The 56,367-nt window shown below is 46.1% G+C and carries 55 protein-coding genes, 2 tRNA genes, 18 pseudogenes and 1 other annotated feature (1 of these 76 only partly in view); of the genes and pseudogenes, 61 read left to right on the top strand and 14 right to left on the bottom strand.

Going from position 1 to position 56,367, the window contains the following annotated elements; translation table 11 throughout:
* The 36 genes and pseudogenes from sctN to ACMZI0_RS03570 form a co-directional block, all read left to right on the top strand.
* Positions 1 to 576: pseudogene (gene sctN, locus ACMZI0_RS03745) on the top strand (type III secretion system ATPase SctN) (it extends 670 nt beyond the left edge of the window).
* 44 nt (positions 577 to 620) lie between these two features.
* The gene (locus tag ACMZI0_RS03740; protein WP_415671993.1) at positions 621 to 1,010 is read left to right on the top strand and encodes a hypothetical protein; all 390 of its coding nucleotides are present in this window, start codon (positions 621 to 623) and stop codon (positions 1,008 to 1,010) included.
* Positions 998 to 1,663: a hypothetical protein gene (locus ACMZI0_RS03735; protein ID WP_415671992.1), complete on the top strand. Its 666-nt coding sequence runs from the start codon at positions 998 to 1,000 to the stop codon at positions 1,661 to 1,663. Before ACMZI0_RS03740 ends, ACMZI0_RS03735 begins: the two co-directional genes overlap by 13 nt.
* A 236-nt stretch (positions 1,664 to 1,899) precedes the next feature.
* Positions 1,900 to 2,673 carry a hypothetical protein gene (locus ACMZI0_RS03730; RefSeq protein WP_415671991.1) on the top strand — a complete coding sequence of 258 codons (774 nt, stop codon included), beginning with the start codon at positions 1,900 to 1,902 and terminating at the stop codon, positions 2,671 to 2,673.
* Positions 2,640 to 2,756 (top strand): annotated as a pseudogene (locus ACMZI0_RS03725) (hypothetical protein); the annotation flags it as partial. The gene ACMZI0_RS03730 and the pseudogene ACMZI0_RS03725, both read left to right, overlap by 34 nt.
* Positions 2,757 to 2,828: 72 nt before the next feature.
* On the top strand, positions 2,829 to 3,491 hold the full coding sequence (locus ACMZI0_RS03720) for an EscR/YscR/HrcR family type III secretion system export apparatus protein (RefSeq protein WP_415672052.1): 663 nt from the start codon (positions 2,829 to 2,831) through the stop codon (positions 3,489 to 3,491).
* 15 nt (positions 3,492 to 3,506) lie between these two features.
* Positions 3,507 to 3,757, top strand: a pseudogene (locus ACMZI0_RS03715) (EscS/YscS/HrcS family type III secretion system export apparatus protein).
* 8 nt (positions 3,758 to 3,765) lie between these two features.
* Positions 3,766 to 4,529, top strand: a pseudogene (gene sctT / locus ACMZI0_RS03710) (type III secretion system export apparatus subunit SctT).
* Positions 4,530 to 4,576: 47 nt separating this feature from the next.
* Positions 4,577 to 5,632: pseudogene (locus ACMZI0_RS03705) on the top strand (EscU/YscU/HrcU family type III secretion system export apparatus switch protein).
* 100 nt (positions 5,633 to 5,732) lie between these two features.
* On the top strand, positions 5,733 to 6,251 hold the full coding sequence (locus tag ACMZI0_RS03700; protein ID WP_415671990.1) for a SycD/LcrH family type III secretion system chaperone: 519 nt from the start codon (positions 5,733 to 5,735) through the stop codon (positions 6,249 to 6,251).
* A gap of 20 nt (positions 6,252 to 6,271) precedes the next feature.
* The gene (locus tag ACMZI0_RS03695) at positions 6,272 to 7,072 is read left to right on the top strand and encodes a hypothetical protein (protein WP_415671989.1); all 801 of its coding nucleotides are present in this window, start codon (positions 6,272 to 6,274) and stop codon (positions 7,070 to 7,072) included.
* Between the two features lie 12 nt (positions 7,073 to 7,084).
* Positions 7,085 to 8,059: pseudogene (sctE, locus tag ACMZI0_RS03690) on the top strand (type III secretion system translocon subunit SctE); the annotation flags it as partial.
* An 11-nt stretch (positions 8,060 to 8,070) separates the two neighbouring features.
* Positions 8,071 to 8,985, top strand: coding sequence for a hypothetical protein (locus tag ACMZI0_RS03685; RefSeq protein WP_415671988.1), 915 nt, complete (start codon positions 8,071 to 8,073; stop codon positions 8,983 to 8,985).
* Positions 8,942 to 9,169 carry a hypothetical protein gene (locus tag ACMZI0_RS03680; RefSeq protein WP_415671987.1) on the top strand — a complete coding sequence of 76 codons (228 nt, stop codon included), beginning with the start codon at positions 8,942 to 8,944 and terminating at the stop codon, positions 9,167 to 9,169. The genes ACMZI0_RS03685 and ACMZI0_RS03680 overlap by 44 nt, the downstream gene beginning before the upstream one ends.
* 64 nt (positions 9,170 to 9,233) lie before the next feature.
* Positions 9,234 to 9,467, top strand: coding sequence for a hypothetical protein (locus ACMZI0_RS03675; protein ID WP_415671986.1), 234 nt, complete (start codon positions 9,234 to 9,236; stop codon positions 9,465 to 9,467).
* Between the two features lie 49 nt (positions 9,468 to 9,516).
* Positions 9,517 to 9,900, top strand: coding sequence for a hypothetical protein (locus tag ACMZI0_RS03670; RefSeq protein ID WP_415671985.1), 384 nt, complete (start codon positions 9,517 to 9,519; stop codon positions 9,898 to 9,900).
* A pseudogene (locus ACMZI0_RS03665) lies at positions 9,813 to 10,315 on the top strand (IpaD/SipD/SspD family type III secretion system needle tip protein). Before ACMZI0_RS03670 ends, ACMZI0_RS03665 begins: the two are co-directional and overlap by 88 nt.
* A gap of 12 nt (positions 10,316 to 10,327) precedes the next feature.
* A complete protein-coding gene (locus ACMZI0_RS03660; protein WP_415671984.1) occupies positions 10,328 to 10,894 on the top strand; it encodes a hypothetical protein in 567 nt (188 codons plus the stop codon).
* An 11-nt stretch (positions 10,895 to 10,905) separates the two neighbouring features.
* Positions 10,906 to 11,268 (top strand): hypothetical protein, encoded by a 363-nt coding sequence (locus ACMZI0_RS03655; RefSeq protein WP_415671983.1) that lies wholly within the window; start codon positions 10,906 to 10,908, stop codon positions 11,266 to 11,268.
* 165 nt (positions 11,269 to 11,433) lie between these two features.
* Positions 11,434 to 11,886, top strand: a complete 453-nt coding sequence (locus tag ACMZI0_RS03650; RefSeq protein ID WP_415671982.1) for a hypothetical protein — start codon at positions 11,434 to 11,436, stop codon at positions 11,884 to 11,886.
* Positions 11,887 to 12,280: 394 nt separating this feature from the next.
* Entirely contained in the window at positions 12,281 to 12,688 is a 408-nt protein-coding gene (locus ACMZI0_RS03645; RefSeq protein WP_415671981.1) for a hypothetical protein, read from the top strand.
* Positions 12,685 to 13,032, top strand: a complete 348-nt coding sequence (locus ACMZI0_RS03640; protein ID WP_415671980.1) for a hypothetical protein — start codon at positions 12,685 to 12,687, stop codon at positions 13,030 to 13,032. Before ACMZI0_RS03645 ends, ACMZI0_RS03640 begins: the two co-directional genes overlap by 4 nt.
* 103 nt (positions 13,033 to 13,135) lie before the next feature.
* On the top strand, positions 13,136 to 13,375 hold the full coding sequence (locus ACMZI0_RS03635; protein WP_415671979.1) for an acyl carrier protein: 240 nt from the start codon (positions 13,136 to 13,138) through the stop codon (positions 13,373 to 13,375).
* Positions 13,376 to 13,678: 303 nt separating this feature from the next.
* Positions 13,679 to 14,881, top strand: a pseudogene (locus ACMZI0_RS03630) (PrgH/EprH family type III secretion apparatus protein).
* A gap of 15 nt (positions 14,882 to 14,896) precedes the next feature.
* Entirely contained in the window at positions 14,897 to 15,163 is a 267-nt protein-coding gene (locus tag ACMZI0_RS03625; protein ID WP_415671978.1) for a type III secretion system needle complex protein, read from the top strand.
* Positions 15,164 to 15,184: 21 nt separating this feature from the next.
* A complete protein-coding gene (sctI, locus tag ACMZI0_RS03620) occupies positions 15,185 to 15,487 on the top strand; it encodes a type III secretion system inner rod subunit SctI (protein ID WP_415671977.1) in 303 nt (100 codons plus the stop codon).
* Positions 15,488 to 15,489: 2 nt separating this feature from the next.
* A complete protein-coding gene (locus ACMZI0_RS03615) occupies positions 15,490 to 16,239 on the top strand; it encodes an EscJ/YscJ/HrcJ family type III secretion inner membrane ring protein (RefSeq protein WP_415671976.1) in 750 nt (249 codons plus the stop codon).
* 327 nt (positions 16,240 to 16,566) lie between these two features.
* The gene (locus ACMZI0_RS03610; RefSeq protein ID WP_415671975.1) at positions 16,567 to 16,887 is read left to right on the top strand and encodes a hypothetical protein; all 321 of its coding nucleotides are present in this window, start codon (positions 16,567 to 16,569) and stop codon (positions 16,885 to 16,887) included.
* Entirely contained in the window at positions 16,871 to 17,584 is a 714-nt protein-coding gene (locus ACMZI0_RS03605) for a hypothetical protein (RefSeq protein ID WP_415671974.1), read from the top strand. The genes ACMZI0_RS03610 and ACMZI0_RS03605 overlap by 17 nt, the downstream gene beginning before the upstream one ends.
* A 3-nt stretch (positions 17,585 to 17,587) precedes the next feature.
* Positions 17,588 to 17,788 carry a hypothetical protein gene (locus tag ACMZI0_RS03600; RefSeq protein WP_415671973.1) on the top strand — a complete coding sequence of 67 codons (201 nt, stop codon included), beginning with the start codon at positions 17,588 to 17,590 and terminating at the stop codon, positions 17,786 to 17,788.
* On the top strand, positions 17,769 to 18,350 hold the full coding sequence (locus ACMZI0_RS03595) for a hypothetical protein (protein ID WP_415671972.1): 582 nt from the start codon (positions 17,769 to 17,771) through the stop codon (positions 18,348 to 18,350). Before ACMZI0_RS03600 ends, ACMZI0_RS03595 begins: the two co-directional genes overlap by 20 nt.
* Positions 18,351 to 18,699: 349 nt before the next feature.
* Positions 18,700 to 20,196, top strand: coding sequence for a winged helix-turn-helix domain-containing protein (locus ACMZI0_RS03590; RefSeq protein WP_415671971.1), 1,497 nt, complete (start codon positions 18,700 to 18,702; stop codon positions 20,194 to 20,196).
* 444 nt (positions 20,197 to 20,640) lie between these two features.
* Positions 20,641 to 20,901: a hypothetical protein gene (locus tag ACMZI0_RS03585; RefSeq protein ID WP_415671970.1), complete on the top strand. Its 261-nt coding sequence runs from the start codon at positions 20,641 to 20,643 to the stop codon at positions 20,899 to 20,901.
* A 269-nt stretch (positions 20,902 to 21,170) separates the two neighbouring features.
* Positions 21,171 to 21,632: pseudogene (locus ACMZI0_RS03580) on the top strand (Tar ligand binding domain-containing protein); the annotation flags it as partial.
* Positions 21,633 to 21,743: 111 nt separating this feature from the next.
* A complete protein-coding gene (locus ACMZI0_RS03575; protein WP_415672051.1) occupies positions 21,744 to 22,007 on the top strand; it encodes a HAMP domain-containing protein in 264 nt (87 codons plus the stop codon).
* Positions 21,941 to 22,130, top strand: a pseudogene (locus ACMZI0_RS03570) (methyl-accepting chemotaxis protein); the annotation flags it as partial. The gene ACMZI0_RS03575 and the pseudogene ACMZI0_RS03570, both read left to right, overlap by 67 nt.
* Before the next feature lie 189 nt (positions 22,131 to 22,319).
* On the opposite strand, the gene ACMZI0_RS03565 reads toward ACMZI0_RS03570, so the two are convergent.
* The 4 genes from ACMZI0_RS03565 to ACMZI0_RS03550 form a co-directional block, all read right to left on the bottom strand.
* The gene (locus ACMZI0_RS03565) at positions 22,320 to 22,838 is read right to left on the bottom strand and encodes a hypothetical protein (protein WP_415671969.1); all 519 of its coding nucleotides are present in this window, start codon (positions 22,836 to 22,838) and stop codon (positions 22,320 to 22,322) included.
* 149 nt (positions 22,839 to 22,987) lie between these two features.
* A complete protein-coding gene (locus tag ACMZI0_RS03560) occupies positions 22,988 to 23,578 on the bottom strand; it encodes an EAL and HDOD domain-containing protein (RefSeq protein WP_415671968.1) in 591 nt (196 codons plus the stop codon).
* A gap of 332 nt (positions 23,579 to 23,910) precedes the next feature.
* Positions 23,911 to 25,323, bottom strand: coding sequence for a methyl-accepting chemotaxis protein (locus tag ACMZI0_RS03555; protein ID WP_415671967.1), 1,413 nt, complete (start codon positions 25,321 to 25,323; stop codon positions 23,911 to 23,913).
* Between the two features lie 81 nt (positions 25,324 to 25,404).
* Positions 25,405 to 25,530 carry a hypothetical protein gene (locus ACMZI0_RS03550; RefSeq protein ID WP_415671966.1) on the bottom strand — a complete coding sequence of 42 codons (126 nt, stop codon included), beginning with the start codon at positions 25,528 to 25,530 and terminating at the stop codon, positions 25,405 to 25,407.
* A gap of 530 nt (positions 25,531 to 26,060) precedes the next feature.
* On the opposite strand from ACMZI0_RS03550, the gene ACMZI0_RS03545 reads away from it, so the two are divergent.
* The 3 genes from ACMZI0_RS03545 (at position 26,061) to ACMZI0_RS03535 (ending at position 27,682) form a co-directional block, all read left to right on the top strand.
* On the top strand, positions 26,061 to 26,486 hold the full coding sequence (locus ACMZI0_RS03545) for a PfkB family carbohydrate kinase (protein ID WP_415671965.1): 426 nt from the start codon (positions 26,061 to 26,063) through the stop codon (positions 26,484 to 26,486).
* A 110-nt stretch (positions 26,487 to 26,596) separates the two neighbouring features.
* Positions 26,597 to 27,079 (top strand): PfkB family carbohydrate kinase, encoded by a 483-nt coding sequence (locus ACMZI0_RS03540; RefSeq protein WP_415671964.1) that lies wholly within the window; start codon positions 26,597 to 26,599, stop codon positions 27,077 to 27,079.
* Between the two features lie 102 nt (positions 27,080 to 27,181).
* Entirely contained in the window at positions 27,182 to 27,682 is a 501-nt protein-coding gene (locus ACMZI0_RS03535) for an isochorismatase family protein (RefSeq protein ID WP_415671963.1), read from the top strand.
* Here the strand turns inward: ACMZI0_RS03535 and ACMZI0_RS03530 are convergent.
* The 4 genes and pseudogenes from ACMZI0_RS03530 to ACMZI0_RS03515 form a co-directional block, all read right to left on the bottom strand.
* A pseudogene (locus tag ACMZI0_RS03530) lies at positions 27,639 to 27,773 on the bottom strand (glutathione S-transferase N-terminal domain-containing protein); the annotation flags it as partial. The gene ACMZI0_RS03535 and the pseudogene ACMZI0_RS03530 sit on opposite strands and share 44 nt — an antisense overlap.
* Positions 27,774 to 28,168: 395 nt before the next feature.
* Positions 28,169 to 28,813: pseudogene (locus tag ACMZI0_RS03525) on the bottom strand (MarC family NAAT transporter).
* Between the two features lie 71 nt (positions 28,814 to 28,884).
* The gene (locus tag ACMZI0_RS03520; protein WP_415671962.1) at positions 28,885 to 29,379 is read right to left on the bottom strand and encodes an SRPBCC family protein; all 495 of its coding nucleotides are present in this window, start codon (positions 29,377 to 29,379) and stop codon (positions 28,885 to 28,887) included.
* Between the two features lie 105 nt (positions 29,380 to 29,484).
* A complete protein-coding gene (locus ACMZI0_RS03515; RefSeq protein ID WP_415671961.1) occupies positions 29,485 to 29,985 on the bottom strand; it encodes a GNAT family N-acetyltransferase in 501 nt (166 codons plus the stop codon).
* A 362-nt stretch (positions 29,986 to 30,347) separates the two neighbouring features.
* Between ACMZI0_RS03515 and ACMZI0_RS03510 the strand changes: the two genes are divergently transcribed.
* From ACMZI0_RS03510 to luxS, 12 genes and pseudogenes are all read left to right on the top strand, one after another.
* Positions 30,348 to 30,683, top strand: a complete 336-nt coding sequence (locus tag ACMZI0_RS03510; protein ID WP_415671960.1) for a hypothetical protein — start codon at positions 30,348 to 30,350, stop codon at positions 30,681 to 30,683.
* A 204-nt stretch (positions 30,684 to 30,887) separates the two neighbouring features.
* Complete coding sequence (pncC, locus tag ACMZI0_RS03505) at positions 30,888 to 31,379, top strand: nicotinamide-nucleotide amidase (protein ID WP_415671959.1); 492 nt, start codon at positions 30,888 to 30,890, stop codon at positions 31,377 to 31,379.
* Positions 31,380 to 31,516: 137 nt separating this feature from the next.
* Positions 31,517 to 32,596: a recombinase RecA gene (gene recA, locus ACMZI0_RS03500; protein WP_415671958.1), complete on the top strand. Its 1,080-nt coding sequence runs from the start codon at positions 31,517 to 31,519 to the stop codon at positions 32,594 to 32,596.
* 79 nt (positions 32,597 to 32,675) lie between these two features.
* On the top strand, positions 32,676 to 33,143 hold the full coding sequence (locus ACMZI0_RS03495) for a regulatory protein RecX (RefSeq protein ID WP_415671957.1): 468 nt from the start codon (positions 32,676 to 32,678) through the stop codon (positions 33,141 to 33,143).
* 138 nt (positions 33,144 to 33,281) lie between these two features.
* Entirely contained in the window at positions 33,282 to 35,909 is a 2,628-nt protein-coding gene (gene alaS / locus ACMZI0_RS03490) for an alanine--tRNA ligase (protein ID WP_415671956.1), read from the top strand.
* A 257-nt stretch (positions 35,910 to 36,166) separates the two neighbouring features.
* Entirely contained in the window at positions 36,167 to 36,352 is a 186-nt protein-coding gene (gene csrA, locus ACMZI0_RS03485) for a carbon storage regulator CsrA (RefSeq protein WP_005972168.1), read from the top strand.
* 301 nt (positions 36,353 to 36,653) lie between these two features.
* Positions 36,654 to 36,746, top strand: a tRNA-Ser gene (locus tag ACMZI0_RS03480).
* Between the two features lie 8 nt (positions 36,747 to 36,754).
* A tRNA-Arg gene (locus ACMZI0_RS03475) sits at positions 36,755 to 36,831 on the top strand.
* A gap of 203 nt (positions 36,832 to 37,034) precedes the next feature.
* Positions 37,035 to 37,601: a fructose-1-phosphate/6-phosphogluconate phosphatase gene (yqaB, locus tag ACMZI0_RS03470; protein ID WP_415671955.1), complete on the top strand. Its 567-nt coding sequence runs from the start codon at positions 37,035 to 37,037 to the stop codon at positions 37,599 to 37,601.
* Positions 37,602 to 38,011: pseudogene (locus tag ACMZI0_RS03465) on the top strand (YqaA family protein). It abuts the gene before it with no gap.
* 79 nt (positions 38,012 to 38,090) lie between these two features.
* Positions 38,091 to 39,650 (top strand): glutamate--cysteine ligase, encoded by a 1,560-nt coding sequence (gene gshA / locus ACMZI0_RS03460; RefSeq protein WP_415671954.1) that lies wholly within the window; start codon positions 38,091 to 38,093, stop codon positions 39,648 to 39,650.
* Positions 39,651 to 39,825: 175 nt separating this feature from the next.
* A complete protein-coding gene (gene luxS, locus ACMZI0_RS03455; RefSeq protein WP_415671953.1) occupies positions 39,826 to 40,341 on the top strand; it encodes an S-ribosylhomocysteine lyase in 516 nt (171 codons plus the stop codon).
* Between the two features lie 64 nt (positions 40,342 to 40,405).
* On the opposite strand, the gene ACMZI0_RS03450 is transcribed toward luxS, so the two are convergent.
* The gene (locus ACMZI0_RS03450) at positions 40,406 to 41,200 is read right to left on the bottom strand and encodes an inner membrane protein YpjD (protein WP_415672050.1); all 795 of its coding nucleotides are present in this window, start codon (positions 41,198 to 41,200) and stop codon (positions 40,406 to 40,408) included.
* A 182-nt stretch (positions 41,201 to 41,382) separates the two neighbouring features.
* Here ACMZI0_RS03450 and ffh point away from each other — a divergent pair, with 182 nt between their 5' ends.
* The 5 genes from ffh (at position 41,383) to rplS (ending at position 44,916) form a co-directional block, all read left to right on the top strand.
* Positions 41,383 to 42,744, top strand: coding sequence for a signal recognition particle protein (ffh, locus tag ACMZI0_RS03445; protein WP_415671952.1), 1,362 nt, complete (start codon positions 41,383 to 41,385; stop codon positions 42,742 to 42,744).
* Between the two features lie 146 nt (positions 42,745 to 42,890).
* Entirely contained in the window at positions 42,891 to 43,139 is a 249-nt protein-coding gene (gene rpsP / locus ACMZI0_RS03440; protein WP_415671951.1) for a 30S ribosomal protein S16, read from the top strand.
* 21 nt (positions 43,140 to 43,160) lie between these two features.
* Positions 43,161 to 43,709 carry a ribosome maturation factor RimM gene (gene rimM, locus ACMZI0_RS03435; protein WP_415671950.1) on the top strand — a complete coding sequence of 183 codons (549 nt, stop codon included), beginning with the start codon at positions 43,161 to 43,163 and terminating at the stop codon, positions 43,707 to 43,709.
* Between the two features lie 38 nt (positions 43,710 to 43,747).
* A complete protein-coding gene (trmD, locus tag ACMZI0_RS03430) occupies positions 43,748 to 44,503 on the top strand; it encodes a tRNA (guanosine(37)-N1)-methyltransferase TrmD (RefSeq protein WP_415671949.1) in 756 nt (251 codons plus the stop codon).
* Between the two features lie 65 nt (positions 44,504 to 44,568).
* Complete coding sequence (gene rplS, locus ACMZI0_RS03425) at positions 44,569 to 44,916, top strand: 50S ribosomal protein L19 (RefSeq protein WP_415671948.1); 348 nt, start codon at positions 44,569 to 44,571, stop codon at positions 44,914 to 44,916.
* A gap of 167 nt (positions 44,917 to 45,083) precedes the next feature.
* Here rplS and ACMZI0_RS03420 read toward each other — a convergent pair whose 3' ends face one another.
* Together ACMZI0_RS03420 and btsR are read right to left on the bottom strand one after the other, a co-directional pair.
* On the bottom strand, positions 45,084 to 45,338 hold the full coding sequence (locus ACMZI0_RS03420) for a DUF2799 domain-containing protein (protein ID WP_415671947.1): 255 nt from the start codon (positions 45,336 to 45,338) through the stop codon (positions 45,084 to 45,086).
* A gap of 135 nt (positions 45,339 to 45,473) precedes the next feature.
* A pseudogene (btsR, locus tag ACMZI0_RS03415) lies at positions 45,474 to 46,189 on the bottom strand (two-component system response regulator BtsR).
* A gap of 220 nt (positions 46,190 to 46,409) precedes the next feature.
* Between btsR and ACMZI0_RS03410 the strand changes: the two are divergent.
* Positions 46,410 to 47,482 (top strand): annotated as a pseudogene (locus ACMZI0_RS03410) (3-deoxy-7-phosphoheptulonate synthase).
* Positions 47,483 to 47,488: 6 nt separating this feature from the next.
* Positions 47,489 to 48,663 (top strand): annotated as a pseudogene (gene tyrA / locus ACMZI0_RS03405) (bifunctional chorismate mutase/prephenate dehydrogenase).
* Positions 48,664 to 48,665: 2 nt separating this feature from the next.
* Here tyrA and pheA read toward each other — a convergent pair.
* The 3 genes and pseudogenes from pheA to bamD all read right to left on the bottom strand — a co-directional run bounded on the left by pheA (position 48,666) and on the right by bamD (position 51,552).
* Positions 48,666 to 49,824 (bottom strand): annotated as a pseudogene (gene pheA, locus ACMZI0_RS03400) (bifunctional chorismate mutase/prephenate dehydratase).
* Between the two features lie 54 nt (positions 49,825 to 49,878).
* Positions 49,879 to 50,001: a sequence feature (Phe leader region), on the bottom strand.
* Between the two features lie 162 nt (positions 50,002 to 50,163).
* A complete protein-coding gene (gene raiA / locus ACMZI0_RS03395) occupies positions 50,164 to 50,493 on the bottom strand; it encodes a ribosome-associated translation inhibitor RaiA (RefSeq protein WP_415671946.1) in 330 nt (109 codons plus the stop codon).
* A gap of 324 nt (positions 50,494 to 50,817) precedes the next feature.
* Entirely contained in the window at positions 50,818 to 51,552 is a 735-nt protein-coding gene (gene bamD / locus ACMZI0_RS03390; protein ID WP_415671945.1) for an outer membrane protein assembly factor BamD, read from the bottom strand.
* Between the two features lie 133 nt (positions 51,553 to 51,685).
* On the opposite strand from bamD, the gene rluD reads away from it, so the two are divergent.
* From rluD to clpB, 3 genes and pseudogenes are all read left to right on the top strand, one after another.
* On the top strand, positions 51,686 to 52,666 hold the full coding sequence (gene rluD / locus ACMZI0_RS03385) for a 23S rRNA pseudouridine(1911/1915/1917) synthase RluD (protein WP_415671944.1): 981 nt from the start codon (positions 51,686 to 51,688) through the stop codon (positions 52,664 to 52,666).
* 10 nt (positions 52,667 to 52,676) lie between these two features.
* A pseudogene (gene yfiH, locus ACMZI0_RS03380) lies at positions 52,677 to 53,410 on the top strand (purine nucleoside phosphorylase YfiH).
* A gap of 151 nt (positions 53,411 to 53,561) precedes the next feature.
* On the top strand, positions 53,562 to 56,141 hold the full coding sequence (gene clpB, locus ACMZI0_RS03375) for an ATP-dependent chaperone ClpB (protein WP_415671943.1): 2,580 nt from the start codon (positions 53,562 to 53,564) through the stop codon (positions 56,139 to 56,141).
* The last annotated feature ends 226 nt before the right edge of the window (positions 56,142 to 56,367 follow it).

Here is a 56,367-nt window from a genome sequence, read left to right as displayed (position 1 = left end):
GCCTGAATGTTGTGCTGTTCCTGGATTCGATTACGCGTTATGCCAGGGCACTACGAGATGTGGCACTGGCAACGGGAGAATCACCCGCGCGGCGCGGTTATCCTGCTTCGGTATTTGATGCCTTGCCCAAGTTATTGGAGCGTCCAGGCGTAACGCAGACTGGCAGTATCACGGCCTATTACACCATCCTTTTGGAAAGTGATGATGAACCCGATCCGATTGCGGAAGAAATTCGCTCAATCCTCGATGGGCATATCTACCTTAGTCGCAAGTCGCAAGCTTGCAGTCAGGAATCACTATCCGGCTATTGATGTTCTCAATAGTGTTAGTCGCGTTGCAAATCAGGTTTGTGATAGTGAGCATCTCCACTATGCGGGTGAACTACGTCGCATTTTAGCCAAAATTGATGAACTGCAACTCTTTGTCGACTTGGGCGAATATCAGCCGGGTGAGAATGAAGAGAACGATCGAGCGATGAATAAACGCGATCGTCTGTTTGCGTGGCTAAAGCAACGTGTCGATGAGCACGCTGATTTCAATACGATAACCGATGAGATGAAACGTCATGCTTCGTGAGATGAAAACACTGGTTGGGCATGTTGCATTAAAAATTCAACGTAATGATGTTCTGCTCAATAGAAAAAAGTGAGCACAACACATTAATCACTCAGATAGACATGTTTGAAAAAGAGATCTCGGCAATTGAGATGCTTAGCCGAAGTTTGTACCCCGGAGGCGAAACCAATAAAGCGAAAATCTTCGCGATACAACGGCGACAGGGCGCACTAAAGAAAAAATTGGCAGACATCAAAGTTCAAAAATCTCAAAAAATGCTTGAACAGGAAAAGTGTGAACAGGAGCGCCTGGCTATCTTCGAAAAAAGGAAACAGCTTGATAGAAAGATAAAGAAGTATGAATCGTTACAACAGCAGGTTCGAAAAAGTAAGTGTATCAGAGATGCAAGAATTGAAGATAACGAGATAGAGGAAAGAATATCATGGCGACGTTAAATGGAGTAAAAGCTATTTTTTCTGGGAGAAATCCCAGCATGGAAGAAAATGTGACTCAAAGTTTAGAGCACATTGTTTTAAATACCATAAAGCAAAAAGTAAAACAGGTTAAGAAAGGACATGATGAAAGTGTCTTACCCAATATAGCTTCTTCTCACTCCTCGCTATCCGCGACATTGCCGGAACTGCATGCGTGTTTGGGCAAATGGAGAGACGCCGGACGAGGAAAAGTAAATCAGTCGACTCAGTCAGAAACGCGCACTGAGGTGAGCAAGACAATAAATATCAACGGTACTGAGCCGCAGTTCGGTAAGGTTGTACCAACGTATAAAACAATAACAAACCATGATTTATCCATCTTTCCTGACAGTGCGGGTGAAAAGGCGACTGTAGCAGGTGGGTTGCATGGTCAGGCTGCTGTCATTGCACTTCAGGAACGTCGTGATACGCCGCTTTCCCACGTAATATTGAGTCAGGTAGCAGATACGGATGTTTTGCCATCGACGAACGTTCCTTTGGAAACGCTTAGTCCCAGGGCTGAAAGAGAGCATTCGTCATCTGCTTTTCCGCTAACAAGCGATGCGCAACATCGTACTCGCTGGGACGGCCCGACAGCCACTTCCAACCGAGTCAATACTCAGAAGCATGGGTAACGCCGCATTAAATGAGGCCGCGCCAGAGAGCCAATTATTGTACCGTTTTTCTGGTCAATGTGCTGTTAGGCGGACACGCCAAAGCACCACATGTTTTGCAAGTTTCAGATCCGTTGGTTCATCAGCAATTAGCTGATTATGAAGGCCAGGGGCAAAGCGACCCGGAATGGGTGTTTTTTTGAAGAAGATGAGCAACCAAAGAAAGAGCGCAACACATTCGCCGATGAGGAAAATGCGTGATTGGTCAACACCTACGCTGCTATTCAAAGCGCGAACTGTCCGAGCGTCGCTGGGTAAAGGCTTGGCAGAACCAAGGCTTTGACGTGTGTCAGCGCCTGGTGCCCGGAAATCACCTGCTGCATTTCATCGCAGATACGGGGTGGGAAGGAATTATCGACCTGGAGAGATGGTTTTGTCACCGGGTGCCTCAAAGCGCGGCACTGTCTAGTGCATCATGGTCGCCAGCTCAGTTGGAGGCATTGTTCATTAATTGCGTACAGCCTATTGATGGGTTGCCGCAAGACCTTGCATACCAACGTTTGGAAAGTAAAGGCCGGGTGGAGACATCATTTGTACCACCACATGCTTACGCCTGCATGACATCGCAAGGGCGCGTATGGTTGCATACCTTTCCTGCCCACCAACCGTTGGATGAGGTTATCCGCCATTTGAATGCGGACGCTTTACCTTTATCCATCCAGTTTCAAATTGGCTACAGCCATATATCTACGGCTTTGCTGAAACAAGTTCAGCCGGGTGATGTGATATTGGTTAATTATGAAGAATGCACAGTTGCCTCATCAAATCATATTTTGGGGCGCTTTATCAAAATTGAGGAGGGATTTATGTTTGATGAAACTGATGGTACTGCGATAGCTGAAAGTGAAAGAGAATTACCTTTGCCAGAGTACGTAAACGAGGTTGCTGTTACTCCAGTACGGTCGCATAACGGGATTAAAGTAAAACTAATGTTGTATTGCAACAAAGCACCCTCACTGTTGCAGAATTAGAATCCTTTTATCAAGGCCAGGTTATCCCATGTCACCCCGATGTAGAACAGAATATATCCATTGTTGCTAATGGTGTACCTGTTGCCAAAGGTGAGCTGGTATGGATTGAGGACCGTTTGAGCATTGAAATAAAAACATTTATCAAGAGGCTGGTGATGTCTCACGGCAATGATATTTCTCTGATTGCGATACTGGCATTTTCAACGCTTCTTCCTTTTTTGATCGCATGCGGAACATGTTATATAAAATTTTCCGTTGTTTTCGTTATGGTTCGCAATGCATTGGGACTTCAGCAAGTTCCTTCAAATATGACATTGAATGGTGTGGCGTTGATTTTATCCTTTTTTGTGATGATGCCAGTGGTGAAAAATGGCTATGAGCAATTTCAGCAAGCCAATGTCGACACAAGAGACAGTCAATCGGTATTACACTTTGTTGAGAATGGTCTAGATAGCTATCGGGATTATCTTGAAAGATATTATGACGTTGAATTGGCTCAGTTTTTTGAGCGAGCTAACCTTCAGCGTGGAGATAACTCTTATATTGAAGCACAGGAAGAAGAACGCACTTCTATCCTCGCATTATTGCCCGCCTATGCATTAAGTGAGATAAAGAGTGCATTTAAGGTAGGGTTTTATCTATACCTGCCATTCGTTGTTATCGATTTATTGGTATCCAGTATTTTGCTGGCGCTCGGTATGATGATGAGTCCCGTGACGATTTCAGTACCAATTAAGTTGGTACTCTTTGTTGTATTAGACGGATGGACGCTATTGTCTAAATGGTTGGTAACACAATATCTGGAATTGGCGTTATAGATATGGAGAATAATCATGGATGAAATAGCGTTCGCAGGTAATAAAGCACTTTATTTGATTTTGACGATGTATTACCCATTGCAGTCGCTACTATAGTTGGACTCCTGGTGGGGCTATTTCAGACTGTAACACAGCTTCAGGAACAAACATTGCCTTTTGGTGTTAAGTTATTGAGCGTGGCTTTGTGTCTGTTTCTAATTTCCGGGTGGTATGGCGATATTATGCTGAATTATGCTCGCGAAGTAATAAGAATTGCACTTGCGTGATAAGCAATATGTTTACCGGAATGTTTTTCGATCTTCACACCTGGCTTTATGAAATGGCCATGGTATCTGCTCGCCTGATGCCTGCGTTTATATTGCTCCCTTTTTTCAACAATAATACGTTGACTGGAGCCATCAGGTTACCCGTTGCTTTGCTAACTGGCAGTGTTTTGTGGCCGCATATGGGAGAGGCGATAGCTGGATACGATAACATCTGGTTTTTAATTTTAATCAGTAAAGAGTTAGTCGTCGGTCTGATCATCGCTGGTTTTCTATGTTTACCCTGTTGGGTAATGCTAATGCACGCGACAGGCAGTTTTATCGACAATCAGCGTGGTGCAACCCTGAGTAGTAGCATCGATCCACTTTCAGGAGTGGATACTTCTGAACTGGCTAAATTTTTCAATCTCTTTGCTGCAGTTATTGTACTGCAAAGTGGTGGGCTGCTGTTAATGCTGGAGGTTTTCGAAAAAAGTTATCAATTATGGCAACCCTATCAATTAGATATGCCAGGATATCGTACCATTGTCGGGTTTCTTTCTTTGGTGGTGAAGAATGGAGTTATTCTTGCGAGCCCTTTAATTGTTATTTTTTTGTTGTCTGAACTTTTTTGGGTTTGCTGGCACGATTTGCTCCACAGTTGAATGCCTTTGCGTTGGCATTGACGGTCAAGAGCCTTATTGGATTCTTCTTATTACTGCTCTATTTCACACCAATATTGCCCGACCGCATTATTGATTTGCGTCTTTACCCCGTTGATCTACTTGGTCGGTGATTTATCGGTTATTAAGTAAACGTAAACCTGAAGTATAAAGGGAATTTATGTCTGGAAGTAAAACAGAAAAACCGACTGAAAAAAAGAAAAAAGACGCGGCGAAAAAAGGTCAGTCGTTTAAAAGTAAAGATTTGGTCATTGCTTGTCTGATTTTGTTGGGGGTGCAATACCTGATTAATTTTTTTGGCGTCTTCAAGTTGATGTCCATGTGGCGACTCGTCATCGAAAATGGTTTTACTAATGACGCACTTGGCTATGCTGAAGCGATGTTTTGGACAGGTATAAAGTTATTTTTGCCTTTCTTATTGCTTTGTATTGTAGCTTCGGTTTTCCCAACGCTATTGCAAACTGGTTTTTTGCTTGCCAGTAAAGCGCTAAAGCTGAATTTTAATGCGTTAAACCCAGCTAACGGTTTAAAAAAATTATTTAGTTTGCGTACTGTAAAAGATGTCATAAAAACCTTACTTTTCCTGATGAGTTTTATCATCGCAGGTATGATATTTTGGAGTAAACACAAACATATGGTTTTTTCTCAGCTCAATGCTGAACCCGTACAAATATTCCTGGTGTGGGGGAAACTCTTTGGCGCGTTAGTCTACCTTTGTTTATCCTGCGCGCTATTGGTGTTTGTGTTAGATGCTCTTGCTGAGTACTTTCTTCATATAAGAGATCTTAAGATGGACAAGCAGGAGGTTAAGCGAGAGTTCAAGGAGCAGGATGGTGATCCGGAAATAAAATCTAAGCGTAAAGAAATACATGCTGAATTACTGTCTGAACAAATAAAAACTGATATTGAAAAATCAGCAGTGATTATTGCTAACCCAACACATATTGCTGTAGGAATCTATCTCAATATGGAGGTGGTGGGTATTCCATTTATCTCTGTACTAGAGAGAAATTAGAGAGCGCTAGCCGTCAGAACTTACGCTGAGAAGGTGGGGGTTCCTGTTGTTGAAGATATCAAGTTGGCGCGACGAATATTCAAAATGCACCAACGCTACTCTTTTGTCAGCCTTGAGGAATTGGATAACGTCATCGCTATCCTTGTATGGTTTCAACAGTTTGAAAATGCTTGTAAAAATGAGGGTTCATCGCCTCCGTAAACACGCGGCGAATGAGCGTTCTTTATGTGAATATCAAATAAACACATGGTTTAATAACGGTCATCAGCAGTAAGCGATGACACTACTGAGGAGAGAGAAAATGGAACAAAATACAGGTGTTATCACCGAGCAGGAAGCAACGTTATTAATGACGGCAACATTGGAACGTGGGGCTACATTAAAAGAAATTCATGGCATTACTGATGACATGATGGAAAATGTCTATGCGTATGCTTACCAGGCATATAAAAATGGTCAGTTAGATAAAGCGGAAAATTTGTTCCATTTTCTTTGCCTATACGATCTTAAAAATCCAGACTATTTTATTGGTCTCGTGGCGGTTAACCAGGTAAAGAAAAATTACAGCAAGGCATATGATTTTTATTCGCTGGCATATGTAATGGCTGAGAGTAATTTTAATCCGGTCTTTTATTCTGGGCAGTGCCAACTTCTCATTGGGAATGTTGTTAAGGCATTGCAGTGCCTTGATATTATTTGCTCACGGTGTGAGGATGCATCTTTAGTTGCCAAAGCTAAAGCTTATATGAGTACTATTCGGCAAAACATGGGGGAGGGGGAAGAGTTAAACAACTCTGATTCCTCTGAGGAAGCTATATAATTTTTACGGGTCATAAATAAATGGATGTCTCCAAAACAGGTAAAGCGATAAATATTGCAAATTTGTCCTCAGGTACTGGAAAAGTAAATGAAGCAATTTTAACTAAGACGCATATTTCTCAGGTTAAAGGAAAAGCTATTGATCAATTGGCTCAGCAGCGTGCCAATGCCCTGGCAGTATTTATTACTCAGTCAGAAGCGCGTATGGATAAAGCACGTGAGCTGTCAGCACATCTGGATGAGCTACATCAAACCTACGATGGTCTTGAGTCTGAGTTTACAGCGGCACAAAAGGGTGTTGATAGTGCAACCGATGAGGTGGCTCAAGCGCAACGTAAGCTTGATGAAGCTCAGAATTCATTAGCAGAGTTGTTAGAACAGTTAGGGGTTACAGACCCAGATGATCCATCATTTGCAGATGATCCTGACGTAACGCAGGCGAAAAAGGAGATTGCTGATGCGCAAAAAGCGTTAGGCCTTGCTCAATCAACGTTGTCCGATGCGCACGCGATCGCAGAGCAAAAACGTGCCGCCATGCAGAGCGTCCTGAATGAGATTAATGCCAGCACGGCAGAAATGAATAAAAAGTACAGCGATGTGGACATTGCGCCAAAAGGTGGCGTGGTATCAAGCAATGCAATGATGCAATCAGAGAAGGCTTTGACGAAAACGGCTGTCATGATCATGCTGATCACTGAGTTTATTATGCAAATGGAAGAGGCCTCTGCAGAAAAACTGAAAAATGATCTTGAACTGAACTGTATTCAGACCAAAGCACGCCAGGCGGAAATGCAGCGTAAATCTGATGAATATGAAGAGTAGGTTCGAAAAGCTGAAGAAGCGCAAAAAATGGCCAGTTGCATTGGTAAAGTTTTAGGTGGCCTGGCGATCGCGTTGGGGGCAATTACTACCGTATTTGGTGGTGTGGCGTTGATGGCTGTAGGTATTGGCTTGATGGTAGCTGACCCCATTGTTGCTGCTATAACCGGTAAGTCATTAACTGAAATGGTGATGAATCCCCTCATGGAGCATGTCTTCATGCCTCTCATGAATATTTGGGGAGATATTATCACGCAGATTTTTGATAAAACACCACTCGGGTTGCTGCTAAATGCTATCGATAAAGCGACTGGCGCCAACATGATGGATACCATCCATATGGTGGTAACTGCCGCAGTGACTATTGCTGCAATTGTTGCTATTTCTTTGGTTGCTAAAACAGCAGCCAAATTTATGATAGAAAAAATGTCTCAGGCAATGACCTCTGCCATTATGCAGTCAATCAAGCAAGCAATAACTCAGGTCATTAACAAAATCATGCCTCAAGTTGTTAATAACTCTATGAGGCAGAGCGGTGCGGCATTAAGTCGAAGTATGCAATCGGTAACAAATCAGGTGGGGAAAATAACACGAGGGATTAATAAAAAGCTGGATGGCATTTCAGATAAAGTAAATGCCAATGTCATGAAGGTTTTAAAAATAAGCGATCCAGAAGATGCAAAGAGATTAGGTAACATTGCCTTGCATCGATTGGAAATGTTGAAGAATGGTGTTCACACGTCGATGCCTGTTGTTCAAAGTGGAATGAGTATTAATATTTCAAATATTAGGCTTCAGGCTACAAAAGCCATTTCCGATTGTAATCTGGCTGCAATGGATGTCAGCATTGTGCGCGATCTTTTAAGCAAAATTCTTGCTAGTCATGAAGATGATTTTAAAGCATCGCAATCGGTAAATATGACCTTGTCTGACATGTTAAGTAGTAAAGCCAACACTGGGAAGAGTGTTGTAAGAAATATCAGAGCCTAATAGGAGGCGTTATGGCAGTATCTATAGCAAACCCCAATAATACTATTTTCCAACCGCGAGCGACTTCTCTTCCTGATGAGATGCATCGAAAAGGTATGGATAATGCAAGTTTCATCCAAAAATCAAGTTCTAGACCTTTAGATGCAACTGACATAAATCAGAATAGAACTATGTTAGTGCAGTATGCATCCAGTCACCTTGTAGGTATTGATATTCGAATTCCTGATATCACCAAGCCTATTTCTGATACGGATGCTAATTTGTTGAGCAAACAAATTTCTTTGTATTCTCAAAGTGGCTCTTTGATGCCTGCAATACAGGAGAAAGAGATTGCTAGTCGGCCAGAAAAAATTATGGCGGCCCCAAACTTTCTCGGTGGTTACAACAGCATGCGTTTTGCTCCTCTAATCGACATTGCGAAAACGGCTTTATTGAGCAAGCATGCTGAACATGGCATGAAAACCAAGATGCTGGAAACAAGCCAGAAAAGTCTTGAAAGCTCCGTCGAGCATAGCATGCAAGCTGCCCGAGAACAGCTTAAAAAGGATCTTACCAGTAGCATTGTGGCAAGTGGTATGGCGTTGACTGGAGGAATTAAATCTCATAAAGGACATAGCCAGGCTATTAAGGGGTATGAGATCCAGGGGGCAAAAATTACTCAGCATAAGAACTTGGGCAATAAGCTGGATGCTGAAGCAACGCTTTCACGCGGAAAGGATATGAGCGATCCGATGTGGTCGCAAGATATGACCCGCTTGAAGCAATCTGCCAATCGTGAACATGTGCTGGCGCAGAAACAGGAGTTCCAACTCCAAACGAGCCCTAAGTGCCTCACAGCAACAAATTGGTGTTGGGCAAGCGTTACAGGGCGGAGCATTAGCAATGGGAACCATTGCGTCTTCCCAGATGATATTGAGCCAGGCTGAGCAGAATGGCCTACAGCAATTGCGGCAATTTGATAAAGATGTCTTTATGCAGCAGAGCCAACGGAACGAAGAGAGTGCTCAGGATGCTGAGAAGCTTAAGGCTGCATTGTTAGCAACGCTTGGAAGCATAGCGAAAGGCATCAGTGATACTGCCAGTGTTGTTGCCAATAATACGAAAATGTAATCGCTAAAAATTTATAACTATGTGAAACCGCCTGTTGATACAGGCGGTTTATTCAGAGGACGATATGGAAATATTATCTACAACAAGGCCGTCATTCCGGGTTGAAAATTATTCACGGGAACAATCTGCTAATAATTGTTTTTTGCAGGACTACATTACTGATGAGGTGAATACATTGCCTCGTAGTGATGGTGCTCATCGAATTCTCCTTAGGCCTTTTTCCTTTGTAATGGCGGATGGGAAAAAATTTGATGATTATATAAAAACACTAAATATGGGGGGCTTCTTGATGAAATGAAGTCTATCCAGGCAAGGCGAGAGCTCATCATTCATGATGTAAAAAAAGAATGAGTGTTCTTAATGATGTGTTTTTACCGAATCCTGAATTGGGAAATAAGGCCCTATCTTCTGATGCAAAAGATCATGTTTATTCGGCACTGAAAAAACTGAAAAATTCATCGGTTACAACCTATGATGCTCTAATTTCTAACCTCTCGGATGCTGGTCTTTTTAGTACCTTATCAAGCAAAGAGATTAATGAATTACTTTCCAGTGCTATTGGGGAAATGTCTGAAAGCTATTTAGATGTTTTTCAACAAGCTGTTGAAAAAATGCCCAGTTTTATAAAGATTTTTCTGACTTTATGTCAACGTTGCCACAATTCATTTCCGCAGATGGTGATAAAACTATTCTTCATGGCAAAGAATTCAAAGGAAGTCTTAAAAAGCTAATGGATGATTATCCTGTTCCCGGTATGTCAACGACATTGTTTCCTGTCCAGACTGGTTCTGATGCTGAGGTTAAAGGAGCTAGTCGTGAGGAGTGTGAAGCCTGGGCGAGAGAGTTTGGGCTCAGTGCTGATGACTGTATTTATCAACTACCAGATGGTACTTATATTGTTCATATTGATATTAGCCCATTGATTAACATTAATAACTCAGTGGAAAATAAAGATATGTCTTTCAATGCAGCACAATGGTCCGCATGGCAGACTGGCGTTGATATGCAAAAGATCATATTCAAAACAGTATGCAAACTTTAACACAGAAATTCGCAAATGCTCATTCAACATTTGATAATTTAGTTAAAGTATTAAGTAGCACAATTTCAAGTCTTTTGGAGTGTGATAAACAATTCTTTGTTTAATAAGGTAACACGATGACTACTGTACACATACCTGTTAATTCAGTGCGTTATGCTTTTCGTCCTGTTAGAGAATCAATGCAAAATGTTAAATTTCAATTATTGAAAAATGTAACTCAATCCAATGAGATATCTCGAGTTTCTGGTGGTCAGGTCAGGGAGAAAACAGGCTTGTTAAAGCCGTTACATCAAGGTTCCGATCATTGTGTTAAGAAAAACTTAAGGAATGTAAGAAATAATTCAAATCGAAATGAAGCGGTAAGTGAGAATGTGGAGGCTCAGAAATATTGTTCTGAAGATACAGTAGGAATAAATAATTTCCTCGGCTCACTGACTAATAGCGTCGACTTTTCAAATGAAATTGAAGGAGATGCGATTGAATTTTGGAAAATTGAAAGAGATATCAAGGGTCTTGGCGCTTTTTTCTCGGCCCTATCTATTCCTGATAGTGATGCTGGAGCCGTGCAAAAAATTAAGCAAGTATTGGTTATGACTAAAATGTTGCATGACTCATACACCGATAATGATGTTTTGAGTATTAATAGCATAAAAAAGATATTCAATTCCTTGTCGATAATGTAAAGAAGTATGGATTGAGATCTGATTCACCAATCACAGGCTCTTCACTTAAAGGCTTTGACGCTCTTAATTCCTTTGATAGTCGTATTGACAAGATTTCTAATGAGGTTATATCAAAAGGTTTAGATTGTAATAAAGAAATTCATATAATGGTTACGAAGAAAATTGAATTGGTACAGGATGGAAATCTGCGAGAGTTTCTACATCAGGAGTGGAGAAGTGGCCCTTTTCGTGAGTCAATCCGGGTTTTCGAGACGATGGATAATATTATTAAAAAAACTAACGGCTTCCACCGTGCAGATGCGCTTTTCTCTCATCAACCAATAAATTTAGATCTTTTTAAGGACTATTTGAAACAGGGGGGCACCCAAGAATAACGATGCGAAGAATAAAGGTCCTGCAAAGCCAGGTACCGATACTGGCAAAGAAAGGCAGGGGCCAACCTATATTTTAATGATTACAGTACCAATATAAATGATTTTAGTACCATTATTATAGGAGATAGTATTAATTTTAGTTATAACGGTGATTATATAATAAAAATGAATACTCGCCAATCGGGAACGCAAAAAGCGACCTCATTATTATCTGCAGTGGAAACCCTGCATCAAAATTTTAACGATGTCCCCGAGAGGCAATCTGCTCGTGATATTGATGGCAGAGGGGATAGTAAAGTGCAGAAGGGGCCTGATACAGCTGCTGGCACGTCAAACCTTGGCAATAACAGCAATGAGTCTGCCAGTGAGACGCTAACACTACCGGCAACAGTGATAGAACAAGATAGCCGCGATCATATAGATGGAGCCGCGTTACAGAGGGAAGCTGATTCAGCACTAGATATCAATTCCGAACAGAATGTGCACACTTCTGTCCAACAAGCACTGCCCCCGATATTGGATAACGTTGGTTCACCATTGGTCGCAAGCCAAACTCCCTTTATTGGTCCCTTTAGCACGGGGCGAACGGGAGCCGCACAATTTCAGAAGTACTGGTAGTCAGCATCGATAACATCTGATAGTGGGCATTTAATAAAAAAAATCAGTCTCCCATTACGCCTTCTAGCCATGCTGGCACGGAGATAAACAGCTATGGCAATCGTTCACCTGGCGAGAAAGTCAGTAACCCTAGCCCTCAAGCTAAGGCAGGAGAAAACCCTGTTACCGGTAAGGTAGTGAATCAAGCTCTCAATGCAGTTTCATTTACTCGTCAGCGGGCACAAATTGCTGCGACGTTAAACAAAGCCAAGAGTAATGCGGCTATTGTGCAATCATCAGAACCTCGGTCACAGTAGAGTGATAAACCTTTATTTGATACCAATATGGGGCCAAATAGGACAGGACGAACTGGAGCTGCAGAGAGTTCAAGCGCTATTGGCAGTCAGCAAAAACAATGATTGCTGAAACCGATACACAGACTGCACTCCGAGAGCCGCTTCCAGAACGTGGTGAAAAAGGGCTGCTTGCAAGATCAAACGCAGTAGTGGTAAAAAATGCTATTGAGCTTGACGGGAATAAACCCAACGAGAAAGCTCAAAGAATGTTTGAGACACAGGCTTACAAAACCAATATCTCTACTTCACCAATACAGGCAACTCGTCAACAACAGAAGTTGATGGGAGCTACTGGTATCAACAAGCAAAAGTCTGATATCTACATGGGACCAGGCAGAGCGGGTAGACTGGCGCTGCTGATTTCAAGAAATATGTATCGGATTCAAATGCATCTACAGAAAGTCGTGCTCAAAATATGCAAAGTAGTACCGGGCGTGATGCTGAACATTTGGCCGAAGAGGTCTTGAGCTACACCATTGAAAGACGTTTTGTGGAGAAAACGGATGCAACCATTCCGGCTGCCAGCGGCGCTGGGCAAGTCGCGAGTGTAGCTAAACATAAAGTGCGTGTTGAACCTGAAACCACTAAGGTTGAAACAGAAGATGATATGTTGCTGGCTGATACAGCGCGCAACATTAGTCCTTCTAAAGAGACGTCTTTTGCAGATCGCCACAATGTAGTGTCTTCTCAAGATAAAAATATTGTTACTGCTGCTGGCAACACCCCCCACAAAGGTCCTTTTTGGACAGGAAGGCAAGGTGCTACGGCAAAGCAATCTTATATTAACACTGACGGGCTTGCTAAAAAGTAAACCTTTAAAATGCTTTTATGATGAGAGGCAGTCGTTCTGTCTTGTAAAATGGGCCTGACGTAATATTGATAGCCCCGTCCTGTGGAATTTAGACGGAATAGTAATGAATCAACAAGTTGAGGAACGCATAAATAATGTGGTTTCTTCTATCATAAATTGCCCTCCTGTAGATGTGCAACCAGAGAAACATCTATATTATGATCTGTTAGCTGATTCACTCATGATGATAGATTTGATGCTGATGCTTGAACAGGAATTTCATATTAACGTTAAAGATGAGGATTTGGATAATGTTAACTATGTCCTGGATCTCTATCGCCTAATTGATGAACGGTGCCATTAATTTAAAGCAGGGTCGAGGTTTTATCTCGGCCCGTAATCAGATTTATTACTGGTTTTTTCTTTGTATTTTAAGTTTGTTCCTGTCTGAATTAATTCTGCTGTTTTTTTAATGAGTTTGTTATATTTACTGTACGTTTTCATTTTTTATGAAGATGTTGGTTTTCTTTATAGATCTCAGTTTGTTGATTATTAAATATGATGTGAAATCAATTTTTAATTATTATTTAATCAAGATGTACGTGTTCTAGTAGAGTATATTTTCAAAAGTTAAAGTGATAATGTCGACCTCCTAGAGAATTTAGTAATGTTATTGGATGAAGATAGAAATATCGATAAAGAAAAAAGGATAGTCGTTAGGCTTCTTAACGGCGTTTTACGTGGGTGTGAGTTTGCCTTGCTTGAAGGGAATACACTTTTTCTCTCTACTGATGAAAAAACGATTAGCAAGCAATATAACGGCACACAGATGCTTGATAATACTATTTATATTCCCGCTGAACAAGCGGATGTAAGTTTCGAGATAATCGTTAAGCATGGTGACTCAAGTGAAGTTTCTATGCGTGAGATCTCAAATTATGGCTCACCAATGACAGTTTTGTTAGAAAATGAAGTTATCACCGTTGGTGCATAAAAATTTGCCTGGCGAAATCAACATTCTGAATTCTCGGACGAAATCTTATCCGGGGAGCATCTGGACGGTGCTACGGTACAGTCATCGACGATTACAGAGACTGCAAAGAATGCCAAAAGTGTGTGGTATAAAACATTGGTTGCGATTGCTTTATTGAGTGCTATTTTTGTGGCTGGTTATGGTTATCTGACGGGAACAAAGCGTCAACTTGATAATGTTTCAACATTATTAAATTTTGCTTCTGATGATTATCAGATAGTTTATGCTCGCGATAATTGGATTTATGTTTTTGCTGCCAGTGATAAAGCTACTGATTGGGCTATTCAAACCATGATCAGAAACCCGCTTCGTCAACAGATTAATGTCGTTAATATTGCAAATGAAGAAGAACGGGTTTCGCGTTGGGTGGAAACTTATTGGCCTGCATTGAAGTTTCATCAGATACGTTTGAGTGACCCTCAACACCCGATTCTTAGAATCAGCACAGAAAGAAACAAGTTAAGTGATAAGTCACGAGATGATTTTATTTCTGCTCTGAAAGAGAAATTCCCCTATATTGATTCGGTAAGCCTAGATAATTTGAAGGATAAAACAGTTAGAAGCATTGCCAATCAAGGCTTGAAAAAAATGGCGATCTCTTTTCGTGAGATAGACAATGACGATACCATCACCTTTGTCATATTAGGCGTCATTGAGGATGGCATGCTAGAAAGTATCAAGAATTTTGTCAATCAATACTATCAACAGTGGGGGGAAAGATATATTCACTTTTCTGTTGAGCTAGAAATTGATTGGTTCAAAGATAAATCTTTTAAATTTGGCGAACAGAGCTATATCAAGCTGGGCGCCGGACATTGGTATTTCCCTAAAACCTAAAGAAGGCTTGTTTATATGAGTAACGGAAGTGCAAGAAGTGTGGATTTCACATGGAATGGTTATTTGCTAAATAAATCATCAACGTTTGATGAGGGTGTAACACAACTTAACTCTGAATTGGAGTTGGCGATCGAAGAACTGTCAAAGGATCCCTCTAACCCTGAGTTATTGGCGATTTATCAATCTCGCTTATCAGAGTATACGCTGTACCGTAATGCGCAATCTAACGTTGTTAAGGTATACAAAGATGTGGGTTCTGCGATTATCACTAACTTCCGTTAATGTTGTTACCAGGAATAGGCTATGAATCATAACACCAGTATGGTGACACAGTTATCTGGCAATTGGCATGATATTACCATGCCAGAATCTGCCCAGGTATCGTTGGAAGATCGTCTTCTTCGTGCTTATGCGCCGGAATCTGTAAATGTGTCTGCGGAACAGCGTGACGTTATATCATTGTTAGAGAACACCAATGCTTCAACAGATCCTGAAGCACTGGCAGAACTTCAACAGCGAACTTCTGACTATAACTTACATGTATCACTCATCAGTACATTGACTCGTAAAGGGGTGAGTGCTGTTGAAACATTATTACGTTCATGATCATGAATAAATACCTGTTATTTCCCGTGCTGGCAGTTTTTCTTGTAGGTTGTAAGCAAGATGTTTTGCTTAAAGGGTTAGATCAACAACAGGCTAATGATGTTATTGCGCTTTTACAGCGCAATAACATCAAGGTCGATAAAAATGAGATCAAAAAAGAGGGATATAGCCCCTCGGTCAGTTCTCAAGATTTTTCGGCTTCTGTTGATTTAATGAATACTTATGGGTTGCCACGTCCACCTGCAATCGATATTGCGCAAATGTTTCCTGCCGATGCGCTTGTCTCTTCTCCGCGAGCCGAAAAGGCTCGCCTCTATTCGGGAATTGAGCAACGTCTAGAGCATTCATTGCTGTCAATATCAGGGGTGGTTTCTGCCCGAGTACATGTCAGCTATGATATGAGTTCAAGCGATGGTGATAGGAAAAGATCACCGGTTCATCTTTCAACTTTGCTCAATCATGATAATAGTATTACTGATACCACCTTGTTGATTAGTGATGTAAAGCGTTTTCTTAAGAACAGCTTTGAGGATGTTAATTACGATAATATTTCAGTTGTGTTATCAAAAATTAATGACGTTCAACGGCATGCGCCTGTATCAATTCAGGCGGCACAGTCCAATGCACCGACATGGTTGATAAGCCTTGTTATGGTAACGGTTGCCTTGTTAGCTGCTGGACTGTTATTTATCAGTAAAAGTCATCATGCTTTTTTAGGTAAGTTAAAAAAACAATATGATGACTCAGAATGATAATAAAACAGTATCGGATGTGCCTAAACAGAGTGTAGATGTTCCCGGTGATAGAAAATAGCTGGGAGACTGAATGTCATGGATAGGCTAATGCATAAAAGTCAAAGAGAAAGTGTTAATGCTTTGAATATCATATATAATCCGATGTCTTGGATTCATCCAAAACGGTTTTCACTGCCAGTCGGATTTTCGACGCCAGGATGCCATCGAGTTATAAATGACATTCTAATCGCCAACTTTTCCCTTTCATTATAACCACTTAATTTAAATAATGAAAAGGAGAGATATTTAGCGCTGCATTGGTATTTACTGCTAAAAGCAGCTTTCATGGTTGCTTGTCAACGCTACAAAAGCGATCTTTTTCAGTATGGGATTTGGTGGAAGCTAGAAAGATCTGTCAGGCAGTTTTCACTGTTGAATCTTCTTAATACTAAAGGAATGGATGCATCTGTATCTTCTCTTGAACAATATGTTTTATGTGCTAAACGAGAAGTCGATCTATTCGCATCTTCTGTATCAATGGTAATGAAAGAGCGACTTCCATTATTATTTCCGCCCGAAAATGATGTAGAAAATGCTCCGACAATCTTAATAAATGATAATGAACTAGTAATGAGGATGGCCATTCAACATGCTCAACGAAGTTGAAAAGTCATATTCTGACATGCTGCAAGAAAATGTGCTGTTAGCAAATAAGAACCGTGTAACGCATAATCTGAGAATCAGCTTGGTAGCTCAGACTCGGGATCATGCAAAGAAGATCATCCGTGATGCTAACCGTGAAGCAGAAACAATACGTCAGCAGGCCTATCGTAATGGCTATGAACGCGGAGTAATGACCTCCTTTGAAACAATAACCAGTTTTATTAAGGATAAACAAGGCATTGTGAATTATATTTATGGACAGGTTCGCGAGCAAATAAAGAACTTGTTGAGCGATACCGTCAATAAGGAGAGCGTGATTTGTGCCTTGTTTGAAAACTGGGCCGACGAGATCGATGGGCGAGATGACAAAACGCCTTTTTATATTCTTCTTCCTCGCGACAGACGCCGCTATAAACGCAGATTAATGGCCTATATTGATAGTATGCATCGTGGGGGCGTTGTTTTTGAGTATCATCAAGATTTACGATATGTATTTAAGTATCGTGAGCAACTGGTAGAGTTTTTACCAGAGACGTTTGTTGATAATCAAATAGATACGTTTTTTGATACGCAATCATTGTATGAGCGCTGTGAACATCTTTCTACACAGACACTGAAAACACTTTACGCACGACTTGAAACATATTTGCCACTTAGTGATGTATTTACATCGGATGATGATGAAAACCAAGGAAAATAATGAATGACAACGATTAACTCTGTATCAAACACGCCTGTCTCTCCTTATGAGGCGGAGCAAAATGTGACTGAAATCAGTGAAGTAATAAATTCTTTAGATAGGGAGTACAGTAATGAGTGGGCTATGCGATTTTTGTATAACGAGTGGATGCAAAAAGTCTTGTTATCAGATGGGATTGACGCTGATGAAAATTATGACTGGTAAATCCGTTTTTTTCGCAGCCAGCACTTTATTGCTATCGTTGTTGTTAGTGGGGTGTCAGTCTCCGACACGTTCACTATCAGATAGCGCTGGTAACAATAGCGGAAACAATACTGCCCTTGAGCACGCAGGACAAACGTGTCGTACAGACTCTCTTTATGGTGCTTCTGGGGGACCAGATGCGCTCTATGCTGAAATGAATGAATGCTTACGTATTCATAAGTTTGACCGAGCTGTATTCCTTTATGCATTGGCTGGAAGCTACACATGGTTTGATGCAAACCGTATTGGTACACAATATGCCAAGATGGCACATGGTAAGCGGTTAGGCGAAGCGTTGGCCCAACTATCTGAAAAGCAGGTGAGCCAATTTTGGGAGCATATTCGTGCGACTATGCAAGATCCAGGCAAAAAAGCCATCATGTGTGACAAGGTTAAACTGGCTGGTATGCCAACACACAGCGCAGACTACATGCGCGTTGAGAAATCTGCCGGTGCTTTCGATAAGCCAAGAGAGCAACAACAATGGGATATGGCTGTTAGTAATTATCTGTTATGTAATTAATATTGTTAACTTGCGGCATTAAATTTTATTATAAGTGTTTATTTTAGTTTTTTTATTTTGATAAGTGATTTATTTTATGAACTCAGTTTTTCTAGAGTATTAGCCTAGCCTTGTCTGTGAATTTGGTGATTAAAATTATCGATTCTCGTATATTATCTGTGACGTTGGTTCTGCCACTTTTGTTATGCTGATATGTCTGAAACAGATTTTAAGCAGTTTTCAATCTGTTTGCTCTAAGAAAACCGAAGTAAAGTCATTGCCGCTTTGTTGGGATTAGTACTGTATGTGAGTGTATGAGGTATCCCTTTATTGCGAATAGTTATGCCTCTATTTCGTAAGGAATAGTAAAATGGAATTTCATCAATATATATTTGAAGGTTTTTCTTTCAATAATGGTCAATTACTGACAAAAGATAAAGGCGCTATATATTTAGCGCCTAAAGAAAGTTCTGTATTACATTTTATGTTGCAAAACGCACATTCAGTTATTTCAAAGGATGCTATAATTGAACATGTATGGAAAGGAGGTTTAGTCTCAGATGAGTCATTAACGCGCTGTATTTACGTTTTGCGCCGCGCGTTGGGTCACTCGAGTAAAAAACGTTTCATCGATAATATTTACGGTAAGGGTTATCGTTTTGTCCCTGACGTACAAGTGGTTGATATTCCTGCCAGACCCGTTTCACCCTTGGTGACGGCGAACAACAACGACATTACTTCATTTGATGCCTCCGTTACAAAGAATGCATGCAGTATTGCATTGTTCATATTTGAAATGCAGCATAGATACCAAGCTATTTCGCTTCACGATCAGTTAATTGATTGGCTTTATTGTCTGGATTTACCCATTAGCGTTGTTTCATCTTTTCTGACTCGTAGCGTTCAAGATTACAGCAGTTATATGTCCGCAATCGAGAAGTCACAGGCGGATTACTACATCTCTGGAATGGAAATCCGGCATGGTGAAAAGTCTATCATCCGTATTGAACTGACCCGGGCAAAGGATCATTCGGTGTTATACCGTGAAGGTGTGCATTTTACGAGCGATCATCACATCAATTATCGGCTGTTGTGCAGGGCGATTCTTACGCTTTTGTCTATAATTGAGCCTTCAATGGGTACGGATTCGGGAACTGTCGTAAATCTACATCCACCGAGCTCACCGGTGGAGCAACATGATGCATTGCAATTCTCGCTTTCAGAGCTCAAGAAATTTATGCCGCAAGCGATCAAATTGAGTGGGAATGGTAAGACTAGCATCAGTGAGCTATGCCGCATCGCAGGATCTTACTATGCTGTAGCAAACCTGGGGTTGATGGATTATGAAAGAGCCAGGCATGAAATGATGATTATTGTAGGAAAGATATTGGCATGTGAGCCTAATAATGTTATTGCTCTTTCTTTACAGGGGTTGTTACTTTGTGCAGAGAATAACAAAGAGGCAGCAAGCAAGTTTCATTTGGCAATGTTATTATCTCCAACGGTTGCAGAGGTCTATTATTACTATGCTTGCCACCTCGTCAGGCAAGGTGATTTAGAAAAAGCAATGCAAATGAATAACATGTGCATGGAGCTTAATGATAGTTTTTATTCTCCTAAAATATTACGAGTTATAATTAGTTATCTACTCGGCGATATACAGGAAGCTGTAAGGTATGGCGAAGATATACTAAATACTGACTCGCTGTGTAACACAATCATGAGAGGATTGCTGGCGTTGCTTTATGCTCGCCTTGGTGAGTTATGTAAAGCTCGGGCTCTTGTAAAGTATATTGAAGAGCATAAGTTATCGTGTGAGTTTATAGGCTACTGTTATAATGAGGTTGGTGGGGGGAGTACACCCTAGAACTGCAAAGCAATCAATCAGAATGGCTGAATGTATGACATTCTCTAAAAATCATATTGGTAATTCTTTTTCATTAACATCTTGGATGATGCGAATTGCTAAGTTTTGGCCTTTGGCAGGGTGGTTTTTTCTTATTCGCTCTATGAGTTGCGATAATTATAATAGTACTGTCGAATATAAAATTTATAGGTTAGTAATCTGGCTCTTATTTTTTAAGTAGGACCATTTTTTCTTTTGGAGCTATTCTTTTGGGGGCGCTGAAACGTTAAAATGCTTGAATCACTATGGCATGAATATGTTCGCTACTCATTGAATTTTCTAGAAATTAAGTTATTGTTTCAACGCAAACTAAATGTATATCACAATTAAATGATTAAGGTGCACTGTTTAATGGAATTTATGCTATATCACTGTATGAAAGTATAAAATGTTGGTGGATATTATATGGATATACATTACATCTGCTCTGCGTTTAAAACAGCCTATCAGATCGAAGATCTCGATTTCATGGAGTTTGAAAGCAGTTTAGTTTTGTTTTCAAAAGAAAAAAGAATGATCTTTGAATTCCACTGCCAACCGGACAAGGCTGATGTGAAAAAGTGTATTGATGCATGGCTCTATCAGCGTGTTTTTGTGCAACGCATGCAGAGGAACTCTGGGCATGGACAGGAAGTTAAGGAGATAATCAGAAAAACATCATATTAATTTATTTTATGATTTCTTATCCGAAAGTTTATTTTTTAACTTAAAAATTATGGTTTTATTTTAGTTTTCAATATTTTCTGGTGTGAATGTTGATTTTATATAATGTTTTCTTCAGGTGAGAGAGCATCGATGTAAGGAAATCTGCTTATTTATCATGGAGATGTTATCTTTTTGGCGTGTGTGATTGTGTTGCGTAAATGTAATAAAGAAAAGCTGTGTGTTGACGATATTGCCTCTAGGCATCTATTCCTAGACCAAAGAGGCAAGCCATGTTCAAGAACGTTAGAGTCATCACAGGGATTTCGATTGCCTTTGCTGTCTTTATTTTGTTGCAGATAATAACCAGCGTGCTTTTTTATTCATCAGTAAACAACGATAAGGAAAATTTTCAAAAATCTGAAATACTGAGCTTTTAGCAAGAGCAGCTTACTGATAGTTTTCAATCTCTTGTAAAGACTCGTGTCGTCATCACCCGCGTAGCTATCCGTTTTCTGAAAAATCAAAAAGACGAAAAATCATTAGCGGCAATTAACGCGCTCTTGGCAACTGCCACCACTACGCTTGATACCGCAGAAAAACAGTTTAATCGCTATTAATCATCCCCTCGACTCGAAGGGCAGAGCGATGCTATTGCAAAAAAGGTGGAGAATGATTATCGCCAGCTGCATGATATTTTTAAAATGTCGATCCAATATCTTCAACGTGGAGACTATGAAGCTTATGGTAATCTTGATGTACAACAGGCACAGGATAATTTAGAGCAGAGCTATAACACCTGGAGAGAGCAGAATAATATTCTGGTCAGTGCTGGGCAGCGCGAAAACCACGCTAGCTTTGTGTCTATGCAATGGACGATTGGGATTATTGCAATAGCATTGATTATCGTGATTTCGACCATGTGGGGAGTGCTTCAGCGTATCCTTTTCCAGCCTTTGAGCCGTGTTATCCACCATATTCGTGCGATTTCGGGGGGCGATCTTACACAGTCCATAGAGGCTGAGAGTAAGAATGAAATAGGCCAGCTAGCATCAAGCTTAACATGGGCGAGATCGCCACCGCGTCAGATGAACAGAGCAGAGGCATTGAGCAGGTTAGCCAGGCTGTAGCGGAAATGGACGGTGTGACACAGCAGAATGCGGCCTTGGTCGAGCAATCAGCGGCAGCTGCGGCGGCCTTAGAAGATCAGGCAAACTATCTACGTCAGGCCGTTGCGACCTTTAAAATCCAGGAAGCAGGGCGTAGTCAACCCGCGAAGAGTGATGTTTTGTCCGTATCGTTACCAATATCTTCAAAGGTAACGGCCAAATCCGACAATGCCAATTGGGAGACGTTCTAAACCTGATGACTGATGTGAAATCGACAGATTTCACATCATATCGTCCTGGTTACTGGTTACTGGTTACTGGTTACTGGCTACGTCAGCGAGGGGAGAGCGTTCTCCCCTTTTTCTCGTCCATTTGCCCTATTTGTAGCATTTCGTCGGCCCACAACGTGGCGTCAAGCACGATGTGTATCATCTGCTGCTCGGTGATCTTTAGTTCGGTGATAAGGGCGTTCACACTCAGCCAGTTCTGTTTTTCATATTCAGTTGCCAGCATCAGGTAACGTGCGTATTTGCCAGAATTCTCGAGTAGAGCCTGTTTCACCTCGTCGGGAAGCGATATTTCTGACAGTAAAAGTGGCATCGGGCAGTCAAGGATGGCTTCAAGCGGGGAGAACAGTCCGCATAAAAAAGCATTAATTGGGTCATCTTTTCTATTCTGATGCAACGAGATCAGTTCGCAGCATTTCGCTCTCAACAAACTCAAGCGATATAGCTCAAATGATTTGTCATTATCGCCTTGGCTGGTAATGGTAACCAGTGAAATAAAGCGGCGTAACTCTTTTTGCCAAAGCAGCATGGCAATATAGCGAAAATTAGCCTGGAGCGGCATCATGCTTAATTTGCTGCGTAACCTGATATTATTGACGTATCGCATGGCCTTGTAAGCAAGAGAAAGGTCCTTACTGAGTAGTTTTTCAATCTGATCATAATTCAGCTCTTGTTTGTTTACCTCACTAACTTGCTGTAATACATTGTAATTTCTTACTGACAGTCGACGTGATTGGATGATTTCTGGTTTACTGAAAAGTATCCTTGAAAAAGAGAAATGCCCAATTTCTTTGCCTGGGTAAATTGCTCATGCGTCTCCACTTTTTCCGCGAGAAAAGTGATGTGCCGATAGGGGAGTTTTTGCATATAGGATGCTATGTCTGCAAATGATGAGAGTGTTAGATCGAATTTAAGCACATCAATATAAGGAAGAAAGCGGTTCCACTCAGGAGCCATTAAGAAATCATCCAGTGCCAGCTTAAAGCCTCTCTTCTTTAAACGCTTTACTGCTGCCAACAAGGTGTCATCAGGCGCCAGGATTTCCAGTACCACTTTTTCTGGTGGTAATGCCTCAACGAGCCCATTTGTGAGCATTTGATGTGGAACGTTGATGTAACTGATGTGATCGTCGACAAGTCGGCTTAATGAGTTGGTTAAAAATTGTTCTGTTATGATTTGCGCGGTGGCGTATTCAGGACTGACGTCAGGAAACGTATTGCGGATACCGTCGCGGAAGAGTAACTCATAGGCTACAGGTTGGAGGCTCTTATTCAAAATAGGCTGACGTGCAACAAATGAATACATAGTAATCCTCTAGATAGGCTTAGTGACTATTTTATTATTTTTCAATTGACTAATGTTCTTTCTAGACGTTTAACCTGATTCCTGTCTGGCAGTGCCCAACCATGGACAATTTATATGTCACGTAATGTGTATCGGCCAGAAACCTCTTTAATATTAGTCTTGTCAGATAAGAATTCCCGTGACCTTCCAGATATTTGATGTTTTTGAGGCATAGCACGCAGGGGAGTGGAGTGAGTTGGCAAGGCGCAGCGAGCGGAACAAGCAAATGACAGGCAGGGGAAAGATTGCCTGTCGTTGTGAAATGAACGCGACGGCAATCTTTCTTGACGATATCAAGCGATATTTCGGTTTTGTATTGTTAAACCCAGTGGTGGTGTGAATGTCGGGGGCACCTTGGCAGGAAGGCTTGGTGCATTCACCTGGAATACGCTCATCAAGGAAACCAGATGCTGTGCCTGATCGCGTAGGCCGTCAGCAACGCCGCTCGATTCTTCAACCAATACCGTATCTTGCTGTGTGACTTGATCCAATTGACTGACGGCATCATTAATTTGTCTGACGCCTTGTTCTTGTGTTGTCACACCAATCTCATTCGCGCTCAACGCGACATGACGCGATTGTTTTACCAGTTCGTCAATGGTGCCCCCAGCACAACTGACCAATTGTGAACCGCTATTGACGCAGTCTACGCTATCTTGAATGAAAGTTTTTATCTCTTTTGCCGCAGAGGCTGAACGTTGTGCCAGAGAACGCACTTCTCTGGCAATTACTGCAAAACCACGCCCTTGCTCTCCTGCCCGTGCAGCCTCAACCGCCGCATTCAGTGCCAGAATATTGGTTTGAAAAGCAATTCCATCGATCACGGCAATGATTTCATTGATCTTGTTTGAGCTTTGGCTGATTTCACTCATGGTTTGCACGATATCGGCAATCGCTTCACCGCTCTTGGCTGCGATGTTGCTAGCGGTGTCGGCTTGCTGGGTTGTTGCACGTACGGTATCTGCGTTTTGATGTATGGTTTGGCTAATTTGCTCAATCGACGCGGCGGTTTGTTGCAGACTGGCTGCTTGCTGTTCTGTCCGCTGGCTCAAATTGGCGCTACTTGCGGCAATCTCATTGGCGCCCACGGAGATTGACCCACTGCTCTCGCGGACTTCCAGCACGATGTTACGTAAATGATCGCGCATCTCTTCCATGGCTGAAAGCAGGCTGGTTTGACTGCCAGAGGGAATCGCTATGTGTGTGGACAAATTACCTTGTGCTATTTGTTGTACAACATGCATGGCATAAGCGGGTTCTCCGCCCAGCTGTCTTTTGATATGCCGTGTCGTCCACCATGCGATGGTCAAACCTAACAGCGCCGCGATGGCTGCTAATAGTAACTGTATATTGCCAGACAGGCGGGCGCCTTGAGTAGATTCGGCTGCTGCCAGAGTGGTATTGTCTTGCTGCTGTTGGATCATGGCTGAAATTTCTTGGAACAGCCTCATTTGTATTGGCTGTAACGTCTCTATTGCAAGAGATTGCGCATCGAGCAGTTGACCATTTTTTGCCAGATTAACCGCTTGCTGAGTGGTGGTGATATAGTCAGCATAGGTTTTGTTAAAATTATCAAGCGTCGTGAGCAAGTTAGGTAGTGTGATTTCTTGTTTTAGTCGTGTGAGCAGCAGATTGTTGCCCCCCAGCATTTGTTGGACTACGGCTTCACTTTCTGCCTGACTATTAATGTCATCCTGGAACGCCATGATTAATGCGGCTTTTGTGGCACTGTTTAGATTGTCCTTTAAATCCTGCATTGAAATAAGATTGGTTAGATGATGTTTCTCTTAATATTCAATGTGATCGCTGGTTTTACTCAATGCGATTCGACCAAAGGCGGCAACCAGCAGGCCGATGACAATAATGGTGGAGAAGCCAGCGCCTAACAGTACACCGAGAGAGATATTTTTCATTGGCCGCATATATTCCTCATGATGCTTTTTGATAATTATCGTTTTTATGGCGACGAGAAGAGTGGTATTACCACTCTTTGCACCTCTCGTTATCATACGCAACGCGCTGGTGTTAGATAATATGAAATAGAAATGGCACAAAGCATGCCAAATACAGGACCACCATGGTTTTTTGTGTTATATGCATATTTCTATGGTGAGGGGGATTTGTTTCTCTTATGTAACTAAACGGCGCGTTTGGCATTTTGACAGACAAGATACCGATTATTGTGGCGTTATTATACGGTGTTGGAATAAACATTGATGTTATTAGTCCATAAAGCTCAATGGCTATCGCTAGTTATCATACCTGTACCGGTCAATTTATGACAAAGTAGAATAACCACGCGACAAAGGATTATGGCAGGAGGATACGCTGTGATTCAGCACGATGCGAATATCACCTGGTGTTATCAGCACTATTGATAATGCACCCATACACCTGTGATGTCTGGGCGTAAGAGAGTAATGAACTTAAAGATGGATGAAAAATGAAAGTATTAACGTTTGGGGAAATGATGTTGCGGCTTAAGCCGCAAGGCAATAATCGTATTATGCAGTTTGATGCATTTGAGGCGGCGTACGGTGGCGCTGAAGCTAACGTGGCGGTTTCTCTTGCTTTACTGGGTAATGATTCAGCTTATCTCACTAAGTTGCCGGAGAATTTGCTGGGCGAAACGGCGCTGTCGACGTTGCGTAAATACGGTGTCGATACGTGCAAAGTATTACGCGGTGGTAGCCGCCTATCTACTTTTTTGAAAAGGGCGCTAGCGTTCGCTCCACCAATGTTGTTTACGATCGTGCAGGCAGCGCATTTGCTACTGCCAGCCAATCGGAGTTTGATTGGGAAACGCTCCTGCAAGATGTCGATTACTTCTATTTTTCGGGCATTACGCCGGCAATTTCTGCTGAATTAGAGCAGGCCATTACCAGTGCTTGTATCTACTGCCAGCAGCATAATATTCCCGTTGTTTGCGATATGAATTATCGCGGCAAAATGTGGTCGCCGGAAAAAGCGTAGATTGTCATGTCAAAACTGATGAACTACGTGACGATTTGTATCGCAAACGATGAAGATTTTGAAGCAACGTTAGGCATCAAAGCCTTCGATGGCGATATGTCTCGCGGTATCGAGCAAATTGATGCGTTCAAAGAGGGCATGCTGGCGGTAACGCGCCGCTACCCTGGATGTAAGATGGTTGCCAGCGTATTGCGTAATATTCGCTCGGTAGAGGACAGCCAATGGATGGGGTTGCTGTTGAGTGATGGTGAGTTCCATGAAACGACGCGCTATAACTTGCATGTGACGGAAGGCGTGGCGGCAGGCGATGCATTCGGTGTTGGGTTGATGCACGGTATCCTGCACCAGTTCGACGCTCAGGAGTCCATCGATTTTGCTATTGTGGCCAGCGTATTGAAATTGACGATTAGCGGTGACTTGAATCTGGTGCAAGAATCAGAGATTCGTGCCGTGATGAAAAAAGGCGGGGGCGCAAGCCTCAGTCGCTAAACGCTTCGGTTGCGGTTAGCGAACTGCCTGGATTGGTTCTGCTTGAAGCTAAGGTTGTGTGAGTAAAATCCGCAACCTTAGTTTTTTTACGTTGAGGTGAGAATGAAAAAGAACGTCTTGGTTGTGGTTGATATGCAGGTTGGGGTTTTGGCGATGCCACGTCACGACAGAGAGGGCAAAGCAGCATTGATCAATCAACTTATTGACGCTGCCGACCAGGTCGTTTTTATCCAGCATGCGGAGGGGGATATGTATGCCGGAGGCGAGTTATGGCAGATTATTCCTGAATTACACCAGCCAGCGCATGCGCACTGTGTCACTAAAACAGCCTGTGATGCGTTCTGGAATACGACGCTGGATGATGTATTGCAGCGCATAGGAACCCGAGCTTTTACCGTTTGTGGCTGCGCAACCGATTATTGCGTAGATACGACGATCAAGGTGGGGGCCAGCAAAGGCTACGCGATCACCGTGGCAGCAGATGCGCACACCACGGCGGATCGTACTTATGCCAGTGCCCAGCAGCTCATTGGCCAGCACAATGAGGTGTGGGCGGGGTACGACCCACCATCCGCGTTGGCGTTTCCACATCCCCTTCCATGATAATCGCCAATTCAAACGGTATGCTCTTCAGCCCAAAAATCATTCTGGCTCTCACACAGAAGGGACAGTGCTCATAGGTAAATAATTTCATTAGCGGTTCCTTGATGATGGGAAAACTCGATTGCCATACGGCATCAATTGTTATTGGTCAGACTAATACCAGACCGAGGGTGAGGTAAAGTCAGTGCGTGCTGGCCACTGGCGTTGCTGCACGGAATGTAACAGCGTGTGAGATACGGCGGAAAAGGAGAAATACGGGGTTTCCTTGCGGTGCGCTGGGCAAGGCGAGAGCTTGGCGAATTCTTTTATGATGCAAATCGTTATGTTTGAAAACGACGCTTTACATCCCATCGGGTAACCTTACCTCGCAATGACACTTCTATACATTTCATCTGCTATTGTCTCTACATCCCTTGTCAATGTTGTGATTTCCATCCCTGTCAAGAGAGTCATTTTTCCCGCCTTCGAGGCGGGTTTTTTTATCTGTTATTTGGCGGGGAGGGTGGAAACGATCTCCAGCATGCCATTGATGACAAATTGAACCCCCATACAAACCAGCAAGAATCCCATCAGACGCGCGATGGTTTCAATATACCGCTTTTGCCCAGCAGACGCACAATATAGCCAGAACTGCGTAAGCATCCCCAAAGGATGACGCTGGTCAGCAAGAAGGTGATTACGGGGGCAACTGTCACAACCCTAATCGCAATCCCGCTTTTAATTTGCGATGCGGTGCTGATGATTAGCGCGATCGTGCCGGGCCCCGCAGTACTGGGCATAGCCAGCGGAACAAAGGCAATATTAACCCGGTTTGCTGGCGGCCTCAGGACCGTGCTCTCTTTGGTGCGGCGGAAAGAGCATACGAAAACCGATGAACGCCACTATCAGCCTGCCAGCGATACGCAAGCCGGGAATAGAAATACCGAGTGTATTCATGATCAGTTGCCCACCATAAAAGGCAACTATCATGATAATAAATACGTACAGTGAGGTTTGAAATATCTGACGATTACGCTCCCCCTCACTCATATCACTTGCCAATGCAAGAAATACTGCAATGGTGGTCAAGGGATTCGCCAAGGGTAAAATCAAAACCAGGCCCAAACCGACCGTCTTAATGAGTTCCAGCATGTGGCCTCCAATGGGAATTGTGCACTGCTCACCCGGTGATAGTGCAGATACAAGCAGCGTATTCCGGCGGATCAGATTGGTGGCAATCCTTGCTCATCAGCCATTTTCTTAAAGCGCTCCAGCGTTTGTTCAAGCATATCGTGTGAAAATAACGTGAATAGCTGGCCCACCTTTCTTCCAATAAGCCCTCCCGGTGGTGTAAATCGAATCCACAAGGTGACGTTAACTTCGCCGTTTGGTGCCGGGGAGAAGGTCAGTCTCCCTTCATTCGGAACCAATGCGCCAGGGAGCGAACGCCAATGCATGGCTTCTCCCGGTTTCTCTTCAACGATGCGTGCTCGCCACTCTAGTAGCGAACCAAGCGGCGTGTTGGCTCGCCATAGGGAGTCGGTCTGGTTGAGGATAGTAATGGTCGCGAAATGGTTCATCAGCACAGGTAACGTTTCCGGCTTTCGCCATAAGGCATATAGCGCATCGGCTGGGTGAGCGATAGTGATGCTACCGCTTAAGGCATCAGGAGCGCTCTTATTGGCAAAACCCAATGATTTAAAAAAAGAAGATGGCACGCAGGATCCTCATTCATGTGGCCTTACAACCTACAGCGTTGTTTGTTATTTTTGCCCCTTCTTTCCTGTTAGGCAAGGTTTGCTCTGCCTCTGGATGCTGCGGAGCTAACGTAAAGGGAAGAACATCAGGCGTTCACTGTAATAGATGTCGCCCAATTTCATCGCATCGGGCTCTTGCCCATATTCGCAAAAACCTGCCTTTTGATACAAGCGGTAAGCAGCCAGATTAGAGGATGTCACACTCAGTAATAATATGTGCGCCCGCGTACGCGCGTGCGAAATGGTGTGATTTAGCAATTGCAGGGAAATGCCGTTACCGCGATAGTCTGGCGCGACGTATATGCTCCACAGGATGCCTTTGTGGGCAGATTTTAGTGTCTGAGGCCGCGCATAGCAGCACAGACCAATCAGTTGCTCTTCGGGCGTAAAGGCGCCGAAAATGACATTCTGTTTGATACGCGCTTCGAACCACGCCTCATTTTTGTGACATTCCTCTTCCCATGACGCCTGATAAGCATCGGGATGATTGAGCAGGCTTTCGAGTCGAAGTTGTTTAAAGGCGGGACTGTCTGACGTTCGTAGACGCCGGATGAGGGGAAACGTCATGATCATTCTCCGCATCAGAGGGAAAAAAGCCCCGAGGCGGGGCAGCATGTCGTTTACGAGCTATCGTCTGTTATTATTATCAACACACGATAGTCAATCACTGTGACATTTTTATGACGAGTAAGTCGCGCAGACACAAGGTGTTTTGAAAAAAATAAAATCCACTATTCGTTTTTTATTATTGATTCCAAATCCATTGAGCTATATCAATGCTATTATTTATTTTTGCTAAAAATGGCGGAAGTGTATACATATATTTCGCCACGATAATTAACATTTAACCGTACCATTTACGGATTATTTACTTGTCTATGGTCTCGTGCTAATTTCCCTCCGCTTTATTGGGAGAAGAAATTAAGAACATGAATAATCCATTCACAGCTGCATGGAGCCGCAATGGCAACCTTCTGTGCCACGGTCACTGGATCATTACATTTCAGTCCCGGGTATTTGACCTACCAGAGCCCTATCAGGAAAAACATATGGGAACGCTGGGAATATATTCGATTATTGATCCTGATGATAAATTATATCGCGAAGGATTAGATGAAGATGATTGGATAGTCGACAATATTGACTGGTTGGCCGACTGCTTCGAAAATAATCAGGTTCCGATTGAGGAGTGCTATTTCCGATTTTTTTATCAGGCGATTAATCCGCAAGATTGGCGTTGTACCAGCTGTGCGGGCTGCATGTAATCTCCGAAGCCCATTTAGCCCATTTAGCCCATTTAGCCCATTTATTTCCTTCATGCTAACCCCATATCTATGCCTGCTCTATCGCCAACCTTTACTTCTGCGCTAAATTCTGGAATAAGGCACGCAACAGCGTGAAGGGGGAGGGCGAACCCGTGTGAAAATGATACGCTGTGGTGATATATCCTCAATCAACGTGGAGTAAAAATGGAAACCGAGATTTTGCAGTTAAGTGCTCAGATTGGTGCTCGTCTGACCGCGCTGGGCGCAAAGTTGACTTGTGCAGAATCGTGTACAGGAGGCTGGATAGCAAAATCCATTACCGATGTTGCGGGGAGCTCCGGCTGGTTTGACTATGGATTTGTCACTTACAGTAACCAGGCAAAACAACACCTCATCGGCGTCAGTGAGGAAACGCTTGCCCTGTACGGCGCGGTGAGTGAACAGACGGTACGGGAAATGGCACAAGGTGCATTGCGCGCAGCCGGTGCCGATTATGCGCTTTCTGTGAGTGGGATTGCGGGCCCTGACGGTGGTTCTGATGACAAACCGGTCGGCACTGTATGGTTTGGCTGGTGTGACAAGCACGGTAACCTGTTAGCGCGTGAAATGCTGTTTCTTGGTGATCGGCATGCAGTGCGGCTTCAGGCGGTGCGCTTCGCACTACAGATGCTGTTGGATGGATTTCTGCAAAAATAATCTTGATGCTGTATGCGTATACAGTATAATGCTGTTAATGATTCGGTGACACGCCTGTTTTGATTACATACCAGTGTCAGTCACATAAAGAGCGCGGCCGTGTAGCGAAAGCGTTATGCCGCATGACAGGGGTAGAAATGGCTATTGACGAGAACAAACAAAAGGCATTGGCGGCGGCGCTGGGCCAGATCGAAAAACAATTTGGTAAAGGTTCTATCATGCGTCTGGGCGAAGACCGCTCAATGGATGTTGAAACGATCTCTACCGGCTCCCTGTCACTGGATATTGCCTTGGGCGCGGGTGGGTTGCCAATGGGGCGTATCGTAGAAATCTACGGGCCGGAATCGTCGGGTAAAACCACACTGACGCTACAAGTTATCGCTGCAGCACAGCGTGGAGGTAAAACCTGTGCATTTATCGATGCTGAACATGCGCTCGATCCGATTTATGCCAAAAAATTGGGCGTAGACATCGATAACCTGCTGTGCTCTCAGCCGGATACTGGCGAGCAGGCTTTAGAGATTTGCGATGCGTTGACGCGTTCAGGCGCGGTGGATGTGATCATCGTTGACTCCGTGGCTGCATTGACGCCGAAGGCGGAAATAGAAGGTGAAATCGGTGATTCCCACATGGGGCTGGCTGCTCGAATGATGAGCCAGGCCATGCGTAAGCTAGCAGGTAACCTGAAGCAGGCGAATACGCTGCTGATTTTCATCAACCAGATCCGTATGAAAATTGGCGTTATGTTTGGTAACCCGGAAACCACCACCGGTGGTAATGCGCTGAAGTTTTATGCATCCGTGCGTCTCGATATCCGCCGTATTGGCTCCATCAAAGATGGAGAAGAAGTGGTGGGAAGCGAAACTCGCGTAAAAGTGGTGAAGAACAAAGTGGCCGCGCCCTTTAAACAGGCTGAATTCCAGATTATGTACGGCGAAGGGATCAACATCCACGGTGAATTGGTCGATCTTGGCGTAAAACATAAACTGATTGAGAAAGCGGGCGCCTGGTACAGCTACAACGGTGACAAAATCGGGCAAGGCAAAGCGAATGCGTGCAACTACCTGAAAGAAAACCCGGCAGTAGCAGCCGAGTTGGACAAAAAGCTGCGTGAAATGTTGCTGCACAACAAAGACTATGTGCCTGCACCAGCAAGCGAAGCTGGCTTCTATGATGATGCAGAAGCCGTGGGTAATGAAAATAACGGTGAATTTTAAAACGGCGTAAGCTGATCGAAAGGAGCTGGGCAGACGGTAACAGCAATTTGTCTGGCTCCTTCACCGAAATATATCCTCAATGACCACCGTAACCCCCTCTATCAACGCGCTTACCTGTGCAATGCGCCTTTTAGCTGTACGCGATCACAGCGAAGGGGAGCTACGCCGTAAGCTGACAGCTCGCATTGATCCGGTATTTGATGCTGCTGATATTGATGCTGCTCTGACGTACTGCCATGAGCATGGCTGGTTGGATGATGCCCGGTTTGCACTGCGCTATATTAATGGGCGAAGCCGAAAAGGCTATGGCACTCAGCGTATTGTGGTGGAATTACGTCAGAAAGGTCTTTCGCGTTCAGTCATTTCATCTGCACTACTGGAATGTGAAATTGACTGGTATGCCTTAGCGCAGCAGATAGTAACACGTAAATTTGGTGATGTGCCGCCAACTGACTGGAAAGAAAAAGTAAAACAGCAGCGATATTTTTTAACTCGTAGCTTTTCGCATGATGAAATTCAGGACATTTATGCGAATTTTTCGCATTGAATGCATCCGATGTTTTACTTCCCACCGAAGAAAATTTATCTTATTCCCACTTTTTGTTCGTGAGTTGCACGGGTAGCGTCAGCATGCTGCACTAGCCTTGCCCACGATCTGTTCTTTTAGTTTCATTCCAGGACAATTATGAGCAAGAGCACCGCTGAGATCCGTCAAGCGTTTCTCGATTTTTTCCAGAGTAAAGGACACCAGATCGTTTCCAGTAGTTCACTGGTACCGAATAACGATCCGACATTGCTGTTTACCAACGCGGGAATGAACCAGTTTAAGGATGTTTTCCTGGGACTGGACAAGCGTAACTATGTGCGTGCAACCACGTCACAGTGCTGCGTGCGTGCGGGCGGTAAGCATAACGATTTAGACAATGTCGGGTATACCGCGCGTCACCACACGTTCTTTGAAATGCTGGGCAATTTCAGCTTCGGTGACTACTTCAAGCGTGATGCAATCCAATATGCATGGGAACTGCTGACCGGCCCGCAATGGTTTAATCTGCCCAAAGAGAAACTGTGGGTAACGGTATATGCCACCGATGATGAAGCCTATGATATCTGGGCAAACGAAGTCGGCGTACCGGCCGAGCGTATTATCCGCATTGGCGACAATAAGGGTGGCCAATACGCGTCTGATAACTTCTGGCAGATGGGGGATACTGGCCCATGTGGTCCGTGCTCGGAAATTTTTTACGATCATGGTGACCATATCCAAGGCGGACCACCGGGAAGTCCGGATGAAGATGGCGATCGCTATATCGAAATCTGGAACCTGGTATTTATGCAGTTTAACCGCCAGGCAGATGGTACTATGGTTCCATTGCCTAAACCCTCAGTCGATACCGGGATGGGGCTGGAGCGTGTTACCGCTGTATTGCAACACGTCAACTCCAACTACGAAATTGATGTGTTTACCACATCGATCAAAGAAGCCGCGCGTATTATTGGTACCCATGATTTGAGCAACAAATCATTGCGTGTCATCGCTGACCATATCCGCTCTTGCGCATTCCTGATCGCTAACGGTGTCATGCCTTCCAATGAAAACCGGGGTTATGTTCTGCGCCGTATTATTCGCCGCGCAGTGCGTCATGGTAATTTCCTGGGAGCTAAAGACGCCTTCTTCTATAAATTGGTTGCGCCGTTAATTCAAGTCATGGGGTCTACGGCTGACGAATTGAAACAGCAGCAGACGGTGGTTGAACAAGCGCTGAAAGCGGAAGAAGAACAGTTTGCTCGTACGCTGGAGCGCGGCCTTAGCCTGTTGGATGAAGAGATTAAAAACCTGAAAGGGAAAGTGCTGGATGGTGAGACGGCGTTCCGCCTGTATGATACCTACGGTTTCCCTTTTGATCTGACGGAAGACGTGTGCCGTGAGCACGATCTGACGGTGGATAAGCAAGGTTTTGAACGCGCAATGGAAGCACAGCGCCAACGCGCGCGTGAAACCAGCGGATTCGGTATCGATTATAACAATCTGATTCGTGTTGATGTGGCAACGCCGTTCACCGGATATGACAAGACGCAGCAGCAGGCCACTGTCGTTGCGCTCTATCAAAACGGGCAGGTAGTTGATGCGATCAATGCAGGAGAAGAGGGCGTTGTTATTCTGAACGAAACGCCGTTCTATGGTGAATCCGGTGGCCAGGTGGGCGATACGGGGACGCTGCATAATGCGAATGTGCGCTTCGCCTTGGGGAACACCCAGAAGTTTGGTCAGGCGATCGGCCATCTGGGGATGCTGACTCAGGGTACACTTCGCGTCAATGATACCGTGAATGCAGACGTAGATAGTGAGCGTCGCGATCGTATTCGCCTAAATCATTCCGCCACCCACTTGCTGCATGCAGCACTGCGCCAGGTATTGGGTGATCACGTTGCGCAGAAAGGTTCATTGGTTAACGATAACTATCTGCGTTTTGATTTCTCACAACCGGAAGCCATGACGGCAGAGCAAATCCGTCAGGTGGAAGATATCGTTAACGCGCAGATTCGTCGTAACCACGATGTTGAAACCAATGTGATGGCGTTGTCTGATGCTAAAGCAAAAGGCGCGATGGCGCTGTTCGGCGAAAAATACGAAGACCATGTGCGCGTATTGACGATGGGCGATTTCTCCATTGAATTATGCGGCGGGACACACGCCAAGCGTACCGGAGACATCGGTTTGTTCCAGATTGTCTCAGAATCTGGCACCGCGGCGGGTATTCGACGCATTGAGGCCGTAACAGGCAGTGGGGCATTGACAGAGCTGCATCGTCAAAGTGACGTATTGCAGGATGTCACTCAACTGGTCAAAGGCGATAGCCATAACGTGGCTGATAAAGTTCGTGCCCTGCTGGATCGTACTCGTCAGTTGGAGAAAGAATTGCAACAACTGAAAGAACAGCAGGCGGCGCAAGAAAGTGTATCGCTTTCCTCCAAAGCGAAAGATGTCAATGGCGCGAAATTGTTGGTAACACAGTTGGATAACACCGAGCCGAAATTATTGCGTACTATGGTGGATGATCTGAAGAATCAGCTCGGTTCAGCCATTATTGTGCTGGCAACTGTATCAGAGGATAAAGTCAGTTTGATTTCCGGTGTCACGAAAGATTTGACCGATCGTGTTAAAGCGGGTGAATTGATTGGCTTTATTGCTCAACAGGTCGGCGGTAAAGGTGGTGGACGTCCAGATATGGCGCAAGCCGGCGGGAACGACCCAGCCGCTTTACCTGCGGCGTTATCCAGCGTTGAAACCTGGGTAATGGATAAGCTATAACTATAAATAGTGAGTTATCTCAACGAAACGCCAAAACTTTCGTTTTGGCGTTTCCCCTTGAGCAAAGGAACTATGCCTGGGGGTGTCGTGATAAACAGCGAAAATGGCTGATATCGACTAAACTAAAATTAACGATACACTGGAGTAAGATGACGGAGTGCGTTTCCCCATTCAGTTTACTGTTTTCACGGCGCATGATGGAGAATGGCGGGGAGACAAAGAGACCCGACTCTTTATAATCTTTCAAGGAGCAAAGAATGCTTATTTTGACTCGTCGGGTTGGCGAAACCCTCATGATTGGCGATGAGGTGACGGTTACCGTACTAGGGGTAAAGGGCAATCAGGTTCGTATTGGTGTTAATGCGCCGAAAGAAGTTTCTGTTCATCGCGAAGAGATTTACCAGCGGATCCAAGCGGAAAAGTCGCAACCGACGTCCTACTGATTTACCAAGCGTCTCGCCCTTTTGGCGGGACGCCTTCGTTTTAGCTTTCCTGTTCTATTCCCTACTCCGTTTTATTTTCTTCTCGGCGTATTGTTTCAGAGCTATCGATAGCCGTTAACGCTGTTAATAAAATAGACTTTTCGCTGTGAATCTGCGCGTGTTGGGTGTGATTTGTTCAAACAACCACGAGTTGGGAAAAATTGTTTGACTTATAAGTCCGGGAAAGTAATATGTGCGCCACGCAGTACCGGTGAGCACGATGAAGGAAACATCATCATCGTGGTTCGAAGGTTAGCGTATTGGTGAGGTGGCCGAGAGGCTGAAGGCGCTCCCCTGCTAAGGGAGTATGCGGTCAAAAGCTGCATCGAGGGTTCGAATCCCTCCCTCATCGCCATTTACTATGCATCCGTAGCTCAGCTGGATAGAGTACTCGGCTACGAACCGAGCGGTCGGAGGTTCGAATCCTCCCGGATGCACCATTCGCTTTTCTCTTCTGTCGCAATTCTTGATACCACACTTTTTCCTCTGAGTTTGTAATCATTATTTCATGCACTGTGTTAGCACGTACTTATCGATCATACCGATATAAATAACCTTGCTTTTTGTAGTTTTATTGAACCAGCGACATCATTTTGACTTTGCGCTAAAGTAACGGTTCTTTTGCGCTATTCATGGAGTCACGATGTACGATCGTTATCAAGGCCTCATTTTTGATATGGATGGCACCATTCTCGATACCGAGCCCACACATCGCGCGGCCTGGCACAACATTCTGGGTAAGTACGGCATGACGTATGATGCTCAGGAAATGGTGGCTTACAATGGGGCACCCATCGAGAAAATCGCTGCGGTGATCCTGGCCCGGCATAACGTAGATATGGACCCAAAGGCACTGGCCACGGAAAAGCTGGCGCTGGTGGAAGAGATGCTGTTTGATACGGTAAAACCGCTGCCCTTGATTGAGGTGGTGAAAGCGTATCAGGGACGTCGGCCCATGACGGTAGGTACCGGTAGCCCACGCCATCTGGCCGATAAGCTGCTACGTCACCTTGGCCTGCGCGACTACTTTGTTGGTATTGTCGGCGCGGAAGATGTGCAGCATCATAAACCCTTTCCGGACACCTTCCTGCGCTGCGCCCAGCTCATGCAGGTTGAACCTGAAGCCTGTGTCGTATTCGAAGATGCGGATTTTGGTATTCAGGCTGCACAGCGAGCAAATATGGCCTTTGTCGACGTTCGCACGCTGTGAGTGCGTTCTGGGGGCTGGTTTCTTTTTCTCAGTGCTACATTATTGCCCGGCAGCTCTGAAGTGCTGCTGGTCTCTTTACTGGTGGCGAAGGTATCCGGCGTTGTTCCGTTGATTGTCGTCGCGACGATAGGCAACACGCTGGGGGCATGACTAACCTGGTGCTGGGGCGTATTCTGCCACAGCCAAAACCGCGTACCGGTGCATTGATGGCGCTACGCTGGTTGCAGCGTTGTGGTCCGGCGGCTCTCTTATTGAGTTGGGTGCCTGTTATTGGCGATGTGCTGTGCGTTGCAGCAGGGTGGCTGCGTCTGCCGTGGTTTTATTCCACGCTCTTTATCTGCATGGGTAAAACGCTGCGTTATATCGTGGTAGCCATCGTGGCGTTACAAGGAATGACTTTGTGGTCATAACGTATAGCACTGTATTTTGGTAGAGATGATACGATTTCATTATGCGAACAATCATTACATCTAACAGCGGGAGGTCGATTTGATCCCGGATATATCACAGTCGTTGACCTGGCTTGAGCATCACCCTGATGTGGTGAAGGGCATTCAACGCGGTATTGAACGCGAAACGTTGCGCGTACAGCCTAATGGACATTTGGCACAGACAGGGCACCCAGAAAATCTAGGGGCGGCATTAACCCACCCCTGGATCACAACTGACTTCGCAGAAGCCTTATTAGAGTTTATTACTCCTGTTGATCAAGATGTCGATCATCTGTTGGCATTCTTGCAGGACATTCACCGTTATTTCGCGCGTAACATCGGTTCTGAACGTCTGTGGCCGTTTAGCATGCCGTGCTTTATTCCTGACGAAACGGATATTGAACTGGCGCAGTACGGCACATCGAACATTGGCCGTTTTAAAACGCTTTACCGCGAGGGGTTGAAAAACCGCTATGGGGCGTTGATGCAAACCATTTCTGGCGTGCATTACAACTTCTCGCTGCCGCTGGCATTTTGGCAAGCGCGCGCCGGTGTCGCTGACGCAGAAAGTGGCAAACAGGAGATCTCTGCCGGTTATTTTCGTTTGATCCGCAACTATTACCGCTTCGGGTGGGTAATTCCTTATCTGTTTGGTGCATCGCCGGCGATCTGCTCCTCCTTTTTGCAGGGCCGTGAAACTGCATTGCCGTTCGAACGTGGCGAAAACGGGCTTTATTATCTTCCTTACGCGACCTCGTTGCGCTTAAGCGATCTGGGTTACACCAATAAATCGCAGAGCAATCTGGGGATCACTTTCAATACGTTGGATGGGTATGTGGCGGCATTGAAGCGCGCGATCAAAACCCCGTCGGCTGAGTATGCTGCGATGGGCGTTAAGCAAGGCGAACGCTATTTGCAGCTCAATACCAACGTGTTGCAGATTGAAAATGAGCTGTATGCGCCGATTCGCCCTAAACGCGTTACGCGCAGTGGGGAAACGCCTTCCGATGCGCTTATGCGCGGCGGTATAGAGTACATTGAAGTGCGTTCTCTGGATATTAATCCGTTTACGCCGTCGGGGGTCAGCGCCGAGCAGGTACGTTTCCTCGATCTGTTCCTGATCTGGTGTGCACTGGTAGATGCGCCGGAAATGGATAGCGCTGAACTGCAATGTACCCGTAAAAACTGGAACCGTATTATTCTGGAAGGGCGCAAACCCGGCTTGACTGTCGGCATGGGATGCGAAACGCGACAGCAACCATTGGCGGATGTGGGGCATGCCTTGTTCCGCGATCTGCGGCGTGTGGCAGAAGTGCTGGATAGAGAGCATGAACAGCCCTATTATCAGCAAGTTTGCGATGAACTGAGCGTTGGGTTCGATAAACCGGAAAACACGTTCTCTGGCCGTCTGTTGCCGCTATTGAAAGCACAAGGATGCGGTAATCTCGGGTTGACGCTGGCAGATCGTTATCGTGAGCAGCTTAGCCAGGAGCCTTTAGCGGTGTTAACGGAGGCTCAGTTTGTTGCCGAGAGTGAACGCGCCTGGCAAAAACAGCGTACGCTGGAAGCGCAAGATACGCTATCGTTCGAGGCCTATTTGGCGGCCACTCAGGCTTGAGTGGATATTAAGATAAAGAAAAGGCCACGGTGTGAGCCGTGACCGAAAAACATCTCTGAGAAATAGGGGTGATGATGATAAATGCGCGTTCTTTCATAGAGTCAGACTCGTTGGGAACAAAAAAGTTTCTTGGAAAGATGAAAAAAGTCATTTTTTTCTGTGAGGAGGTGGCAACATGCCGTTATTAGATAGCTTTACCGTAGATCATACCCGTATGGCCGCACCCGCGGTTCGGGTGGCTAAAACCATGACAACCCCTCATGGCGACACCATCACCGTGTTCGATCTGCGTTTCTGTCGCCCGAATAAAGAGGTGATGCCGGAGCGCGGTATCCATACGCTGGAGCACCTGTTTGCCGGTTTTATGCGTAACCATCTCAACGGTGATGGCGTAGAGATTATCGATATCTCCCCGATGGGATGCCGGACCGGCTTTTACATGAGCCTGATTGGCACCCCGGCAGAACAACGCGTGGCAAACGCCTGGAACGTGGCGATGGAAGATGTGCTCAAAGTAACCGATCAGCGCAAAATTCCTGAACTGAACGAATACCAGTGTGGTACCTATGAAATGCACTCTCTGGAGGAAGCCCAAGAGATTGCACGTCATATTCTGGCGCATCCAATTGGCGTTAACCAGAACGACGACCTGGCGTTACCGAAAGACAAACTGGCGGAACTGCATATCTAAAAATAAAAAAGGCGCCCTTATCAAGGCGCCTTTTTTGTTAGCGTTTCACCACGGACAAAAAATATCACTGTGCAACAAAGTGCTGAATAACACGGCTGCCGAAGTAGGCCAGCGTCAGCAGCAGCGCACCCACCATGCTGAACCATACCACGCGGCGTCCGCGCCACCCTTCATGGTAATGCCCCCACAGCAACAGAATATAGTTAAACCAGGCAAGCAGGGAGAACAGCGCCTTGTGAAGATTCTCTTTGCTCTCTATAATATTCTCCATGTAAAACAAGCCACTACACAACGTCATAGTCAGTAAAATGACGCCAATTTGCGTGACATGAAACATCTTGCGCTCGATACTTAACAGCGGTGGCATTTCCGCCACCATGCTTAGCTTTTTGTTTTTGAGCAGATAATCAATCAATGCTAACTGTAATGCGTAAAGTGCGGCGATAATCAGGGTAGCATAAGAGAACAATGCAAGACCGATATGGAACAGTAACCCCGGTGTCTTTTCCAGATGCGTAATAAACTCGCCGGGCAAAAAGCTGGCAAAAGCCAGATTGATAAGCGCAAATGCGTAAACGATGGGCAGCAGAAACCAGCCGCGGTTGCGCGATGCGACAATGGTCATTACGGTGCAAATCATCAAACTGATGGTAGAGCCGATGTTCAGCAGGCTCAGGTTTTGACCGGTTTGCACATCAAAAATGCGGTGATAGAGCGTAACCGCATGGCAGATCAGGGCCACTGTGGCAGAGATAATCGCCAACCGACGGTAGGCACTCTGTTTGCGCAACAGGCCAGGAATAATCAGTCCCAGACTGATTGAATAGGCGACTAACGCAGTAATGGCAAAGAGTGGCATAGTGATTAACACATTAAGCGGCTGGTAAAGTTATAGGGGGTGCCAGTATAGCGGTTGTCTCGTCACGCACCAACCGGTTATCGTCGCGCTTCACAGCAATCGTTTTGCCTTTCATGATATAATCAATCGTATTTGTTCCTGAGTGTCGCGCACGCGGCCCGCCTTTCGTTGAGCACAAGATAATGTTTGATAATTTAGCTGACAGATTCTCGCGCACATTGCGCAACATCAGTGGCTGCGGGCGGTTGACCGAAGACAACATCAAAGACACCCTGCGCGAAGTGCGCATGGCCTTACTTGAAGCCGATGTGGCGCTTCCTGTGGTGCGTGATTTTATCAATCGGGTCAAGGAAAGTGCCGTCGGGCATGAGGTAAACAAAAGCCTGACGCCGGGCCAGGAGTTCGTCAAGATCGTAAAAAACGAACTGGTTGCGGCGATGGGCGAAACCAACGAAGCCCTGAATCTGGCGGCACAGCCACCTGCCGTGGTGTTAATGGCGGGTTTGCAAGGCGCCGGTAAAACCACCAGCGTCGGTAAACTGGGTAAGTTTTTGCGTGAGAAGCACAAAAAGAAAGTGCTGGTCGTTTCCGCAGACGTATACCGGCCTGCGGCAATTAAGCAGTTGGAAACCTTGGCACAAACCGCGGAGGTCGATTTCTTTCCCTCCGAAGCACACGAAAAGCCGCTTGATATCGTTAACCGTGCGCTGCAACACGCCAAGCTGAAGTTTTACGATGTCCTGCTGGTGGATACCGCGGGTCGTTTGCACGTTGACGAAGCGATGATGGACGAGATCAAGCAGGTGCATGCTGCTATCAAACCTGTCGAAACGCTGTTTGTCGTTGACGCCATGACTGGCCAGGATGCGGCGAATACCGCAAAAGCCTTTAATGAAGCGTTGCCGCTCACCGGTGTGATTCTGACTAAAATTGATGGTGATGCACGCGGCGGTGCGGCGCTGTCAATTCGTCACATTACCGGTAAACCGATCAAATTCCTCGGCGTCGGTGAAAAGACCGAAGCCCTGGAACCGTTCCATCCCGAGCGTATTGCGTCGCGTATTCTCGGAAGGGGGGACGTGCTGTCCCTGATCGAAGATATTGAAAGCAAAGTTGACCGCTCTCAGGCGGAAAAACTGGCGAAAAAGCTGAAAAAAGGTGACGGTTTTGATTTGACGGATTTTCTCGATCAGCTCAAGCAGATGCGCAACATGGGCGGTATGGCCAGCATGATGAGCAAATTGCCGGGCATGGGGCAGTTGCCGGACAACGTGAAATCGCAAATGGATGACAAGGTGCTGGTGCTCATGGAGGCCATCATCAACTCGATGACGCAACAGGAGCGCTCTAAACCGGAAATCATCAAAGGATCACGCAAGCGTCGTATTGCCATGGGGTCAGGCATGCAGGTGCAAGATGTCAATCGCTTGTTAAAGCAGTTTGATGACATGCAGCGCATGATGAAAAAAATGAAAAATGGCGGTATGGCAAAAATGATGCGTAGCATGAAAGGCATGATGCCGCCGGGGTTCCCGGGGCGTTGATAGTGATTTTTTTGCTCTATCTGGCGCAAGCTGACGCTTTAGATTGCTTTTTGCGCCAAAATGAGTAAAATTTTCGGGCTTTTTAATGACACCCGGGCCCCGTTCCTCGATGGGGCCCGGCTGTTTTATTAACTAAAGAGGATGTTATGGTAACAATTCGTTTGGCACGTGGCGGCGCGAAAAAACGCCCGTTCTATCAAGTCGTCGTGACTGACAGCCGCAATGCACGCGACGGTCGTTTCATTGAGCGCGTCGGTTTCTTCAACCCGATCGCAACCGGTAAAGCCAAAGCACTGCGTCTGGATCTGGACCGCATTGCACATTGGGTTGGCCAAGGTGCAACCATCTCTGATCGCGTTTCTGCGCTGATCAAAGATGCTAAAAAAGCTGCGTAATCTGCTGCTGCGGTGGTGACAATGAGCAAACAACTTAACCCGCCATCCCCTGTTAATCCCATTGTGATGGGAAAAATGGGGTCAACGTATGGTATTCGGGGTTGGCTCAGAGTGTTTTCCTCCACCGAAGAAACCGAAAGCATTTTTGATTATCAGCCTTGGTATATCCAGTTTCAGGGATCCTGGCGACTCGTCGAGATTGAAAGCTGGAAACACCACAATCAGGATTTGATCATCAAAGTAAAAGGTGTTGATGATCGTGATGCGGCGAATTTATTAACGAACGCTGAGATCGTTGTGGATTCTGCTCAACTTCCTGATTTGGAGGGGGGTGATTATTACTGGAAGGATCTTTTTGGCTGCGAAGTCATCACATCGGCAGGATATCAACTGGGAAAAGTCATTGATATGATGGAAACCGGATCTAACGATGTGCTGGTGGTCAAAGCTACCCTGAAAGATGCCTTCGGTGCTAAGGAACGGTTGATTCCGTTTCTGACCGGACAGGTTATCAAGCACGTAGACCTTTCTACTAAAACGATTGAAGTAGATTGGGACCCGAGTTTTTAAGCTCTGAATCAAACGAACGGACTGAGTGGAACGAAAAAATGTGGATAGGGGTCATTAGCCTGTTTCCCGAGATGTTTCGCGCAGTGGTTGATTATGGAGTCGCTGGTCGGGCAGTAAAAAATGGCCTGCTGAACGTACAATGTTGGAATCCGCGTGATTTCACCTACGATCGGCATCGTACCGTGGACGATCGCCCTTATGGCGGCGGCCCCGGTATGCTGATGATGGTACAACCTTTACGGGATGCCATTCATGAGGCAAAGGCCGCGGCTGGCGACAGTGCCAGAGTGATTTATTTATCACCTCAGGGCCGTAAGCTGGATCAACAGGGCGTACGGCAGCTCGCAACGCATCAGAAACTGATTTTGGTGTGTGGCCGGTATGAAGGGATTGATGAGCGCGTAATCAGAACCGAAATTGATGAAGAGTGGTCAATCGGTGATTATGTGCTCAGTGGCGGTGAGTTGCCAGCAATGGTGCTTATCGACTCAGTATCCCGGTTTATTCCCGGTGTGCTGGGGCATGAATCTTCTGCGGAAGAGGACTCCTTCGCTGATGGGCTGTTGGATTGCCCACACTTCACTCGTCCTGAAGTGCTGGAAGGTATGGAGGTTCCCCCAGTGTTACTGTCGGGAAACCATGCTGAAATACGTCGCTGGCGATTAAAGCAGTCGCTTGGCCGAACCTGGCTTAGAAGACCTGAACTTCTGAAAAGCCTAGCTCTGACTGACGAGAAAACGGCGTTGCTGGCTGAGTTCCAACGGGAACATCAGTCCGAGCAACGAGAGGATTAGGGCGTAGCACCTCGGTGCGCGCACCCATGTATCAGTTTACCTAGGGTAAGAGTAAGAGACATATTATGAGCAACATTATTAAGCAGCTTGAACAAGAGCAGATGAAACAGGACGTACCTGCATTTCGTTCGGGTGATTCCGTTGAAGTGAAGGTATGGGTCGTTGAAGGTAGCAAAAAACGTCTGCAGGCATTCGAGGGCGTGGTTATCGCTATTCGTAACCGCGGTCTGCACTCTGCATTCACTGTTCGCAAAATTTCTAACGGCGAAGGCGTAGAGCGTGTATTCCAGACTCACTCTCCGGTTGTTGACAGCATCACTGTGAAACGTCGTGGTGCGGTTCGCCAGGCCAAACTGTACTACCTGCGTGAGCGTACTGGTAAGGCTGCTCGTATCAAAGAGCGTCTTAACTAAAATATCGCTAACGCGACATCAAAAATATTTTATTTATGAGGGGCTTAGCCATTGGCTAAGCCATTTTTTTATTGATACGAGAAAGGCGCGAGTGCGATACTAGAGCCGCCATACTCCCCTCGGGGTGATAAGGTGATTGTGCTACGGCATCAAATCACTATTGGGATTTAATTATCCCGGGCGGTATGGTTTTGCCAAACAGTTCTTAATTGCTCAGCATTCTTTACACCATCGCAGCTGGCAGGGAAATCTTTGCCCATTTTCCCCCATTCTTCCAAACAGGCAGGGTGGCACAACGTCGCCTGCCCATCCTGATAGCCACGTAAATAATGTGCGCGCTCAATAGCGGTATCACCAGACCATTCAACCAAGGCGTCGTTATCTTTCACTACATTTCCGTCCATGGCATCGCTGAGTCCCATGTTATACTAGAGGGAACGCGAGTTTTCCGGTAGCAGTGTCTGAGTTGTTTGGCAACTGACGAGCAGCAATGTCAGGCATAGCATGTATCCCAATCTCATCCCATTATCCTCATCAGAAGGCGGTATCTGTCACTATCAAGCAATACCCAGTTTCTCTTTCAAGCTCTTTAAGTAGCGCCGACTCACTGGAATATGCTTACCCGTGTGTGTAATGACTTCTGCGCCACCATTGTCCATCAACTGTATCTCCTGAAGCAGTTCCTTGTTCACCATATATTGGCGGTGGCAGCGAACAAAGGGCGTTTTCTCTTCCAGTGTTTTAGTGAAAGTTGGGTATGGCCTGACTGATTGAGCCCTACCACATGGACGCCGCTTAGCTCTGAGCAGAGCTACTCCACTTCTTCAACCTTGAGGAGAAAAATACGGTTGTGACCATGACAGGGGATATGACGCAGTTGAGGCTCAGCAATAATTTGTACATTTTTGTTTACAGATATGCCGCGACGAAGACGATTCAGGGTTTTTACCAGGCGCTGATCGTCCAGCGGCTTGAGCAAATAATCAAAAGCATGTTCCTCAAAAGCACGCACGGCATATTCATCATAGGCAGTGACGAAAACAACGTAGGGCATGCTGTCAGGATCAAGCATGGCAACCAGTTCCAGCCCACTGATTTTTGGCATCTGGATATCAAGAAAGATAACGTCTGGCTGAAGTCGGTTAATCACAGGAATCGCTTCCAGTGCGTTACTACACTGCGCGATCACTTCAATGTCATCTTCTTTATCCAGTAGCAACAACAACTCTTCACGAGCCAGTTGCTCGTCGTCAATTAGGATGGCTCTCAGCATGCTTTCCTCCTGTTGCAGCGATTCTATCACTATTTGCATTGAGATCGGCGAGGAAAGCCCGCAGGTATACGACCCTGAAGAGGGAACCGTGTTCGTTTTTAATGAGTAATTTTAAACTTACAGTATATGGATTGGAATCTTTACGGAGTGTGGTATCTTGAAATCAATGTGGCTGCGGATAGCGCGCTACGCTACTCAAGAACTGTCCAGGAAAATGAACATGCAAAAAGATTCGCTCAATAACATTAATATTGCTGATGAACAGGTACTGATTACGCCGGATGAGCTCAAAGCAAAATTTCCGCTTAACGTGCAAGAAGAGCAAGCCATTGCTGCTGCTCGTCGTACCATTTCCGATATTATCCATGGCCGTGATAACCGTTTGTTAGTCGTGTGCGGACCCTGCTCCATTCACGACACGGATGCTGCCTTGGAGTATGCCCGTCGATTGCATGCGCTTTCAGCTGAATTGAGCGATCGGTTGTACATCGTGATGCGGGTTTACTTTGAAAAACCGCGTACCACCGTCGGTTGGGAAGGCCTGATCAACGATCCGTACATGGATGGCTCCTTCGATGTGGAAGCGGGGCTGCATATCGCACGAGAACTGTTGTTGAATTTGGTGAACATGGGGCTCCCTCTGGCGACAGAAGCGCTTGATCCCAACAGCCCACAATATTTGGGCGAGTTGGTCGGCTATCGGCGCACGCACCACCGAATCGCAGACGCACCGTGAAATGGCCTCTGGCCTTTCCATGCCCGTGGGTTTCAAGAACGGCACAGATGGCAGCCTCGGTACGGCCATCAATGCCATGAAAGCAGCAATGCCACAACGTTTTGTTGGTATCAATCAAACCGGTCAGGTGTGCCTGCTGCAAACCCAGGGTAATAGTGATGGCTATGTCATTCTGCGTGGCGGCAAGCAACCAAACTACAGTGCAGAAGACGTTGCTGAATATGAAAAACAGATGCTGGCAGCGGGCTTAACGCCTTCACTCATGATAGATTGCAGCCATGGCAACTCGAATAAAGACTATCGGCGTCAACCGCAGGTGGTGTCATCCATTGTCGAGCAAATTAAAGCGGGCAACCGTTCTATCATTGGTATGATGCTAGAAAGTCACATCCACGAAGACAATCAGTCATCGGAGCAACCGAGTGCGGCGATGCAATATGATGCAATATAGTGTCTCGGTTACGGATGCCCGTATTAATTGGGAACGTACTGATTCGTTACTGAGATCAGTACATCAGGAGCTAGGAGCGGTACGCCGTTCATCGTTGGGAGAATAACAGAACATGGTTGCAGAACTGACCGCGTTGCGGAATCAGATTGACGAGGTGGATAAGGCGCTGCTTGGCTTGTTGGCGCGCCGACTGGCATTAGTGGCAGAAGTTGGGGAAGTAAAAAGCCGCTATGGTCTACCTATCTATGCTCCCGATCGTGAGGCTGCGATGCTACGTTCTCGGCGCGAAGAAGCGGAAGCCCTCAATGTGCCTGCAGATCTTATCGAGGATGTTCTGCGCCGGGTGATGCGAGAATCCTACGCCAGTGAAAATGACAAAGGGTTCAAGACGCTTTGCCCGCAACTGCGGCCGGTGGTGATCATCGGTGGGCGCGGGCAGATGGGACGTATGTTCGAAAAAATGTTACGTCTGTCCGGCTATGAGGTCAGGCTGCTGGAAAAAGAAGATTGGCCACAGGCTGAACACTTGCTAGCCGATGCTGGCATGGTGATCGTTAGTGTGCCAATCCATGTTACAGAGCAAGTGATTGCGCAACTGCCGCGTTTGCCAGAGGATTGCATTCTGGTGGATCTTGCCTCGGTGAAAAATGGTCCGCTGCAGGCGATGCTGGCGGCACATTCCGGACCGGTCGTGGCTTGCACCCGATGTTTGGCCCTGACAGCGGCAGCCTTGCCAAGAAAGTTGTGGTGTATTGCGATGGCCGCCAGCCTGAAGCGTACCAATGGTTACTGGAGCAAATTCAGGTATGGGGCGCGCGACTGCACCGCATCAGTGCGGTTGAACATGACCAGAATATAATGTTTATCCAGGCATTGCGTCACTTTGCTACTTTTGCCTACGGGTTGCATTTGGCGGAAGAGAATGTGCAGCTGGAGCAGCTGCTTGCACTCTCTTCACCGATTTACCGGTTGGTGATGGTGATGGTGATGGTGATGGTGGGGAGACTGTTCGCACAAGACCCGCAACTCTACGCCGATATCATCATGTCGTCTGAAAATAATCTGGCGTTGATCAAACGCTATTACGCCCGTTTTGGCGAAGCGATTGCGTTGCTGGAAAGTAAGGACAAAGCGGCGTTTACCGCCAGCTTCAAGAAAGTCGAGCATTGGTTTGGCGATTATGCCCAGCGTTTTCAGGTGGAAAGTCGGGCGTTGCTTAAAGAGGCTAACGACAGCCGTATCTGGACGGTATTGATAAACTCCCGGCCACAAAGCCGGGAGTGGTGATCTTAGTGCATATCTACGGGTATCACGTTTTCACTGGAGTAGCAGCCGAGGACTTTCAGCGAGCGTGTAATACTGGCCAACTCTTTCAGTGCTTTTTGTAATGCATCCCCGCGCAAGTTAGCTTGCACATCGATATAAAACATCTCTTCCCAAGGGTTGCCATAAATGGGCCGGGATTCCAGCTTTGTCATAACGATGCCGTGCTCACGCAGCACCAGCAGCGCTTCCACCAATGCCCCTGATTGCTGTCCCGTTGCCATAATCAAGGTGGTCTTGGCCGGCACTTGCTCTGAGACATCAATCGGTTTACGTGCTAGTACGATAAAGCGGGTGGTGTTTTGTGCCTGATTTGCCAGGTTATGTTCCAAGTACGCGCAGTTGGTAAAGTAAGCCACCGGCCTCGCTGCCCAGTGCTGCGGCGTGTGGGGAATTCCATGATGCTACTTTTTCCATCGCGGCAGTGGTGCTTTCACAGTATTCGATTTTCCACTGCGGATAGCGCTGGATAAAATGGCTGCACTGCTGGAAGGGTTGTGGGTGGCTGTAGACCGTCGTGATTTGGCTCAAATCGGTGTCGGTAGCGACCAGCACACAGTGATCGATCGGATGGGTGAGCTCGCCTACAATCGACAGCCCGGTATGTTGCAGTAAGTCGTACACATCATTGATTGTACCCGACGTGGTGTTCTCAATGGGCAGTACGCCGTAGTCTGCCTGGCCAGTTTCCACCATCGCGAAGATATCCTGAAACTTCTGACAGCCGCACTCAACTAACTGTTCGAAATGGCGCGCGGCGTATTGCCGGGCAGCCAGATGTGAATAGGAGCCTTTGGGACCAAGAAAGGCGATACGTGCAGAGTGGGAGCCTGTGGGATTAAGATGGTGCTGCAACAGCGCCTGCTGAGTTAACACGGAGTCTTCGATAATCAGTTGAAACAGACGCGTAATATAGTGTCCATCAAGCTGATAGGGTTTTGCAGCTTCGATAAGTTTATCCAGCAGATCTCTTTCCCGCTCTTTATCGCGAATCGGGCGATGTGTATGTAACTTTGCACGCGCCACTTCCAATGCCAACTCCCGCCGCTCGGCCAGCAGTTCAAGCAGCTTTAGATCCAATGCGCTGATTCGCTCACGTAAGGCCAGTAAAGGGTTATCTGTCATGGTTGTGTTACCTGTAAACTCATTTTTATCTATACGGTGCGTATAAATCAGTCCATAAAAAAAGCCCCCTGTTCAGGAGGCTTTTTGGTTCGTCTTCGTATTCTTTCAATATGACGAATCGTCTCCCAATCAGGGGAAGGTAAAAAGAATACGAAGAAAAACGGTGTGTGGCTCATTGGTTACCTGTTAAGCGTTTGCGCTTTCATGGCGTTAAACTACCTCAGTAAAGTAACTGTTGGCTTTTCGTTCTGTCAACTAAAAAGCGAAAGGCATTCTCTTAGGAAACAACAACGCGCCCTGATGGCGCGTTGTTGGCTACAGTAAAGCTGAGTGCTCGGGTTATGACAACTCAATGTTGACGTCTTTGGCACCCGTAGTTGCCCGGCGTGCTTCTCCCTTATGATGCATCTTGTTCAGTTGGCGCTCCAGTTTGGCGAGCAGCTCATTAATGGCAGCGTACATATCTTCATGCTTGGCGCTGGCGACCAGGGGACCATTGGGAGTACTAATGGTCGCGTCGGCAACAAATCCCACCGGTTCTTTGGATAAGATAATATGTGGGTTAATCAGGTGAGTTTGCCATTTATCCAGCTTGGTTAGACGGTCTTCGACATGCTGACGTATTGCGGGGGTAATTTCCATTTGCTTACTGGTAATGTTGATCGTCATATAACATACCTCTCTGCTTTTGCCGTCTCACTTAGATAGCTTCAGCATAGCCGCAAATGGGATAAAAATCGTGATCTATATCACTTTTATTTGACTGGTCGGATCACCGCGTTGCAATTTGTGAGGCACATAGAGGAAGCGTGACAGAAGGCTTGAGACCTGATGCATCTGGTGGCATTATCAATGAGATCGATGGCGTCCAGACAAGGTCAGTGGCGGGATTATGCTCGGATATTGTTTAGGCGTTGGAATAAAAAAACGGCAACCTTGGTTTGCCGTTTTTTTATGTTTGCGCGTGTCGCAGGGGACCGTATTGCCTTCCGGTTAAGCGGGATTGGCCTCGACAATTTTCGCGACTTTATCCGCCTGACCCAGCAGTTGGAGTTCTCGATAGGCGTTTTCCATCAGCGGAAGCGCTCTTTTCGTCGCTTGCGTGTCTGGGAAATCACGCATCATTTGTTCCACGCGATTAACAACGGCGACGTAAGCACCGCGTTTGGTGTAATATTCCGCCACTGAAAGTTCATATTTGGCTAAACGCTCTTTCAGGAACACCAGACGTTTGCTGGCATCGGTGGCAAACTGGCTGCGAGGGTAGGCTTGCAGCAACTGGCGGAAATCACGGAAAGCCGCGCGCGCATATTGTGGATCGCGGTCAGAGCGGTCAACGCTGAAGAATCCCTGAAGTGCGCTATCATCCTGTGCCATGTTGGTTAAACCACGCATGTACAGCACATAGTCCACGCTCGGGTGCGTTGGGTTGAGGCGCAGGAAACGGTCAATCGAGGCTTGCGCCATCGCCAGTTCTGCGGACTTGTAATAAGCGTAAATCAGGTCAAGCTGCACTTGCTGAGAATAGGGCCCGAAAGGATATCGGTTATCCAGTGCTTCCAACTGCGTGATTGCTGCTTTAAAGTTACCGTCCTGCAATTTTTGTTGAGCGGTAGCATAAATTTCAGAAGGCGGACTGTCGGGAACCGTATCCTTGGAGTTGCTGGAGCAACCCGCCAGCGCCAGGCTCAACGTGGCTGCAGCCACCAGATATTTCATACGCATCATAACGTTTTGATTATCCTCAGAGTGTTATGCCGGGAGACAGGCCGTTAAGCTCCTGGATAAGACCAGCTACAATAGTACATTATTTTAAACGGCATCGCCGCGAAAACTCAACGTTAACGAAGAAGCTGCAACTATGGCACAACAAGTACAACTCACCGCAACGGTGGCTGAGTCTCAACAACTCGGTCAACGGTTAGATCAGGCTTTGGCCGAATTGTTCCCAGATTATTCACGTTCTCGCATAAAAGAATGGATCCTGAACGATCGGATACAGATTAACGGCAATATGGTAAATAAGCCAAAAGAGAAAGTGTTAGGCGGTGAAGCCATTACGATTGATGCCCTGATCGATGAAGAGGTTCGCTGGGAAGCGCAAGATATCTCATTGGATATTGTTTATGAAGATCAAGATATTCTGGTGATCAATAAGCCGCGCGATCTGGTGGTTCACCCCGGTGCAGGCAACCCGGACGGCACGGTGTTGAATGCACTGCTGCACCATTTTCCGGCTATTGCGGACGTACCACGTGCAGGCATTGTGCATCGCCTGGATAAAAACACCACAGGATTGATGGTGGTGGCAAAAACGGTGCCGGCACAAACGCGATTGGTGGAATCACTCCAGGCACGTGAAATCACGCGTGAATATGAGGCCGTTGCGATTGGTCGTATGACGGCAGGGGGGACGGTTAATGAACCGATGAGCCGCCATCCCACCAAACGCACCCATATGTCGGTGCATCCCATGGGCAAGCCAGCAGTCACCCATTACCGCATTATGGAGCATTTTCGCAATCATACGCGCTTACGCCTGCGTCTTGAAACCGGTCGTACACACCAGATTCGTGTCCATATGGCGCATATAAATCACCCGCTGGTGGGCGATCCTCTCTATGGTGGCCGCCCTCGTTTGCCAAAAGGGGCATCCGAATCGCTGATAACGGCACTGCGCACTTTCGATCGTCAGGCGTTACATGCCACTATGCTGCGCCTTTATCATCCTATCAGCGGAATTGAAATGGAGTGGCATGCACCCTTGCCACAAGATATGGTTGACCTGGTTGAGGTATTAAAAGCGGACGCAGAAGCGTTCAAAGATCAATATGACTGGTGATGCGAGGCTGATGACGAGCGAATTGATAATACCCAACTGGCCTGCACCTCAAGGTGTGCGTGCCTGTAGCACCACGAGAAGGGGGGCGTTAGTCAAACCCCCTACGATATGCTAAATCTTGGTGCACACGTGGGCGATAGGCCAGAGGCCGTTTTAGCAAATCGTCAACGGCTTGTGACGCTGGCTGATTTGCCGGCCATGCCACAATGGTTAAATCAGGTGCACGGGACGCACGTGGTTCCATTATCTTCTTCTGCGTCAGGCGTGTTGACTGGCGATGCTGCTTATTCCAACCAACCCGGTCAGGTGTGTGCGGTAATGACGGCAGACTGCTTACCCGTGCTGTTCTGTTCTGAGCACGGAGATGAGGTGGCTGCCGCGCATGCGGGCTGGCGCGGATTGTGCTCCGGCGTACTGGAAGCGACGTTAAACCACTTTCGTGCCCCCGCATCGTCTGTGATGGCGTGGCTTGGGCCGGCTATTGGGCCGCAGGCATTTGAAGTTGGCCCTGAGGTGCGTGATGCCTTTATGGCGCAGCACCCTGCTGCCGCGGACGCTTTTATCGCTAAGGATAACAAGTTTCTTGCCGATATTTATCAACTGGCACGCCTGTGTTTGCAGGCCCAGGGCGTAACGAAAATCTTTGGTGGCGATGCCTGTACTGTGACTCAGGCCGACAAATTTTTCTCGTATCGCCGCGATGGGACCACTGGTCGTATGGCAAGTTTAATCTGGGTGATATAACCTACTGAATTAAGACGATCCATGGCAAGTAACTGCATTCCTCCTATTATTACTGGTATTACTGGCAAAATAATCTTGAAATTTTGAGGGATGACCTCATTTAATCTCCAGTAGCAATTTTGACCAGTATGCAGTATGTATGGGAGGAGTTATGTGTCTGGATCGTCTTACCAATAAATTCCAGCTTGCCCTTGCGGATGCGCAATCTCTCGCACTTGGCAAGGATCATCAGTTTATCGACCCTTTGCACGTCATGAGTGCGTTGTTGCAGCAGGATGGTGGTACCGTCAGTCCGCTGCTGACCACAGCAGGTGTAAACGCTGTTCGTTTGAAAACTGAAATTGAACAGGCCATCACGCGTTTACCTCAGGTGCAGGGTGTTGATGGCGATGTGCAACCCTTCAATGAATTAGTCCGTACCCTGAATCTGTGCGACAAGATTGCACAGAAGCGCGGTGATGCATTTATCTCTTCTGAACTATTTTTGCTGGCGGCGCTGGATACTCAAGGCACGTTAAGCGATCTTCTGGCTCGTGCAGGTGCAACTAAAGAGACAGTCTCTAAAGCCATTGATCAGGTACGTGGTGGTGAACAGGTGAACGATCAAAATGCGGAAGATCAGCGACAAGCGCTAAAGAAATTCACGATTGATTTAACCGAACGCGCAGAGCGAGGGAAATTGGATCCCGTTATTGGCCGTGATGAAGAAATTCGCAGAACCATGCAGGTACTGCAACGTCGTACCAAAAATAACCCAGTGCTGATCGGTGAGCCAGGAGTTGGGAAAACGGCAATTGTAGAAGGATTAGCGCAGCGTATTGTCAACGGCGAAGTGCCTGAAGGTCTGAAAAATAAGCGCGTGCTATCGTTGGGTATGGGGGCGTTGATTGCGGGTGCCAAATACCGTGGTGAATTCGAAGAACGCCTGAAAGGGGTGCTAAACGATCTGGCAAAACAGGAAGGCAGTGTCATCCTGTTTATCGATGAATTGCATACCATGGTGGGCGCGGGCAAAGCCGATGGCGCGATGGATGCGGGTAACATGTTGAAACCTGCATTGGCGCGCGGTGAGTTGCATTGCGTCGGTGCCACCACGCTGGACGAATACCGGCAATATATTGAGAAAGATGCTGCATTGGAACGCCGTTTCCAAAAAGTGTTTGTGGCTGAACCGAACGTTGAAGACACCATCGCGATTCTGCGTGGGCTCAAAGAACGCTATGAGTTGCACCATCACGTGCAGATCACTGACCCGGCAATTGTGGCGGCGGCCATGTTATCACACCGTTATATTGCTGACAGGCAACTGCCGGATAAAGCCATCGACCTGATTGATGAAGCGGCATCTAGCATTCGCATGCAGATGGATTTGAAACCGGAATCTCTGGATCGCCTTGACCGGCGCATTATTCAGTTAAAGCTAGAACAGCAGGCGCTGAAAAAAGAGTCTGATGAGGCCAGCCAAAAGTGGTTATCTCTGCTGAATGAAGAACTTGAGCAGAAAGAACGCTACTACTCCAAACTTGAAGAAGAATGGAAAGCTGAGAAAGCCTCTCTCAGTGGTACGCAGAATATTAAAGTCGCATTGGAACAGGCGAAAATCGAGCTGGAGCGGGCACGTCGTCAGGGCGATCTCGCACGCATGTCGGAGTTGCAATATGGCCGTTTGCCCGAACTTGAAAAACAGTTAGCGGCGGCTATGCAGGCCGAAGGGAAGACCATGCACCTGTTACGCAACAAGGTCACCGATGCTGAAATTGCTGAAGTGTTAGCAAGATGGACGGGAATTCCCGTCGCGCGCATGCTGGAAAGTGAACGTGACAAGCTGCTGCGTATGGAGCAAGAGCTGCATCAGCGTGTTATCGGGCAAAACGAAGCGGTTAATGCGGTAGCGAACTCTATTCGCCGTAGCCGTGCAGGGCTTTCCGATCCTAACCGTCCCATCGGGTCATTCTTGTTCCTGGGGCCGACCGGGGTGGGTAAAACCGAGCTGTGCAAAATGCTGGCGGCCTTCTTGTTCGATAGCGATGACGCGATGGTGCGTATCGACATGTCTGAATTTATGGAAAAACATTCAGTCTCGCGCTTGGTCGGTGCGCCTCCGGGATACGTCGGGTATGAAGAGGGGGGATACCTCACTGAAGCTGTTCGACGTCGTCCTTACTCGGTGATCCTGCTTGATGAAGTGGAAAAGGCGCATCCGGATGTATTCAACATTCTATTGCAGGTTCTCGACGATGGGCGTTTGACGGATGGGCAGGGGAGAACGGTGGATTTCCGTAATACGGTAATCGTGATGACATCGAACCTTGGCTCCGATCTTATCCAGGAACATTTCGGTGAAATGGATTATGCGGGAATGCGTGACATGGTGCTTGATGTGGTCAGCCACCGTTTCCGCCCGGAATTTATCAACCGTATCGATGAAGTGGTGGTATTTCATCCGCTGGGCCAGGCGCACATCATGTCCATTGCGCGTATTCAGTTGCAACGGCTGTACAAACGTCTGGAAGAACGCGGTTATCCGGTCACCATGACAGAGGCGGCATTGGAGCAATTGGGGCAGAGTGGGTTTGATCCGGTTTATGGCGCTCGGCCGCTCAAACGTGCCATTCAGCAGCAGATTGAAAATCCGTTGGCCCAGGAAATCCTTTCGGGCAAGTTGATTCCAGGTAAACCGGTAACCCTGGATATTGATGGCGTGGATAAGCACATTGTAGCCAGACAGTAATTAACATACTGTTATCTATGATGAAATAATAATGCGGCACAGGTGTGCCGCCGTTTTTATCATGGTGTGTTTGGGTTAAAAATGAGCACTCAGAAATAAAATTGAAATTAGCGCTTGTCAGGGCGCGAGAAGTGTCTATACTGCGCCTCCACTGACACGGCAACAGCGATTCGCGGTTGCGAGGTCAGTTAGAAAGTTGAACGAAAGATGTTGACTTTCTAGCGGA

This window comes from Symbiopectobacterium sp., from assembly GCF_047692315.1.
In the GTDB taxonomy this organism is placed as follows: domain Bacteria; phylum Pseudomonadota; class Gammaproteobacteria; order Enterobacterales; family Enterobacteriaceae; genus Symbiopectobacterium.
This window is presented reverse-complemented; position numbering and strand designations above follow the sequence as displayed.

Bases quoted from the DNA above. Each gene is read 5' to 3' on its own strand.
- ACMZI0_RS03590 (WP_415671971.1), top strand. From the start codon at position 18,700: ATGGAATTTCATCAATATATATTTGAAGGTTTTTCTTTCAATAATGGT.
- ACMZI0_RS03575 (WP_415672051.1), top strand. From the start codon at position 21,744: ATGCAATGGACGATTGGGATTATTGCAATAGCATTGATTATCGTGATT.
- ACMZI0_RS03550 (WP_415671966.1), bottom strand. From the start codon at position 25,530: ATGAAAAATATCTCTCTCGGTGTACTGTTAGGCGCTGGCTTCTCCACC.
- ACMZI0_RS03740 (WP_415671993.1), top strand. From the start codon at position 621: ATGATGTTCTGCTCAATAGAAAAAAGTGAGCACAACACATTAATCACT.
- sctI (WP_415671977.1), top strand. From the start codon at position 15,185: ATGAATCATAACACCAGTATGGTGACACAGTTATCTGGCAATTGGCAT.
- ACMZI0_RS03680 (WP_415671987.1), top strand. From the start codon at position 8,942: ATGGGAACCATTGCGTCTTCCCAGATGATATTGAGCCAGGCTGAGCAG.
- ACMZI0_RS03675 (WP_415671986.1), top strand. From the start codon at position 9,234: ATGGAAATATTATCTACAACAAGGCCGTCATTCCGGGTTGAAAATTAT.
- ACMZI0_RS03565 (WP_415671969.1), bottom strand. From the start codon at position 22,838: ATGATGCCGCTCCAGGCTAATTTTCGCTATATTGCCATGCTGCTTTGG.
- recA (WP_415671958.1), top strand. From the start codon at position 31,517: ATGGCTATTGACGAGAACAAACAAAAGGCATTGGCGGCGGCGCTGGGC.
- ACMZI0_RS03450 (WP_415672050.1), bottom strand. From the start codon at position 41,200: ATGCCACTCTTTGCCATTACTGCGTTAGTCGCCTATTCAATCAGTCTG.
- ACMZI0_RS03495 (WP_415671957.1), top strand. From the start codon at position 32,676: ATGACCACCGTAACCCCCTCTATCAACGCGCTTACCTGTGCAATGCGC.
- alaS (WP_415671956.1), top strand. From the start codon at position 33,282: ATGAGCAAGAGCACCGCTGAGATCCGTCAAGCGTTTCTCGATTTTTTC.
- ACMZI0_RS03585 (WP_415671970.1), top strand. From the start codon at position 20,641: ATGGATATACATTACATCTGCTCTGCGTTTAAAACAGCCTATCAGATC.
- ACMZI0_RS03670 (WP_415671985.1), top strand. From the start codon at position 9,517: ATGAGTGTTCTTAATGATGTGTTTTTACCGAATCCTGAATTGGGAAAT.
- ACMZI0_RS03420 (WP_415671947.1), bottom strand. From the start codon at position 45,338: ATGGGACTCAGCGATGCCATGGACGGAAATGTAGTGAAAGATAACGAC.
- ACMZI0_RS03615 (WP_415671976.1), top strand. From the start codon at position 15,490: ATGAATAAATACCTGTTATTTCCCGTGCTGGCAGTTTTTCTTGTAGGT.
- ACMZI0_RS03720 (WP_415672052.1), top strand. From the start codon at position 2,829: ATGTCTCACGGCAATGATATTTCTCTGATTGCGATACTGGCATTTTCA.
- ACMZI0_RS03695 (WP_415671989.1), top strand. From the start codon at position 6,272: ATGGATGTCTCCAAAACAGGTAAAGCGATAAATATTGCAAATTTGTCC.
- ACMZI0_RS03515 (WP_415671961.1), bottom strand. From the start codon at position 29,985: ATGACGTTTCCCCTCATCCGGCGTCTACGAACGTCAGACAGTCCCGCC.
- ACMZI0_RS03560 (WP_415671968.1), bottom strand. From the start codon at position 23,578: ATGTATTCATTTGTTGCACGTCAGCCTATTTTGAATAAGAGCCTCCAA.
- ACMZI0_RS03605 (WP_415671974.1), top strand. From the start codon at position 16,871: ATGCTCAACGAAGTTGAAAAGTCATATTCTGACATGCTGCAAGAAAAT.
- ACMZI0_RS03660 (WP_415671984.1), top strand. From the start codon at position 10,328: ATGACTACTGTACACATACCTGTTAATTCAGTGCGTTATGCTTTTCGT.
- luxS (WP_415671953.1), top strand. From the start codon at position 39,826: ATGCCGTTATTAGATAGCTTTACCGTAGATCATACCCGTATGGCCGCA.
- rplS (WP_415671948.1), top strand. From the start codon at position 44,569: ATGAGCAACATTATTAAGCAGCTTGAACAAGAGCAGATGAAACAGGAC.
- trmD (WP_415671949.1), top strand. From the start codon at position 43,748: ATGTGGATAGGGGTCATTAGCCTGTTTCCCGAGATGTTTCGCGCAGTG.
- ACMZI0_RS03555 (WP_415671967.1), bottom strand. From the start codon at position 25,323: ATGGCGTTCCAGGATGACATTAATAGTCAGGCAGAAAGTGAAGCCGTA.
- yqaB (WP_415671955.1), top strand. From the start codon at position 37,035: ATGTACGATCGTTATCAAGGCCTCATTTTTGATATGGATGGCACCATT.
- ACMZI0_RS03535 (WP_415671963.1), top strand. From the start codon at position 27,182: ATGAAAAAGAACGTCTTGGTTGTGGTTGATATGCAGGTTGGGGTTTTG.
- rimM (WP_415671950.1), top strand. From the start codon at position 43,161: ATGAGCAAACAACTTAACCCGCCATCCCCTGTTAATCCCATTGTGATG.
- ACMZI0_RS03735 (WP_415671992.1), top strand. From the start codon at position 998: ATGGCGACGTTAAATGGAGTAAAAGCTATTTTTTCTGGGAGAAATCCC.
- rluD (WP_415671944.1), top strand. From the start codon at position 51,686: ATGGCACAACAAGTACAACTCACCGCAACGGTGGCTGAGTCTCAACAA.
- ACMZI0_RS03600 (WP_415671973.1), top strand. From the start codon at position 17,588: ATGACAACGATTAACTCTGTATCAAACACGCCTGTCTCTCCTTATGAG.
- ACMZI0_RS03595 (WP_415671972.1), top strand. From the start codon at position 17,769: ATGAAAATTATGACTGGTAAATCCGTTTTTTTCGCAGCCAGCACTTTA.
- ACMZI0_RS03635 (WP_415671979.1), top strand. From the start codon at position 13,136: ATGAATCAACAAGTTGAGGAACGCATAAATAATGTGGTTTCTTCTATC.
- clpB (WP_415671943.1), top strand. From the start codon at position 53,562: ATGTGTCTGGATCGTCTTACCAATAAATTCCAGCTTGCCCTTGCGGAT.
- ACMZI0_RS03645 (WP_415671981.1), top strand. From the start codon at position 12,281: ATGATTGCTGAAACCGATACACAGACTGCACTCCGAGAGCCGCTTCCA.
- raiA (WP_415671946.1), bottom strand. From the start codon at position 50,493: ATGACGATCAACATTACCAGTAAGCAAATGGAAATTACCCCCGCAATA.
- ACMZI0_RS03625 (WP_415671978.1), top strand. From the start codon at position 14,897: ATGAGTAACGGAAGTGCAAGAAGTGTGGATTTCACATGGAATGGTTAT.
- ACMZI0_RS03510 (WP_415671960.1), top strand. From the start codon at position 30,348: ATGAATAATCCATTCACAGCTGCATGGAGCCGCAATGGCAACCTTCTG.
- ACMZI0_RS03540 (WP_415671964.1), top strand. From the start codon at position 26,597: ATGTCAAAACTGATGAACTACGTGACGATTTGTATCGCAAACGATGAA.
- rpsP (WP_415671951.1), top strand. From the start codon at position 42,891: ATGGTAACAATTCGTTTGGCACGTGGCGGCGCGAAAAAACGCCCGTTC.
- ACMZI0_RS03685 (WP_415671988.1), top strand. From the start codon at position 8,071: ATGGCAGTATCTATAGCAAACCCCAATAATACTATTTTCCAACCGCGA.
- csrA (WP_005972168.1), top strand. From the start codon at position 36,167: ATGCTTATTTTGACTCGTCGGGTTGGCGAAACCCTCATGATTGGCGAT.
- ACMZI0_RS03545 (WP_415671965.1), top strand. From the start codon at position 26,061: ATGAAAGTATTAACGTTTGGGGAAATGATGTTGCGGCTTAAGCCGCAA.
- ACMZI0_RS03610 (WP_415671975.1), top strand. From the start codon at position 16,567: ATGGTTGCTTGTCAACGCTACAAAAGCGATCTTTTTCAGTATGGGATT.
- ACMZI0_RS03700 (WP_415671990.1), top strand. From the start codon at position 5,733: ATGGAACAAAATACAGGTGTTATCACCGAGCAGGAAGCAACGTTATTA.
- ffh (WP_415671952.1), top strand. From the start codon at position 41,383: ATGTTTGATAATTTAGCTGACAGATTCTCGCGCACATTGCGCAACATC.
- bamD (WP_415671945.1), bottom strand. From the start codon at position 51,552: ATGATGCGTATGAAATATCTGGTGGCTGCAGCCACGTTGAGCCTGGCG.
- pncC (WP_415671959.1), top strand. From the start codon at position 30,888: ATGGAAACCGAGATTTTGCAGTTAAGTGCTCAGATTGGTGCTCGTCTG.
- ACMZI0_RS03650 (WP_415671982.1), top strand. From the start codon at position 11,434: ATGAATACTCGCCAATCGGGAACGCAAAAAGCGACCTCATTATTATCT.